The organism is Streptomyces sp. NPDC107500 (assembly GCF_055582785.1).
The window spans coordinates 726,922-782,307 of the sequence record NZ_JBVJPF010000004.1; the positions used below are offsets into that span (position 1 = coordinate 726,922).

Annotated in this window: 51 protein-coding genes (2 of these 51 cut by a window edge); 19 read left to right on the forward strand and 32 right to left on the reverse strand. The window is 72.3% G+C overall.

The window, feature by feature from the left end; all coding sequences use genetic code 11:
- The 4 genes from rmdA to ACZ67M_RS19880 form a co-directional block, all read right to left on the reverse strand.
- Positions 1 to 645, reverse strand: partial view of a cyclic Di-GMP phosphodiesterase RmdA gene (gene rmdA, locus ACZ67M_RS19865; protein WP_361359206.1) — the 5' end (the start) only. The gene continues 1,500 nt to the left of window position 1, outside the view; the window shows 645 of its 2,145 coding nt (coding positions 1–645); its start codon is at positions 643 to 645; the stop codon falls past the left edge of the window.
- Positions 642 to 1,454, reverse strand: a complete 813-nt coding sequence (locus ACZ67M_RS19870; protein ID WP_361359203.1) for an SAM-dependent methyltransferase — start codon at positions 1,452 to 1,454, stop codon at positions 642 to 644. Before ACZ67M_RS19870 ends, rmdA begins: the two co-directional genes overlap by 4 nt.
- Before the next feature lie 217 nt (positions 1,455 to 1,671).
- Positions 1,672 to 2,619 carry an SCO0930 family lipoprotein gene (locus ACZ67M_RS19875; RefSeq protein WP_361359674.1) on the reverse strand — a complete coding sequence of 316 codons (948 nt, stop codon included), beginning with the start codon at positions 2,617 to 2,619 and terminating at the stop codon, positions 1,672 to 1,674.
- 381 nt (positions 2,620 to 3,000) lie between these two features.
- Positions 3,001 to 3,129 carry a hypothetical protein gene (locus ACZ67M_RS19880; RefSeq protein WP_392104221.1) on the reverse strand — a complete coding sequence of 43 codons (129 nt, stop codon included), beginning with the start codon at positions 3,127 to 3,129 and terminating at the stop codon, positions 3,001 to 3,003.
- Positions 3,130 to 3,361: 232 nt separating this feature from the next.
- On the opposite strand from ACZ67M_RS19880, the gene ACZ67M_RS19885 reads away from it, so the two are divergent.
- The 3 genes from ACZ67M_RS19885 to ACZ67M_RS19895 all read left to right on the forward strand — a co-directional run bounded on the left by ACZ67M_RS19885 (position 3,362) and on the right by ACZ67M_RS19895 (position 4,990).
- The gene (locus ACZ67M_RS19885; RefSeq protein WP_392104222.1) at positions 3,362 to 3,493 is read left to right on the forward strand and encodes a hypothetical protein; all 132 of its coding nucleotides are present in this window, start codon (positions 3,362 to 3,364) and stop codon (positions 3,491 to 3,493) included.
- Positions 3,494 to 3,509: 16 nt separating this feature from the next.
- Positions 3,510 to 4,274 carry a bestrophin-like domain gene (locus tag ACZ67M_RS19890; protein ID WP_385796419.1) on the forward strand — a complete coding sequence of 255 codons (765 nt, stop codon included), beginning with the start codon at positions 3,510 to 3,512 and terminating at the stop codon, positions 4,272 to 4,274.
- Between the two features lie 191 nt (positions 4,275 to 4,465).
- Complete coding sequence (locus ACZ67M_RS19895; RefSeq protein WP_469851960.1) at positions 4,466 to 4,990, forward strand: hypothetical protein; 525 nt, start codon at positions 4,466 to 4,468, stop codon at positions 4,988 to 4,990.
- Between the two features lie 89 nt (positions 4,991 to 5,079).
- Here ACZ67M_RS19895 and ACZ67M_RS19900 read toward each other — a convergent pair whose 3' ends face one another.
- Complete coding sequence (locus ACZ67M_RS19900; protein WP_469851962.1) at positions 5,080 to 5,574, reverse strand: hypothetical protein; 495 nt, start codon at positions 5,572 to 5,574, stop codon at positions 5,080 to 5,082.
- Between the two features lie 330 nt (positions 5,575 to 5,904).
- Between ACZ67M_RS19900 and ACZ67M_RS19905 the strand changes: the two genes are divergently transcribed.
- Complete coding sequence (locus ACZ67M_RS19905; RefSeq protein ID WP_361359188.1) at positions 5,905 to 6,570, forward strand: class F sortase; 666 nt, start codon at positions 5,905 to 5,907, stop codon at positions 6,568 to 6,570.
- Between the two features lie 29 nt (positions 6,571 to 6,599).
- Here ACZ67M_RS19905 and ACZ67M_RS19910 read toward each other — a convergent pair whose 3' ends face one another.
- Positions 6,600 to 7,433, reverse strand: coding sequence for a polysaccharide deacetylase family protein (locus ACZ67M_RS19910; protein WP_385796414.1), 834 nt, complete (start codon positions 7,431 to 7,433; stop codon positions 6,600 to 6,602).
- A gap of 110 nt (positions 7,434 to 7,543) precedes the next feature.
- Between ACZ67M_RS19910 and ACZ67M_RS19915 the strand changes: the two genes are divergently transcribed.
- Together ACZ67M_RS19915 and ACZ67M_RS19920 are read left to right on the forward strand one after the other, a co-directional pair.
- On the forward strand, positions 7,544 to 8,005 hold the full coding sequence (locus tag ACZ67M_RS19915) for a universal stress protein (protein WP_307016575.1): 462 nt from the start codon (positions 7,544 to 7,546) through the stop codon (positions 8,003 to 8,005).
- A gap of 100 nt (positions 8,006 to 8,105) precedes the next feature.
- Positions 8,106 to 9,512, forward strand: a complete 1,407-nt coding sequence (locus ACZ67M_RS19920; protein WP_392016902.1) for an amino acid permease — start codon at positions 8,106 to 8,108, stop codon at positions 9,510 to 9,512.
- A 53-nt stretch (positions 9,513 to 9,565) separates the two neighbouring features.
- Here the strand turns inward: ACZ67M_RS19920 and ACZ67M_RS19925 are convergent, their stop codons facing one another.
- Positions 9,566 to 10,720: a CapA family protein gene (locus ACZ67M_RS19925; protein ID WP_361359179.1), complete on the reverse strand. Its 1,155-nt coding sequence runs from the start codon at positions 10,718 to 10,720 to the stop codon at positions 9,566 to 9,568.
- A gap of 253 nt (positions 10,721 to 10,973) precedes the next feature.
- On the opposite strand from ACZ67M_RS19925, the gene ACZ67M_RS19930 reads away from it, so the two are divergent.
- The 3 genes from ACZ67M_RS19930 (at position 10,974) to ACZ67M_RS19940 (ending at position 13,006) form a co-directional block, all read left to right on the forward strand.
- Entirely contained in the window at positions 10,974 to 11,528 is a 555-nt protein-coding gene (locus ACZ67M_RS19930) for a sigma-70 family RNA polymerase sigma factor (protein ID WP_161331174.1), read from the forward strand.
- A 141-nt stretch (positions 11,529 to 11,669) separates the two neighbouring features.
- Complete coding sequence (locus tag ACZ67M_RS19935) at positions 11,670 to 12,185, forward strand: hypothetical protein (RefSeq protein ID WP_125494132.1); 516 nt, start codon at positions 11,670 to 11,672, stop codon at positions 12,183 to 12,185.
- Between the two features lie 170 nt (positions 12,186 to 12,355).
- Complete coding sequence (locus ACZ67M_RS19940; RefSeq protein ID WP_361359175.1) at positions 12,356 to 13,006, forward strand: zf-HC2 domain-containing protein; 651 nt, start codon at positions 12,356 to 12,358, stop codon at positions 13,004 to 13,006.
- Between the two features lie 3 nt (positions 13,007 to 13,009).
- Here the strand turns inward: ACZ67M_RS19940 and ACZ67M_RS19945 are convergent, their stop codons facing one another.
- Together ACZ67M_RS19945 and ACZ67M_RS19950 are read right to left on the reverse strand one after the other, a co-directional pair.
- On the reverse strand, positions 13,010 to 13,873 hold the full coding sequence (locus ACZ67M_RS19945) for an Fpg/Nei family DNA glycosylase (protein WP_361359172.1): 864 nt from the start codon (positions 13,871 to 13,873) through the stop codon (positions 13,010 to 13,012).
- Between the two features lie 40 nt (positions 13,874 to 13,913).
- Positions 13,914 to 16,016: a SpoIIE family protein phosphatase gene (locus ACZ67M_RS19950; RefSeq protein ID WP_392016898.1), complete on the reverse strand. Its 2,103-nt coding sequence runs from the start codon at positions 16,014 to 16,016 to the stop codon at positions 13,914 to 13,916.
- 116 nt (positions 16,017 to 16,132) lie between these two features.
- On the opposite strand from ACZ67M_RS19950, the gene ACZ67M_RS19955 reads away from it, so the two are divergent.
- A complete protein-coding gene (locus tag ACZ67M_RS19955; RefSeq protein ID WP_469851967.1) occupies positions 16,133 to 17,554 on the forward strand; it encodes a lipase maturation factor family protein in 1,422 nt (473 codons plus the stop codon).
- Positions 17,555 to 17,602: 48 nt separating this feature from the next.
- Here the strand turns inward: ACZ67M_RS19955 and ACZ67M_RS19960 are convergent, their stop codons facing one another.
- From ACZ67M_RS19960 to ACZ67M_RS19980, 5 genes are all read right to left on the reverse strand, one after another.
- Positions 17,603 to 20,626, reverse strand: a complete 3,024-nt coding sequence (locus ACZ67M_RS19960; RefSeq protein ID WP_469851969.1) for an alpha-mannosidase — start codon at positions 20,624 to 20,626, stop codon at positions 17,603 to 17,605.
- Positions 20,627 to 20,754: 128 nt separating this feature from the next.
- Positions 20,755 to 22,041 carry a glycoside hydrolase 5 family protein gene (locus ACZ67M_RS19965; protein WP_392239825.1) on the reverse strand — a complete coding sequence of 429 codons (1,287 nt, stop codon included), beginning with the start codon at positions 22,039 to 22,041 and terminating at the stop codon, positions 20,755 to 20,757.
- 31 nt (positions 22,042 to 22,072) lie between these two features.
- On the reverse strand, positions 22,073 to 22,984 hold the full coding sequence (locus ACZ67M_RS19970; RefSeq protein WP_361359157.1) for a carbohydrate ABC transporter permease: 912 nt from the start codon (positions 22,982 to 22,984) through the stop codon (positions 22,073 to 22,075).
- A complete protein-coding gene (locus ACZ67M_RS19975; RefSeq protein WP_361359154.1) occupies positions 22,981 to 23,883 on the reverse strand; it encodes a carbohydrate ABC transporter permease in 903 nt (300 codons plus the stop codon). Before ACZ67M_RS19975 ends, ACZ67M_RS19970 begins: the two co-directional genes overlap by 4 nt.
- 6 nt (positions 23,884 to 23,889) lie before the next feature.
- Positions 23,890 to 25,182, reverse strand: coding sequence for an ABC transporter substrate-binding protein (locus ACZ67M_RS19980; RefSeq protein ID WP_392016891.1), 1,293 nt, complete (start codon positions 25,180 to 25,182; stop codon positions 23,890 to 23,892).
- Positions 25,183 to 25,424: 242 nt separating this feature from the next.
- Here ACZ67M_RS19980 and ACZ67M_RS19985 point away from each other — a divergent pair, with 242 nt between their 5' ends.
- Positions 25,425 to 26,471 carry a LacI family DNA-binding transcriptional regulator gene (locus ACZ67M_RS19985; RefSeq protein ID WP_385796389.1) on the forward strand — a complete coding sequence of 349 codons (1,047 nt, stop codon included), beginning with the start codon at positions 25,425 to 25,427 and terminating at the stop codon, positions 26,469 to 26,471.
- Between the two features lie 113 nt (positions 26,472 to 26,584).
- On the forward strand, positions 26,585 to 27,928 hold the full coding sequence (locus tag ACZ67M_RS19990) for an amidase (protein ID WP_392016885.1): 1,344 nt from the start codon (positions 26,585 to 26,587) through the stop codon (positions 27,926 to 27,928).
- Between the two features lie 17 nt (positions 27,929 to 27,945).
- On the opposite strand, the gene ACZ67M_RS19995 is transcribed toward ACZ67M_RS19990, so the two are convergent.
- A complete protein-coding gene (locus ACZ67M_RS19995) occupies positions 27,946 to 28,428 on the reverse strand; it encodes a GNAT family N-acetyltransferase (protein WP_469851973.1) in 483 nt (160 codons plus the stop codon).
- A 56-nt stretch (positions 28,429 to 28,484) separates the two neighbouring features.
- Positions 28,485 to 28,661 (reverse strand): hypothetical protein, encoded by a 177-nt coding sequence (locus ACZ67M_RS20000; RefSeq protein ID WP_234955534.1) that lies wholly within the window; start codon positions 28,659 to 28,661, stop codon positions 28,485 to 28,487.
- Between the two features lie 471 nt (positions 28,662 to 29,132).
- On the opposite strand from ACZ67M_RS20000, the gene ACZ67M_RS20005 reads away from it, so the two are divergent.
- Positions 29,133 to 29,573 carry a hypothetical protein gene (locus tag ACZ67M_RS20005; protein ID WP_122615379.1) on the forward strand — a complete coding sequence of 147 codons (441 nt, stop codon included), beginning with the start codon at positions 29,133 to 29,135 and terminating at the stop codon, positions 29,571 to 29,573.
- A 50-nt stretch (positions 29,574 to 29,623) separates the two neighbouring features.
- Here ACZ67M_RS20005 and ACZ67M_RS20010 read toward each other — a convergent pair whose 3' ends face one another.
- The 7 genes from ACZ67M_RS20010 to ACZ67M_RS20040 form a co-directional block, all read right to left on the reverse strand.
- On the reverse strand, positions 29,624 to 31,117 hold the full coding sequence (locus tag ACZ67M_RS20010; protein ID WP_361359139.1) for an SDR family NAD(P)-dependent oxidoreductase: 1,494 nt from the start codon (positions 31,115 to 31,117) through the stop codon (positions 29,624 to 29,626).
- A gap of 103 nt (positions 31,118 to 31,220) precedes the next feature.
- Positions 31,221 to 32,561: a WS/DGAT/MGAT family O-acyltransferase gene (locus ACZ67M_RS20015; protein ID WP_361359136.1), complete on the reverse strand. Its 1,341-nt coding sequence runs from the start codon at positions 32,559 to 32,561 to the stop codon at positions 31,221 to 31,223.
- 166 nt (positions 32,562 to 32,727) lie between these two features.
- A complete protein-coding gene (locus ACZ67M_RS20020; RefSeq protein WP_469851976.1) occupies positions 32,728 to 35,046 on the reverse strand; it encodes a GH92 family glycosyl hydrolase in 2,319 nt (772 codons plus the stop codon).
- 48 nt (positions 35,047 to 35,094) lie between these two features.
- Complete coding sequence (locus tag ACZ67M_RS20025; RefSeq protein WP_469851978.1) at positions 35,095 to 37,710, reverse strand: PA14 domain-containing protein; 2,616 nt, start codon at positions 37,708 to 37,710, stop codon at positions 35,095 to 35,097.
- A 164-nt stretch (positions 37,711 to 37,874) separates the two neighbouring features.
- The gene (gene glgC, locus ACZ67M_RS20030; protein ID WP_361359127.1) at positions 37,875 to 39,095 is read right to left on the reverse strand and encodes a glucose-1-phosphate adenylyltransferase; all 1,221 of its coding nucleotides are present in this window, start codon (positions 39,093 to 39,095) and stop codon (positions 37,875 to 37,877) included.
- Between the two features lie 51 nt (positions 39,096 to 39,146).
- Positions 39,147 to 40,310 carry a glycogen synthase gene (gene glgA / locus ACZ67M_RS20035; RefSeq protein ID WP_469851980.1) on the reverse strand — a complete coding sequence of 388 codons (1,164 nt, stop codon included), beginning with the start codon at positions 40,308 to 40,310 and terminating at the stop codon, positions 39,147 to 39,149.
- Between the two features lie 55 nt (positions 40,311 to 40,365).
- Positions 40,366 to 41,244, reverse strand: coding sequence for a (2Fe-2S)-binding protein (locus ACZ67M_RS20040; protein ID WP_469851982.1), 879 nt, complete (start codon positions 41,242 to 41,244; stop codon positions 40,366 to 40,368).
- A gap of 209 nt (positions 41,245 to 41,453) precedes the next feature.
- Here ACZ67M_RS20040 and ACZ67M_RS20045 point away from each other — a divergent pair, with 209 nt between their 5' ends.
- A complete protein-coding gene (locus tag ACZ67M_RS20045) occupies positions 41,454 to 42,698 on the forward strand; it encodes a DMT family transporter (protein ID WP_469851983.1) in 1,245 nt (414 codons plus the stop codon).
- On the opposite strand, the gene ACZ67M_RS20050 is transcribed toward ACZ67M_RS20045, so the two are convergent.
- Positions 42,688 to 44,001, reverse strand: a complete 1,314-nt coding sequence (locus ACZ67M_RS20050) for a transglycosylase family protein (RefSeq protein ID WP_469851985.1) — start codon at positions 43,999 to 44,001, stop codon at positions 42,688 to 42,690. The two genes, ACZ67M_RS20045 and ACZ67M_RS20050, sit on opposite strands and share 11 nt — an antisense overlap.
- Before the next feature lie 293 nt (positions 44,002 to 44,294).
- Between ACZ67M_RS20050 and gndA the strand changes: the two genes are divergently transcribed.
- Complete coding sequence (gene gndA, locus ACZ67M_RS20055) at positions 44,295 to 45,734, forward strand: NADP-dependent phosphogluconate dehydrogenase (protein WP_392104235.1); 1,440 nt, start codon at positions 44,295 to 44,297, stop codon at positions 45,732 to 45,734.
- 512 nt (positions 45,735 to 46,246) lie between these two features.
- On the opposite strand, the gene ACZ67M_RS20060 is transcribed toward gndA, so the two are convergent.
- The 3 genes from ACZ67M_RS20060 to panD are packed head-to-tail and all read right to left on the reverse strand — an operon-like array spanning position 46,247 to position 47,761.
- Positions 46,247 to 46,915 carry an aspartate/glutamate racemase family protein gene (locus tag ACZ67M_RS20060; RefSeq protein ID WP_469851987.1) on the reverse strand — a complete coding sequence of 223 codons (669 nt, stop codon included), beginning with the start codon at positions 46,913 to 46,915 and terminating at the stop codon, positions 46,247 to 46,249.
- A 50-nt stretch (positions 46,916 to 46,965) separates the two neighbouring features.
- Complete coding sequence (locus tag ACZ67M_RS20065; protein WP_469851989.1) at positions 46,966 to 47,310, reverse strand: GNAT family N-acetyltransferase; 345 nt, start codon at positions 47,308 to 47,310, stop codon at positions 46,966 to 46,968.
- Between the two features lie 31 nt (positions 47,311 to 47,341).
- Complete coding sequence (panD, locus tag ACZ67M_RS20070) at positions 47,342 to 47,761, reverse strand: aspartate 1-decarboxylase (RefSeq protein WP_450736896.1); 420 nt, start codon at positions 47,759 to 47,761, stop codon at positions 47,342 to 47,344.
- A gap of 351 nt (positions 47,762 to 48,112) precedes the next feature.
- Between panD and ACZ67M_RS20075 the strand changes: the two genes are divergently transcribed.
- Entirely contained in the window at positions 48,113 to 48,598 is a 486-nt protein-coding gene (locus ACZ67M_RS20075; RefSeq protein ID WP_361358980.1) for a hypothetical protein, read from the forward strand.
- A 94-nt stretch (positions 48,599 to 48,692) separates the two neighbouring features.
- On the opposite strand, the gene aztD is transcribed toward ACZ67M_RS20075, so the two are convergent.
- The 4 genes from aztD to aztB all read right to left on the reverse strand — a co-directional run bounded on the left by aztD (position 48,693) and on the right by aztB (position 53,087).
- Entirely contained in the window at positions 48,693 to 49,895 is a 1,203-nt protein-coding gene (gene aztD, locus ACZ67M_RS20080; protein ID WP_469851991.1) for a zinc metallochaperone AztD, read from the reverse strand.
- Positions 49,896 to 49,985: 90 nt separating this feature from the next.
- On the reverse strand, positions 49,986 to 50,945 hold the full coding sequence (gene aztC / locus ACZ67M_RS20085) for a zinc ABC transporter substrate-binding protein AztC (RefSeq protein ID WP_469851993.1): 960 nt from the start codon (positions 50,943 to 50,945) through the stop codon (positions 49,986 to 49,988).
- A complete protein-coding gene (locus tag ACZ67M_RS20090; RefSeq protein WP_469851995.1) occupies positions 50,942 to 52,180 on the reverse strand; it encodes a hypothetical protein in 1,239 nt (412 codons plus the stop codon). The genes aztC and ACZ67M_RS20090 overlap by 4 nt, the downstream gene beginning before the upstream one ends.
- Before the next feature lie 10 nt (positions 52,181 to 52,190).
- Positions 52,191 to 53,087: a zinc ABC transporter permease AztB gene (aztB, locus tag ACZ67M_RS20095; protein WP_361358968.1), complete on the reverse strand. Its 897-nt coding sequence runs from the start codon at positions 53,085 to 53,087 to the stop codon at positions 52,191 to 52,193.
- 14 nt (positions 53,088 to 53,101) lie between these two features.
- Between aztB and aztA the strand changes: the two genes are divergently transcribed.
- Positions 53,102 to 53,845: a zinc ABC transporter ATP-binding protein AztA gene (gene aztA, locus ACZ67M_RS20100; RefSeq protein WP_469851998.1), complete on the forward strand. Its 744-nt coding sequence runs from the start codon at positions 53,102 to 53,104 to the stop codon at positions 53,843 to 53,845.
- Positions 53,846 to 54,043: 198 nt separating this feature from the next.
- Here the strand turns inward: aztA and ACZ67M_RS20105 are convergent, their stop codons facing one another.
- Positions 54,044 to 54,550, reverse strand: coding sequence for a cupin domain-containing protein (locus ACZ67M_RS20105; protein ID WP_469852000.1), 507 nt, complete (start codon positions 54,548 to 54,550; stop codon positions 54,044 to 54,046).
- Positions 54,551 to 54,688: 138 nt separating this feature from the next.
- On the opposite strand from ACZ67M_RS20105, the gene ACZ67M_RS20110 reads away from it, so the two are divergent.
- Entirely contained in the window at positions 54,689 to 55,123 is a 435-nt protein-coding gene (locus ACZ67M_RS20110) for an RrF2 family transcriptional regulator (protein WP_361650283.1), read from the forward strand.
- Positions 55,120 to 55,386: the start of a DsbA family oxidoreductase gene (locus ACZ67M_RS20115; protein ID WP_469852002.1), read on the forward strand. The gene runs 663 nt beyond the window's last position; 267 of the gene's 930 nt are visible here — the first part of the coding sequence; its start codon is at positions 55,120 to 55,122; its stop codon lies off the right edge, out of view. The genes ACZ67M_RS20110 and ACZ67M_RS20115 overlap by 4 nt, the downstream gene beginning before the upstream one ends.

The window sequence follows — 55,386 nt, forward strand, 5'->3', positions numbered from 1 at the left end:
GTCGTAGAGGCGCCAGGTCTGCGGCGCGTCGTCGGGGTGCGTCCACTCGGTAGCCCTGCGGCCCCCGAGCGTCGGGTCGGCGATGCCGAACATGCGCATCAGCGCGTCGTTGACCTGGAGGACGTTGCCCTCCAGGTCGGCGATGCCGATGCCTATGGCGGCGCCCTCGAAGACCGCGCGGAAGCGGGCCTCGCTGGCGTGAAGCGCCTCCGCCACCACGCCCTGCGCCTTGAGGGCGGCCTGCGCGATGGCCTCCTGCTCGGCCAGGGTCCTGGCCCGCAGCGCGCCGGCGTACCCGGCGGCCATCGCGTGCTGGAGCCGCGCCGACCGGGCCCGCAGGCCCTCGGGGTCGCCGTCCTCGCCGCAGTAGAGCACCAGGTAGGCGTCGACGCAGTCGAGCGTCCGGGCCAGCGCCTCGGGGTCGGTGCAGTGGGCGTCGACGAGCGCGGCGCCGACCGCACGGGCCTCGGCCGCGTCGAAGGCGCGGGCGCGCAGCACCTCGCTCAGCCGGCGGGCCAGCGGGAGCAGTTGGGCCTCGAACTCGGGCCGGGTGGACGACGTCGAGGTCACCGGGAACACGGCCCGGCTCCAGATCGTCGCGAACCTGCGGAGTCTGTCCTCCGGCCCGTCCGGCTCCGCCTTCACGCCGTACGTCCCACGCCGGCGAACCCGGAGAACGCGTACGGGTCCTCGTCCTCCGGCGACCCCTCGGGCCGCCAGCGCGGCATCGGAACCAGTCCGGGTTCCACCATGTCGTACCCCTTGAAGAACCGCGCGATGTCGTCGCGCGAACGCATGATCAGCGGATTGCGGATGTCCCGGTACACGTCCACCGCTCCCCCGGCCCGCTCGGCGGGCAGCGGGATTCCCTCGTACGAGGCATGCGTGAGCACGAGCAGGCTGCCGGGCGCGAGCGCGTCGCTCAGCTCGGCCACCGCCGCGTACGGGTCGTCCGCGTCTTCCACGAAGTGCAGTATGGCAACCAGCAGGAGGGCGACCGGTCGATTCAGGTCGATCAGCCCCCGCACCTGGGGGCTGTTGAGGATCTCCCCCGGCTTGAGGAGGTCCGCCGCCACCACACCCGCGTCGTCGTTGCCCGCCAGGACGGCCTCGCTGTGGGCGACCGCCACCGGGTCGTGGTCGACGTACACGACGCGGGCGCCGGGGCGGGCGCGTCCGGCCACCTCGTGGACGTTGCCGAAGGTGGGGATGCCGGAGCCGATGTCCAGGAACTGGTCGATGCCCTCTTCGGCCGCGAAGCGCACGGCGCGGCGCATGAACGCCCGGTTCGCCTGCATGATCTTGGGGAGCCCCGGCAGGAACTCCATGGCGCGGCGGGCGGCTTCCCGGTCGACCTCGAAGTTGTGCGAACCGCCCAGGTAGAAGTCGTAGATCCGGGACACGCTGGGCACCGAGATGTCGATGCTGCGGGGGGCCCAGGCGGGACGCTCCATCCAGTTCTCCAAGGCGTAGCCGGTCCGGTGTTCGAGCTGAGGCTACTGATCGTCCGCCAAAGGAGCGAGCCCAAACGGAAATTGACCGTCCGTTCCCGGTCACTGCCTGCGGCACATGCGGGGCACCAAGGCACATCAAAGCGCACGAACGGGGCCGTCCCCTCCGTCCGGGTACGGAGGGGACGGCCCCGTTCGTGCGCGCCAAGGCTGGGGGCCGCTACTTCTTCGGCGCGCCGACCGGCTTCCCGTCGGGCTTTACGGCGTACCAGGTGCCCCCGACGCCCTGCCCGTTGGTGTCACCGGCCTTCTTGTCGCCGGCGAAGGTGTAGATCGGCCAGCAGTCGATCGTCTGCTGGGCTGCGCCGTCGGGCCGGGTGAAGCTCATCAGGCCCTTCTTCTCCACGCCCTTGGTGTCGTTGGCCTCGACGGGGGCGACGACCGGCCACTTCTCCAGGCAGGCTCCGGTGCACGCCGAGACGGGCTTCGGCCAGGCCTCGTCCTTCATGAAGCGGTAGACGGTCATGCCGTTCTTGTCGACGACGATCTCGCCGAGCTTCGGATCCTCGCGGGTGGAGAGCCCGGCCAGGTCGGCGGCCTTGGCCTTCTTGCCGTCGGCGGCCAGCGCGAACCACTTGCCGCCGACTCCCTGGCCCTTGGCGTCCCCGGCGGCGGCGTCCTTGGCGTAGCGGTACGCGGGCCAGCCGCCGATGGTCAGCTGCTTGGTGCCGTCGGGGCGGGTGACCTCGCCGAGCAGGTCCTTGTCGATGCCCTCCCCGGCGAGGGCGTCGTCCGCGGCCACCGGCGGCCAGGCGGTGGCGCAGTCGTTCTCGCAGGTCGTCTTGGGCGGCTTGGCGGTGTCGGCGTCGAAGCGGTAGAGGGTGTGGCCCGCTCCGTCGGTCACCACCTCGCCGACCGCGGCGTTCGTGGACACCGACAGCTTGCCCGCGGGCTCCGGCGCGCTCGCCGAACCCTGGGGCTTGGCCGAGCCGTTGCCGATTCCGTCGCCGGCCCCCGCCCCGATGTCGCCGACGTCGCCGGGCGCGGCCGTGGCGCCCACGTTCTGGCTGCCGGTGGGGGCGCCGCCGTCCTGGCCGCACGCCGTCGTCAGCGCCAGCAGCACCGCAGCGCTCGCCACGAGTGAGGCGCTCCGCCAGGAGGTCTTCATCGTCAATCCCCGATCATCGTGAAGGTGTTGCGGCTCCCGTCCGGGCCGCCGCACGACACTGGGTACGCACGGGGGTGCCGGTTGTGTTCAACGGGGGGCGGGATTCTTTCCGGCGGCCACCGCTCGCCGGATTCGTACACGGGTGCGGGGTCCGACGCGGGCGGGCCGGCGGAGGTCAAACCGCTGGTCGGCCCGTGTCCCTCCTTCGGGGCAATCACCGGGCACTCGGGCGTGGCCCGGCTCGCCAGGCTCCATGATCTGCGTCGTGCATGGACCCGAACCGACCCGATCCGCCGCCGGTGGACGGGTGTTGGCCCTGGTGACGCTGACGTTCACGCTCGTCGGCGTGCCCGTCGGCACCGCGCAGGCGGACGCCTGCGCCTACGCGTCGACCGGACCGGACGGTACGCACGCGGTGGCGGTGGCCGGGAGCAGCGCCTCCTGGCCCACCTTCCCGCCGTGCCCCAAGCCCACGCCGACGCCGACACCCACTCCCACTCCCACTCCCACGCCGACTCCCGAACCTCCGCCCCCGAAACCCACTCCCCCACCGCCCCCCGCACCGAAGCCCCCGCCCCCGCCGCCACCCCCCGCCAGAGAGGAACCGCCGCCACCGCCCCAGCCGCGGCCGGCCCCCGCACGGCCCACGCCGACGCCGAGCCCCACCCCCAGGCCGGCCCCTCCCCCGGCACCCGCCCCCTCCCCGTCGGCCACGCCCGAACCCCGCCCGTCGCTGAGTCCGGTGCACTACCCGCGCCATCGCGCCGCCCGGCCCGCGCAGCGGTCCTCGCGCGGTGCCACGTCGCCGATCGTCTTCGTCCTGCTCATCACGGTGCCCGCGGTGGTCGCCGTCGCCGCGCTCCGTGCGCGCTGAATCCTGGAGGCCTCTCTTGCCGGAATGGCTTGTTCTCACCCTCGCGATGCTTGCCGCCTGCGCCGTGGTGGTCGTCATCACCCTCCTACGGCACCGCGCGGCGTCCGACGACGAGGACATCACCGAGACCCCGGACGTCATCGAGTACATGACGATGTGGATCGGGGTGGTGTACGCCATCGTCCTGGGACTGGCCATCGCCGGCGTCTGGGAGGCACGCAGCGCCGCCCAGGACAACGTGCAGACGGAGGCCGTCGCGCTGCACGAGATCTCGGAACGCGTCCGGTCCTATCCGCCCGACGTGCGTGACCGCATCCGGGAGGATGTCAACGCCTATGTCGGACACGTCGTCACCACCGAGTGGAAGGCCATGGCCGACCGGGGCGAGGTGACCGAGCGCGGCACCGAGCTGCTCGACCGGGTCCGCGCGGACGTCACCGACTACGAGCCGAGGTCCGACTTCGAGGCCCAGGCGTACCAGCCGCTGGTGGACCAGGTGGCCGCGGTGGACCAGGCCCGCAGCGCCCGCGCGCAGTCGACGGGCGAGACCATGCCGGGGGTGGTGTGGTTCGGGCTGATCGCGGGGGGCGTCATCACGATCGGGATGGTCTTCGCCCTCCAGATCCGGCGCACCACACGCGAGCTGGTCCTCGCCGGGCTGTTCTCGGCGCTGATCGCGTTCCTGCTCTTCCTCATCTGGGACTTCGACGCCCCCTTCAGCCGAGGGGTCGCCGCGTCGACCGATCCGTTCCTGAGCCTCTTCCCCGACGTGAAGGGCTGAGCCGGGCCAGGGGACGTCCCGGCGTCCGACACGCCGCCACCGTCCCCTGAGCGGCCCACAAGGTTGCCCCATTCGCGCGACTGCGATCGCGCCCCCGGGTCCCGTTTCCTAGCGTTTCGGACATCGAGGTGCGTTTCTGGCGCGAGCGGAACAGGTCCGCCGCCGCTCCTCGGGGACCCGGAGGATTGACCATGCGCGCGATACCCGTCGCCTCGGTCGCACTGCTGGGGGTCGCCGCCCTCTCCGCCTGCGTACCGGCCGGGGCCGCCGTGGGCGGACACGACTCGACGTTCGGCTTCACCGTCACCCCCGCGACCGTCGCCCCGGGCGACGAGGTCACGCTGGGGGTGAGCCGCAGCGACGCCGGGTGCCGCGGACGGGTCACGGTCACGTCGCCGGTGTTCGACACGGTGACCATCCCGCGGGACGACTACTCGGCGACGGCGCGGGTGCACCACGACGCCCGGCGCGGGGCGGTCTACCAGGTGACGTTCGCCTGTAGGCACAGGACCAGCACCGCGGACCTGACCATCGCGGGCGGCTCGCACCACTGGACGCCCGAGTCCCAGCACCCCAAGGGCGTGCACGCCGGTGAGGGCGGCAGCATCGCCGGACTCGACATGAAGCAGCTCGGGCTCGGTGCCGCGCTCGTGGCCGGCTCGGTGGGCGTCGCGTACCACCTCTCGCGCCGCCGCTCCGGCGAGGACGGCGCCTGACCCTCCGCGCGCACGGCGCTTCGCCCCGGACCCTCACGGGATCCGGGGCGAAGCGCCGTGCGCGTGCGGACGGGGCGGACGGGAGGGCTTCAGATGCGCCGCTCGGAGCGGCGGCGCAGCCAGAACAGGCCACCGCCGGCGACGGCCGCCGCGACGAGCCCGCCGCCGATCGCCATGTCCGTCGACGTCGCCCCGTCGGAGCTGCTGCCGCCGATGCCGCCGCGGACACCGCCGATGACCGTGAAGGCGGCCGGGCGGGTGAGCCGCCTGCCCGAGCAGTTGACGGTGATGTCGTACGAGCCCGGGCGGGCGTCCTGCCTGATGGTGGCGGTGCCCCGGGACGTCTCGTTGGCTCCCCTGACCGGGGTCAGGTGGGTGGTCCGGAAGGCGTCCGAGGTCATCGTGCCGCCCTGCGGGCAGCCGTCGACCGTGACGGTCATCTGACCGCCGCGGGCGATGACGCTGGGCATGGCGACGATGTTCCTGGGCTGGTTGTGGTCGCCGCCGGCGGCGGCCGTGGGGGCGGCCAGCCCGAGGACAGCGACCGCGGCGCCGGCTGCCGCGAGGGCACGAGTGTTACGCATCTGATCCTCCGCGGAAGACGCCCCGGGTCCCGTTCCCGGTCGATCGGCGAGAAAGCGCCTCCCAGAAAGACCCTCAGTTGCCTTGCGCGGGGCCGCATTTCGGGAATGGTCCGTACTGGTGAGGGGCGTACCGGGCGACAACCGCGCCAGTGGCTATCGCCGCAGGTCACACACCGTCAGAAATTTCCCGCGGCCGCGTCCCGGATGGCGCACGCGAGGAGGCCCCCGCCACCCGTTCGCCGCCGCCCCGTCGCCGGTCCCCCGCGCGGCGCTTAGCGTGCTGCCATGCGCGGATGATCCGGCGACGGCCGGGTCGAGAGGGGATGGAGAATGTACGACTCCGAGTTGGCCGAAGAGGAGGAGCGGCACAGGAGGCGCGCTCCCTGGGGCGTCATAGCGCTTGTTCTGCTGACCGGCCTCGCGCTCATCCGGAACGGCTCGGGGGAATTCGACGTGGGCCCGCCGCAGCCGGCGTCCGCCGCCGCCTCGGACACCCGCGTGGCAGCCGGTGACGGCGCGGCCAAGGGGGTGGCCCCGTTGCCGTACGCGGTGCCCGACCGGGTCGCGATCCCCGGCATCCAGGTCGACGCGCCGATCATGCCGGTCGGTCTGGACGCGGACGGCTGGGTGGACGCGCCGCCGCCCGAGGACCCGAACCTGGCCGGCTGGTTCACGGGCGCCGTCGCTCCCGGGGAGAAGGGCACCGCGGTCGTCGTCGGTCACGTGGACAACCAGCAGGGCCCGGCCGTCTTCTACGGGCTCGGGGCGCTGAAGAAGGGCAACAGGGTCGAGGTGCACCGCCAGGACGGAAAGACGGCGGTGTTCGAGATCTACGGCATCGAGGTGTTCGAGAAGAACAACTTCCCCGGCGACCGGGTCTACGCCTCGAAGGGCAGCCCCGAGCTGCGGGTCATCACCTGTGGTGGCGGTTTCTCCAAGCAGAACGGCTACGACGGGAACGTCGTCGCCTTCGCCCGCCTGGTCGAGGCCCGCTGAGCGGCCCCGGCCCGGCGGGCCCGGCGAGGTCAGACGTGGCTCCGCCGGGGGACGGTGAGGTGGTAGCCGGAGTCCAGCAGCTCGGGCAGGTAGCGCCGCAGGGCGCGGACGCTCTGTGAACGGTCGCCCCCGGCGTCGTGGGAGAGCACCACGACGCCGGGGGCGGCGCCGTCCTCGACCCGGTCGACGATGGTGCGGGTGCCGGGGGTGGTCCAGTCGAGGGTGTCCACGGTCCAGGCCAGCGGTTCCATGCCCAGCTCGGCGCCGAGCCGGAAGGCCTTGCGGTTCCACGCCCCGTACGGCGCCCGGAACCAGCGGGGCGGCTCGCCGTAGGCCTTGTCGATCACCTCGCTGGTGCGCTCCATCTCGGAGCGGATGCGGCGCCGGGAGAGGGTGGTCAGCAACGGGTGGGACCAGGTGTGGTTGCCGACCACGTGTCCCTCGTCGGCCATGCGGGAGAGCAGGTCCCGGTTGAAGTCGGCCATCTCCCCGCAGACGAAGAACGTCGCGCGCACGTCGTACTTGGCCAGGGTGTCCAGGATGTGCGGCGTGTACTCGGGGTGGGGTCCGTCGTCGAAGGTGAGCAGCATGGTGCGGCCCCGGCCCGTCATGCGCAGGATCGGCTCGCTGCGGACCGGTGGCCGCCCGGGTGCGGCGCCGGGCGCGCCGTATCCCGTCAGGGGCTGGAGTCGGTAGGCGGAGGGTTTGAGGGGGCCGCGCCGCGGGGGCCCGGGAGCGGGCGCGGCCGACGGGGCGGGGTCGCTTCCGAGGCCCGCGGCGAGTGCGCCGGCGGTGCCGGCAGCCGCGGCTGCCGCGGCGCCGGCGAGCAGCCCCCGGCGTGAGAGCAACTGATCCTTCTTCATGACTCATCACTCGCCCGGTCACGGTCCGGCGCACCTGTGCGACACCGGTGCGGCGGCACGGAACCACCCGCACGGCCCAAGATCATCGACGACTCCGATAACCTCACCGCGTGACGGAACAGCACTCCCATCAGTTCGAACGGGGCACGGACGGGCCGAAGGTCATCGTCGCCGGTGTCGACGGCTCCGACTCCTCGCTGAGGGCGGCCGCCTACGCCGGTGGTCTGGCCCGGCGCCAGGGTGCGCTGCTCGCGGTGGTGTACGTGCAGCCGATGCTGGCCGGGGGCGCGGCCCTCGGGGCGCCGGTGGCGGAGACGACGGACGAGATCGCCGAGGACCTGGTGGCCCAGATTCGGGAGGCGACCGAGCGGGTCAAGGGGATATTCGACGTCCGCTGGGAGTTCCACACGTTCCGCGGCGACCCCTACAACGGTCTGGTGGCGACCGCCGACCAGCTGAAGGCGGACGCGGTGGTGGTGGGCGCCTCCGAGCAGGCGGGCCACCGGTTCGTCGGCTCCGTCGCGGTGCGGCTGGTGAAGGCGGGGCGCTGGCCGGTGACCGTGGTGCCGTAGCGTTCCCCGGCGCGGCGTGCGTCGCGGCTTCCGAAGCGGACGTGTGTGCGTCATCATGATCCACCGTCAGCCGTTTGCCGTTCACGAAGAGGTGAGGCGCATGGCCCGGTTCCGCATGGGTGAGGGTGTTCTCCGCCGCAAACCCATCGAGCACATCGAGGAGACGGAGAGCGGCGGGGGCCTGGTGCGCTCGCTCGGCTTGTGGCAGCTGACCGCGATCGGCGTGGGCGGCATCATCGGGGCCGGCATCTTCACGCTGGCCGGCACGGTCGCCAACGGCACGGCGGGCCCCGCCGTCCTGGTGTCCTTCCTCATCGCGGGCGTCGCGAGCGCGGCGGCCGCGCTGTCGTACGCCGAGTTCGCCGGGCTGATCCCGAAGGCGGGCTCCGCCTACACCTACGGCTACGCCGTCCTCGGGGAGCTGGTGGGCTGGTTCATCGGCTGGGACCTGCTGCTGGAGTACACGGCGATCGTGGCGGTGGTCGCCATCGGCATCTCCGGCTACTTCAGCTTCCTGGTGGGCGAGATGGGCGCCGACCTGCCGAACTGGATGCTGGGCGCGCCCGGCACCGGGGACGGCCACAAGGTCGACCTGTTCGCGGCCGTGCTGTGCCTGCTGATCGCCTACCTGCTCACCCTGGGCATCCGCAACGCGGCCCGGTTCGAGATGGTCGTCGTGGTGCTGAAGGTGCTGGTGGTGCTGCTGGTGATCGCGGTCGGCGTCTTTCACATCGACACCTCGAACTACAACCCGTTCTTCCCGTACGGGGTCGGCGGGGCCTTCACCGGTGCGGCGACGGTGTTCTTCGCGGTCTTCGGCTACGACGCCATGTCGACGGCGGCCGAGGAGTCCAAGGACGCCCAGCGGCACATGCCGAAGGCGATCATCTACTCCCTGGTCATCTCGATGGTGCTGTACGTGGCGGCCTGCCTGGTCCTCACCGGAATGCAGAACTACAAGGACATCGACCCGGAGAGCGGCTTCTCCACGGCGTTCAAGTCGGTGGGCCTGAGCGGGCTGGCGGACGTCATCGCGGTGGGCGCCATCATCGGCATCCTGACCGTGATGTTCACGTTCATGCTGGGCGTCACCCGCGTGTGGTTCTCCATGTCGCGGGACGGTCTGCTGCCCAAGTGGTTCGCCAAGACGCACCCGACGCGGCACGTGCCGACCCGGGTCACCTGGATCGTCGGTGTCGCGTCGGCCGCGATCGCCGGGTTCCTGCCGATCGGCGAGGCGGCCGAGCTGACCAACATCGGCATCCTGCTGGCGTTCGTGGTGGTGTGCGCGGCGGTGATCGTGCTGCGCTACCGGCAGCCGGACCTGCCGCGCACCTTCCGCACCCCGTGGATGCCGTTCGTGCCGGCGGTCGGCATCGTCTTCTCGATCTGGCTGATCACGTTCCTCCAGTGGCAGACCTGGGCGCGGTTCGCCGTGTGGTTCCTGGTGGGTCTGGTGATCTACTTCGCCTACTCGTACCGGAGGTCGGAACTGGCGCGCCGTTAGCGGGTGCGCGGGAAGCCGGTCCGACCCTCGACGACGTCGACGGGGCTCCTGGGCTACTTCCCCATCAGCAGCCCGTCCTCGGCCGCGCCCCGGCCGAGGACGACGTCGCGGATCCGGTCGCGCACCCCGCGCACCTCGGCGCCCTTCTCCAGCGCCTCATTGAGGTTCACCACCCGGCCGGCGTCCACGTCGAACAGCTGCGGGACGAACTCCGCCTTCGTCACCCGCCAGCGTTCGCCGGACCGGGCGGGCGGGGCGAAGGTGAAGCGGCCGATGGTCGACTCGTTGCCGCGCGGATCGTGGGCGCCCGAGTCGTTGATCATCTCGCCGGCGATCTGGTCGCCCATGCCGTAGATCACCCAGGTGCCGTTGACCTTCTCGTACGCCTGCGGGACGTGGGCGTGGGTGCCGAGGATCAGGTCGATGTCGGGGCGGTCGCCGGTGCGTGCCGCGGTGAGGCTCTCGGCCAGGGCCAACTGGTCGCCGTCGGGCTCGTCCTGCCACTCGGTGCCCCAGTGCATGGACACGACGACGACGTCCGCGCCGGCCCTCCGGGCGGTCCGGGCGTCGGCGATGATCCGTGCCTCGTCGATCATGCCGACCGCCCAGGGCTGCCCGTCGGGCAGGGGGTGGCCGTTGGTGTGGAGTGTGTACGAGAGGTGGGCGACCTCGGCGCGGCCCGCGCGTAGGACCGTCGTGGTGCGCGACTCGGCCTCGGTGCGCGCCGTCCCGGCGTGCCGCACCCCGGCCCGGTCGAGGGCGTCCAGGGTCCGGCGGATGCCTTCGGCGCCGTCGTCGACGCTGTGGTTGGAGGCGGTGGAGCAGCCGTCGTAGCCGGTGGCGGCCAGGGCCTTGGCCACCTCGGGCGGGGACTTGAAGAGGGGGTAGCCGCTGTAGTCGCCGTGGGCGCCGTAAACGGTCTCCATGTGGCACAGGGCGAGGTCGGCCCGCGAGACGACGGGCCGGGCGCCGGCCAGCATGGGGCCGAAGTCGTGGCCGGTGCCGCCGGCGTCGAAGCGGGCCCGCTCGATGATCGTGTCGTGCGGCAGGACGTCGCCGGAGGCGACCAGCGTGAAGACGCCGGTGTCCGCGGCGGACGGGGCCGGCGCCGGTCGCTTCGGCGGTTCGTGGTCGCGGGCCTGGCAGGCCGCGCCCGCGGTGAGGAGAGCGGTCAGGGCCAGGGCCACCTGCCGACTGCGTGTGATCATCCGTTCACTCCGCTGAGGTCGCACACACCGAGGAATAGTCACATTTACTTACAAACAGGTAAGGAGGTTCGTTGCGTCACAGGCGGCTCCGACACGCCCATTAGCCCGTCCGGCGTGCGCGAACGGGGTGCGCGACCGGCCGGTCCGGGTGCGCCGACCGTTCGTCGTACCGTTCATCGACGCGATCGACCGTCCGTCGCACACCCGTGCGCGCGCCCTGTCCCCGGGCGGCGCCCTGCGGTGGCATACGGCCATGACGGCCGGAATCACCCTGACGGACAGGACGCACGGGACGACCGCCGAGCACGAGCTCGCCGCACTTCAGCGCGAGCACGGCAGGCCGCTCTTCGCGCTGCTGCTGCGGCTCAGCGACGGCGACCGGCAACGCGCCGAGGACCTGGTGCAGGAGACCCTGGTCCGCGCCTGGCAGCACCCCGAGGCCCTGCGCGCCGAGAACTTCGACTCCGTACGGCCCTGGCTGCTCACCGTGGCCCGGCGGCTCGCGATAGACGCGCGCCGGGCCCGGCAGGCCCGCCCGGCCGAGGTCGGCGACGCCGTACTGGAGAACGCGCGGGTCTGCGCCGATCACGCGGAACGGGCCGCCGCTGCCCTCGACGTGCGCGAGGCTGTGAAGACACTCACTCCGGAGCACCGTGAAGTCCTGGTGCTGGTGTATTTCCAGGGGGCCAGTGTGGCGGAAGCCGCCGCGGCCCTCGGGATCCCACCCGGTACCGTGAAGTCCCGCGCGTACTACGCGTTGCGCGCCCTGCGCAGGGTGCTACCGGGTTACGCCGCCGACCTGCGCTGAAACCGGCCCAATGGTCAAACCTCCGTAAAGCGCCTTGCCTGGGACCCCGGTTGAGTAATCGGCTGTCCTCATCCGTGTTCCGGACGGGGGCCCATGACCCGGGTCGGGCGACGCGCACGCACCGGAGGAAGGCAGGAAGGGATGCTGCACAGAGGTCAAGAGAGCACGGACGGCACCGGTGGGGGCGAACTGACCGTCCCCATGGCGTGGTTGTACGCCGAGTACATCGCCGACGAGCTGCTGCGGACCGGCGACCTGATGCCGCCCACGTCCTTCGAGTTCCGAGCCGGGCGTGACGCGCTGGCGCTGACGGTCTTCCTGTCCGACACGGAGAACGAGCTGAGCGGCATCCGGGTCGTCACCCACCTGGAGACGTGGCTGTCGCTGACGGCCTACGACCAGCCGTGGCACGAGTGGGTGCGGGTGCGGCTGGCGGAGGTCACGGCCGACGCGGTCGCCGCCGGCCGGCACTCGCCCGACCTGGAGCTGGCCCGGGCGGCCTGGCGGTGGCTCCAGGAGACCGAACTGCTCGCCCCGGACCTGAACGCGGTGCCCGGCGGCGCGGGGGTGACCGGCGAGGACGAGGGGCCGAAGGTGTGGACGCCGGCCTGGCAGCTGGGGCTGCCGCTCGGTCATCTCGCCATCCATTTGTTCTAGCCGTCCGGACCGGCCCGCGAACTTCTCGGGAGGCGGACCAATCCGCGCCCCCGGCCGCTCCGAACACCTTGGCCGCGATTCTGCCGTGGCTTGAGTGATTCGGCCGTCCGGTGCGTACGGGTGGGAGCAAGGAGTAACCCCACCCGCACCCAACGGCACGAGGATTCGGCATGAGGTCCCTGGAAAGGCATCGTGACGTCGGCGCCTACGCGCTCGGCGTGCTGGACGAGGCGGAAGCGTTCCGCTTCGAGGACCACCTCATGGAGTGCCCCCGGTGCGCGGCCCAGGTGACCGAATTCGGCCCCGCCACCCGCCAGTTGATGCTGTACCGGCGCGCGACACCGCGCCTCGTCCACCCTCTGACCAGGCCCGGGCCGCGGCTCCTGGACCGCCTGCTGTCCGAGGTGGCCACCCGTCACCGGGCCGGCCGCAGGCGGGTGCTGTACGCCCTGGCCGCCGCGGTCGTGTGCGCCGTGGCCGCGCCCGGCGCCGTGCTCTACGCGAGCCAGGGCGAGCGGGCGGTGCCGCTCAGCGCGACCGACGAACGGTCCGGCGTGTGGGCGCGGGTCACCGCCGAGGACGAGGCCTGGGGCACCGACGTCATGCTGGAGGTCAAGGACGGGGCGGGGCCCCGGCCCTGCCGGCTGGTCGCCGTCGGCCGCGACGGCACGGAGCAGACGATCACCAGCTGGAACGTGCCCGGGCACGACGACCGGCCGAACACCATGCGCGGCGGAGCCGCCCTGCACCCCGACCAGATCGCCCGCTACGAGGTGCGGACCGCGCACGGCGAGCACTTGGTGACGCTGCCCGCCGGCTGACCGTCACTTCAGCAGCCGGGACATCCGCCGGTCCGCGAGCGGCTTGCCGCCGGTCTGGCAGGTCGGGCAGTACTGGAGCGAGGAGTCGCTGAAGGAGACCTCGCGGATGGTGTCGCCGCACACCGGGCAGGGCTCGCCGGTGCGGCCGTGCACCCGCAGCCCGCTCTTCTTCTCGGCCTTCAGCCGTCCCGCCGCGATGCCCCGGGAGCGGTCGACCGCCTCGGTGAGCGTGGCGCGCAGGGCCGCGTACAGGCGCGCGGTCTCCTCGTCGGTGAGCGAGGCGGCCAGCTTGAACGGGGACATCTTCGCCGCGTGCAGGATCTCGTCGCTGTACGCGTTGCCCACGCCCGCGATCAGGCTCTGGTCGCGCAGGGCGCCCTTGAGCTGCCGCCGCTCGTCCCGGAGCAGCCCGGCGAGGCGGGCCTCGTCGAAGTCGTCGGCGAGCGGGTCGGGGCCGAGCCGGGCCACGCCCGGCACCTCCTGCGGGTCGGCCACGACGTACACCGCGAGCCGCTTCTGCGTGCCCGCCTCCGTCAGGTCGAAGCCGGCCCCGGTCTCCAGGGCGACACGCAGCGCGAGGGGCCCCTTGCCCGGCCGGGGCATGCCGCTGGGGAGGCTGTCCCTCCAGTGCAGCCAGCCGGCCCGGGCGAGGTGGGTCACCAGGTGCGGGCCGCCGTCTGTGGCCACGTCGAGGAACTTGCCGTAGCGGCGCACCGCGGCCACCTGGTGGCCCTCCAGGGCGGTGAGCGGAGGGTCGTACGTCTTCAGGACGCTGATCGCCACGGGCAGGACCCGGACGATCTCGCGCCCGGCGAGGTGCTCCGTGAGGAAGTCCCGGAGCGCCTCGACCTCGGGCAGTTCTGGCATACGTCAAGAGTGCCACCGGGGACCGGCAAGGCCCGCGGATTCAGCCCGCCGCGTGCGCCGCGCGGCGGGACACCATGAACTCGGCCCACACGCACTTGCCGCCGCCGCGCGCCTCCACGCCCCAGGCGTCGGCGAGCGCGTCGACCAGGAGCAGCCCCCGCCCGGAGACACCCTCGTCCCCGGCGTCCCGGCGGCGCGGCAGGGCGCTGGAGGAGTCCTCGACCTCGACCCGCAGCCGCCGGTCGGTGCCGGTGAGCAGCCGCAGGGTGACGATCGCGGAGCCCTCGGTGTGCATGAGGGCGTTGGTCATCAGCTCGTCGGCCACCAGTTCCATCTCGTCGCTCTGCCCCTTGGCCCCCCAGGACCGGACCGCGGCGCGGACCATGTGCCGGGCCTCGGTGAGGCCCTCGGGGTCGCCCGGCGACACGTGCTGCTGGACCCGGCCGAAGGTCCGCGGCGCGCCCAGCCCGTGGCGGCGCAGCAGGAGCAGCGCCACGTCGTCGTCGCCGCGCCGTTCGTCGGCCACGTCGATGAGCCGGTCGGCCAGGTCGCGCACCTCCGGCGGGCCCGCGGTGATCAGGGCGGCGAGGACGTGCATCCCCTCGTCGACGTCGGCGCCGGGCTGCTCGACCAGCCCGTCGGTGCACAGCAGGAGGGTGTTGCCCGGGTCCAGCTCCAGGGTGGCGACGGGGTAGGCGAGGCGCCCGAACTCGGCGGACAGGCCGAGCGGCAGCCCGCCCTCGACGCGGACGTGCCGGCAGGTCCCGTCGCCGTACCGCAGCAGGGGGTCTAGGTGCCCGGCGCGGACCACCTGGACCACGCCGGTGCCGAGGTCCGCCTCGGCGTACAGGCAGGTCGCGAAGCGGTCGGTGTCGAGTTCGTGGAGGAAGACGGAGGCCCGTGCCATCACCGTGGCCGGCGGGTGGCCCTCGGCGGCGTAGGCGCGCAGCACGATGCGCAGCTGGCCCATGACGGCGGCGGCGTGCGTGTCGTGCCCCTGGACGTCGCCGATGACGGCGCCCACCCGCCCGCCGGGCAGCGGGATCAGGTCGTACCAGTCGCCGCCGATGTCTCGTCCGAGTGCGCCCCCGATGGAGGCGGCACGGTAGCGGACGGCGACGTCGCAGCCGGGGACGCTGGGGATGGTGCGCGGCAGCATGGCCTGCTGGAGGCCCTCGGCGAGGTCCATCTCCTGCTCGTAGAGCATGGCCCGCTGGAGGCTCTGCGCGATGCCGCTGCCGAGCGCGACCAGCACGTTGCGGTCCTCGGCGGAGAAGCCGCGCCGGTCGCTGTAGAGCAGCCCGACGGCGCCGATCGGCCGGCCCTGGGCGATCAGCGGCAGATAGGCGGCCGCCGTGATGTCGAGGTGGGTGATGTCCTTCCACAGCAGGGGGTAGCGCTCCGCGAAGTCCTCCGGCGACTCGATGAAGCGGGGGCTGAGGGTCCGTACGGCCTCGCTCATGGGGTAGGGCTCGTCGATCCGGGTGACCCGGGTGCCGGGGACGAACGTGTTGTCGGGCCCGTCGGCGACCAGCCGGATGCGGCCCGCCTCGACCAGGCCCATCACCAGGCTGGTGGCGCCGAGCCGGGTGAGGCCGTGGGTGTCCCGCAGGACCTCGATGACCTCGTCCACCGTGCGGGCGTGCGCGAGGGCGGCTGTGGCGAGCTGGACGACGTTGGTGAGCCGGCGACGGGCCTCGTCCTCGGCGGCCTGCTCGCGGCGCGCCTCGATGTCGCCGATCTCCTGGGTGGCGTCCCGGACGATGCCGATGATCCGGCGGGGTCGGCCGGTCCCGTCGCGGCGGATGTAGCCCTGGGTGCGGGTCCAGCGCAGGGTGCCGTCGCGCCGGCGCAGCCGGAAGTACGTGCCGTAGTTCTCGCTGCCGTCCTTGATGGCCCGGGCGACGAGGGCGTCCAGGCGGCGGCCCTCCGCCGTGGGAACGCGCACGGCCAGGGTTTCGGGGCGCCCGTCGAATTCGTCCGGGCGCACATCGAACACCTCGTGGGCCTGGGCGTCCATGTGGAGCAGCCCCGTGTCCAGGTCCCAGTCGAAGCTGCCCATGCGGTTGAGCGCCAGGATCGGGTCCGGGTGGGCGGGCCAGTCGTCCGGGACTGACAGGGCGCTCGCTCCCCGATCAGCCATGGACCCCACCTTGCCAGGATTCGCCCGATTCTTCGACTCCTGGTCCGCTCGCCCGGGGCCGCGGCAGGCCCCGGCCGAGCGGGGTACACGGTGCGTGGACGAGAGGAGCCCGCCCCGTGGAGTGGTTCACCGCACCCGACTACTGGCTGAGCCGGCTGGTCTTCCAGCGGGCCCTGGCCGTGGTGTACCTGGTCGCGTTCCTGACGGCGGCGCTCCAGTTCCGGGCGCTGATCGGCGAGCGCGGACTGCTGCCCGTGTCCCGGTTCGTCGAACGGGTGCCGTTCAGGCGAGCGCCGAGCCTGTTCCAGCTGCGCTCGTCGGACCGGTTCTTCGCGGGCTGCGCGTGGGCGGGGTGCGCGGTGTCGGCGGCCCTGGTGGCGGGGCTGGACTCGCTGCTGCCGCTGTGGGGCGCGATGCTGCTGTGGCTGGTGCCGTGGGTCCTGTACCTGTCGATCGTCAACGTCGGGCAGACCTGGTACTCGTTCGGCTGGGAGTCGCTGCTCCTGGAGACCGGGTTCGTCGCCGTGTTCCTCGGCAACGACGACGTGGCGCCGCCGGTCGTCGTGCTGTTCCTGCTGCGCTGGCTGCTGTTCCGGGTCGAGTTCGGGGCGGGGCTGATCAAGATGCGCGGCGACGAGTGCTGGCGCAAGCTGACCTGTCTGGACCACCACCACGAGACCCAGCCGATGCCGGGCCCGCTGAGCTGGTTCTTCCACCACCTTCCCCGGCCCCTGCACCGCGTCGAGGTGGCCGCGAACCACGTCACGCAGCTCCTGGTGCCCTTCCTGCTGTTCACCCCGCAGCCCGTCGCGACGGCCGCCGCGGCGCTGATGATCGCGACCCAGCTGTGGCTGGTGCTGTCGGGCAACTTCTCCTGGCTGAACTGGATCACCATCGTGCTGGCCCTGTCGGTGGTGCGGTACCCCGGCGACACGCCGTCCGCGGCGGCCGCGCCGCTCTGGTACGAGATCGTGGTCCTGGCGGTGGCGGCGCTGCTGGTGTTCCTCAGCCACCGCCCGGTGCGCAACATGATCTCCCGCCGGCAGGTGATGAACCGCTCCTTCGACTCGCTGCACCTGGTCAACACCTACGGCGCCTTCGGAACCGTCAGCCGGATCCGCTACGAGGTGGTGGTCGAGGGCACGGCCGACGAGGTCGCCCGGGAGGACTCGCAGTGGCGGGAGTACGAGTTCAAGGGCAAACCCGGTGATCCACGCCGCTGGCCGCGTCAGTTCGCGCCCTACCACCTGCGCCTCGACTGGCTGATGTGGTTCGCCGCGCTGTCGCCCTCGTACGCCGGGTCGTGGTTCGGCACGTTCGTGGAGCGGCTGCTGGAGAACGACCGGGCCACCCTGAAGCTGCTGCGCCACTCCCCGTTCCCACCCGACGCGCCACCCCGCTTCGTGCGCGCCCGCCTCTTCCGCTACCGGTACACGACGTGGCGCGAGCTGCGGGAGACGGGTGCGTGCTGGGAACGGACCTATGTGCGCGAATACCTGCCGCCGACGCGGCTGGCCCGCGCGCCGGAGCGGTCGTAGCGGCGCGGGCCCGGCCCACCGGGTGGCGGACCGGACCCACGGGGTGCGTCAGCTCCGCTTCAGCCGCAGGGTCATCAGCTGGAACGGACGCAGCCGTACGGCGATCCGGTCGCCGTCGGCCTCGACGGCGTCCTCCGCCTCGGCGAGCGGGCGCTCCAGGAGGTCGGTGACCTCGACCCCGGCGACCGGGAAACCGGCCGTCAGGGTGGCCCGGACGCGGCCGCCGTGCCCCTCGTGGAAGCGGACCACGACGTCACCGCTGCCGTCGTCGGCGAGCTTGACGGCGGTGACCACGACCGCGTCCCGGTCGGCCGACACCAGCGGCGCGACCTCCCCGGCACCGGTGACCCGCCGCTCGGGCAGGTTGATCCGCCAGCCCTCGCGCACCGCGTCGCCGATGTCCGCGCCGGGCACCAGCGCGTGCCGGAAGCGGTGCACGCCCTGGTCGGTCTCGGGGTCCGGGAAGCGCGGGGCGCGCAGCAGGGACACCCGGACCGTGGTGGTCGTACCGGCGTCGCCGTCGGTGCGGACGGTGCGGGTCACGTCGTGGCCGTACGTCGAGTCGTTGACGACGGCCACGCCCCAGCCCGGCTCGGCCAGGTGGACGAAGCGGTGGTTGCAGGCCTCGAACTTGGCCGCCTCCCAGCTGGTGTTGGTGTGGGTGGGCCGGTGGAAGTGCCCGAACTGGGTCTCCGACGCGTACCGTTCGGCGTGCACGTCGATCGGGAAGGCCAGCTTGAGGAACTTCTCCGTCTCGTGCCAGTCGACCTCGGTGTCCACGTCGAGGCGCCGCTCTCCCGGCGCCAGGGTCAGCACCTGGGTGACGCGGGAGGAGCCGAAGGAGCGGACGATCCGCACCGAGGCGCCGTCGTCCCCGGGGGCGGTCTCGTCGACGTCGGTGAGGTCGGTGACCGTGTTGCGGTAGAACTCGTCTACGTCCCAGGCGTCCCACATGTTCGGGAAGTCCGGGTGGAGCTGGAGCAGGTTGCCCGCGGTGCCCGGCGCGATGGTCTCGCGGTCGGCGGCGAGGTCGTACGCCGACACCACCAGCCCCCGGCCGTCGATCTCGACCCGGAGCAGCCCGTTGTCCAGGACGTGTCCGCCTTCGGGGCGGGGGGTGACCTCGGTGCGGCCCTCGGCGGCGGGGGCCGCGGCGGCGCCCGCCTGGACGCCGGACCGGGTGTGCGGGGCGGAGTTGAAGACCAGCGGGGTGTCGCCCTGCCCGGCCAGGGCACGCTGGGCGGCGTCGATGACGGCGTTCAGCTCCTCGGCGACGCGGTCGTAGGTCGCGCGTGCCTCGCGGTGCACCCAGGCGATGGAGGAGCCGGGCAGGATGTCGTGGAACTGGTGCAGCAGGACCGTCTTCCAGATCCGGTCCAGGTCGTCGTACGGGTAGGGGAACCCGGCGCGCACGGCGGCGGTCGCCGCCCACAGTTCGGCCTCCCGGAGCAGATGTTCGCTGCGGCGGTTGCCCTGCTTGGTCTTGGCCTGGCTGGTGAGGGTCGCGCGGTGCAGTTCGAGGTACAGCTCGCCGACCCAGACGGGCGGCTGCGGGTTCTCCGCCTCGGCCTTCTCGAAGAAGGCGTGCGGGGTCTCCCAGGTGACCGTCGCCGAGCCTTCGAGGTCGCGCAGGCGGGCCGCCTTGGCGATCATCTCGCGGGTGGTGCCGCCACCCCCGTCGCCCCATCCGGTCGGGGCGAGGGAGTGCCGGGCCACGCCCTTGTCCTTGAAGTTGCGGGCCGCGTGCGCGATCTCGCTGCCCTTCATGGAGCAGTTGTACGTGTCGACGGGCGGGAAGTGCGTGAAGATCCGGGTGCCGTCGATGCCCTCCCAGCGGAAGGTGTGGTGCGGGAACTTGTTCGTCTGCGACCAGGAGATCTTCTGCGTCAGCAGGTACTTGGCGCCGGCCGCCTTGATGATCTGCGGCAGCCCGGCCGCGAATCCGAAGGTGTCCGGCAGCCATGCCTCGTCGTTCTCGACGCCGAACTCGTCGAGGAAGAACCGCTTGCCGTGCACGAACTGCCGGGCCATCGCCTCGGAGCCGGGCATGTTGGTGTCCGACTCCACCCACATGCCGCCGGCCGGCACGAACCGCCCGTCGGCGACGGCCTTCTTCACCCGGGCCCAGACCTCGGGCCGGTGGTCGCGCACCCACGCCCACTGCTGCGCCTGGGACATGGCGAAGACGAAGTCCGGCTCGTCCTCCAGGAGTGCGGTCATGTTGGAGGTGGTGCGGGCGACCTTGCGGACGGTCTCGCGCAGCGGCCACAGCCACGCCGAGTCGATGTGCGCGTGACCGACGGCGCTGATCCGGTGGGCGGATGGGACGGCGGGGGCCGACAGGACCTCGGTGAGGCGGGAACGGGCCTGCCCGGCGCTGCCGTTCACGTCCTGGAGGTCGATGGCGTCCAGTGCCTTGTCGATCGCGCGCAGGATCTCCCAGCGGCGTGGCGAGTCGACCGGCAGCTCGGCCATCAGCTCACCGGCGACCTCCAGGTCGAGCACCAGGTTCCACACCGTCTCGTCGAGGACGGCGAGGTCCATGCGGGCCAGCCGGTACTGCGGCTCGCTGCCCGCCGTGTCCTTGTCGCCGAGCCGGGTGGGCACGAAGGGGTGGTAGTCGAGGATGACGGGGTTGGAGGCGGCCTCGACGTGCAGGCGCACCTCCTCGCCGCCCTCGACGGGGGCGCCGATCCGCACCCACTGGTTGCGCGGGTTGAGGCCCTTCACCGGGGTGCCGTCGGGCCGGTAGACCAGGCCCTCGCACTGGAAGCCGGGCATGTTCTCGTCGAAGCCGAGGTCGAGGATCGCCTCGACGGTCTTCCCGGCCCATTCCTCCGGGACGGTGCCGGTGACACGGAACCAGCTGGTTCCCCAGGGCGCGCCCCAGCGGGCGCCGACCTGGATGGGCTCGGGTTCGGCGGCGAGTCCCTCCTCGACCGGGACGGGCTCGCCGGGCGCGTGCCACACCGCCACGTCCAGTGGCACGGACTCGGGGTAGAGGGCGGGGCGGACGCGCTCGTCGAGGACGCGCTTGAGGCGGGCTTCGACCAGGTTGCGGTCGTCATGCATGCGGGGTGCTCCTGGTTGACGGGGCGGGTGCGGGCGGTGTGGGGGGGGTTACCAGGTGTGGGTCGCGGTGGCGGGCCGGGATGTGGTGTACAGCTCCCCCACCGCGCGTGGTTCGAACCGTGCGGAGGTCACGGGCGGGCGCCTTCCTGGCGGACGCGGAGTCCGTGCGGGGTGGGCGACACCTGGTCGGGCGTGACGACCTCGGTGATGCCGCGGGCCGCGAGGTGTCCGGTGTCGGCGGCGCGGGTGTCCAGGACGGTGGTGGGGCGGGCGCCGTCGGCGACCAGGTGGAAGAAGGCGTCGAAGACCGGGCCGCCGGGGGCGCAGGCCGAGCGTGCCGCCGGGTCGGCGGGGACGACGAGGGCGGTGGTGCGCGGCGCGGGGGCGGGATGGTTCCCCTCGCGGGCCGCGAGGGCCGCGCGGGCCAGGACCCGGGCCGTGTCCTTGGGACGGCGGTCGTTGGTGAGCAGTCCGAGGCCGTACTCCAGCTCGGGGAAGTCGGCCAGCTCCCGGGACACGTCGTGCGAGCACCACCAGGTGACGCCCCACAGGTCGGGGCAGTCCAGGGCGTTCGCGACGGTCGCCTCGGTGAAGGCGGCGGCGTGCTCGGCGGGGACGAGGGGCGCGGGGGCGCCGACCTCCTGGAGCCAGACCGGGCGGCGGGGGTCGTCGGCCCACGCCTTGCTCAGCTCGATCAGGTAGGCGGCGTGGTGCTCGCTGGGCACGGAGGTGCGGCCGTGGCGCTGGGCGGTGCCGTTGAAGACCCACGAGTGCACGGCGGTCACCGCGCCCCGGCGGGCGGCCTGGGCCGGGGTGAAGGGCTGGTCGTCCTGGTACCAGGTGGCGTCGTACTCGGCGTGCAGGTGCATCCCGCCGGGGGCGCCCTCCTCGCAGGCGGCGAGCATCCGCTCCAGCCAGGCGTCGATCTGGTCGCTGGTGGCGCGGTCCGGGTCGGGGTGGGGCGCGGCGGAGAACTGGTTGACCTCGTTGCCGAGGGTCATGCCGAGGAAGTTGGGCCGCCCGGCCAGCGCGGCGGCGAGGGTGCGCAGGTAGGTGGCCTGTCCGTCGAGGACCTCGGGGTCGGTGAAGAGGTTGCGGCGGTGCCAGGTGCGGGTCCAGGCCGGTACGTAGTCGAAGCTGCTGAGATGGCCCTGGAGGCCGTCCACGTTGACGTCGAGGCCGCGTTCGCCGGCCGCGTCGACCAGCGCCACCAGGTGGCCCACGGCACGCTCGCGGATCAGGGAGCGGTTGGGCTGGAAGTACGGCCACAGCGGGAAGACGCGGACGTGGTCCACGCCGAGCGCGGCGACCGAGTCCAGATCGGCGCGGACCGAGTCGAGGTCGAAGTCGAGCCAGTGGTGGAACCACCCTTCACTCGGGGTGTAGTTGACGCCGAAGCGCACGGCAGGGGGCATGCGGTGTCCTTGTGGGGAAGAAGTACGTGGATCAGCCCTTGACCGCACCCTCGCCGACGCCGCGGAAGAAGTACCGCTGGAGGCAGGCGAAGAGGGCGATCAGCGGCGCCACGGCGATGATCGTGCCGGCGGCGACGAGGCGTTCGTCGTTGGCGAAGGTGCCGTGCAGGTAGTTGAGCCCGATGGTCAGGGTGAACTTGGACGGGTCGCTCAGCACGATCAGCGGCCACAGGAAGTCGTCCCAGGCGCCCATGAAGGCGAAGATCGCGACGACCGCGAGGGTGCCCTTGACCGAGGGCAGCGCGATCCGGCAGAACCGCTGCCAGACGTTGGCGCCGTCGACGTAGGCGGCCTCCTCGATCTCGTAGGGGAGGTTGAGGAAGGCGTTGCGCATGAGCAGGACGTTCAGGGCGCTGACGCAGCCGGGCAGCAGGACGCCGACCAGGGTGTTGTTGAGGCCCAGCTCCCGCATGGTGGTGAACTGGGCGATGATGATGCCCTCCACCGGCACGAGCATGGCGAGGATGAACACGAGAGTGGCGACGCGCCGGCCGCGGTAGCGCAGCCGGGCCAGGGCGTAGCCGGCGAGGGCGGCGCCGACGCAGTTCGTCACCACGTTGGCGGCGGCCACCTTCAGCGAGTTCAGCGCGTAGTCCCAGACGGGGATGGTGTCGGCGACCCGCTCGTAGTTGTGCAGGGTGGGATCGGAGGGCAGGAACTTCGGCGGCGAGCTGAAGATGTCCTCCGTCGGGCCCTTCAGCGAGGTCGACAGCTGCCACAGGAACGGGCCGATGGTCAGGGCGAGGACGCCGAGCAGGAGCAGGTAGCGCAGGACGAGTTCCCAGACGCGTACGCGGCGGCCGTGCTCGTCGGTGATCCGGGGTTCACGGGCCGGGGCGGGCCGCGGCTGGGAGGTGGGCGGGGTCTTCTCCAGGACGCTCACGACTCCTCCTTCCGGTCGGCGCGCAGGACGAGCAGCATCAGGGCGACGGTGACGACGAAGACGACGACGGAGATGGCGGAGGCGTAGCCGACCCGTCCGGTCAGGCCGGTGCCGGTGCGCTGGACCAGCATGACCAGGGTGGTGTCCTCGCCGGCCGGGCCGCCGCTCGGGCCCGCCATCAGGTACACCTCGGAGAACACCTTGAAGGCGGCGACCGAGGACAGCGCGGCGACCAGCACCATGGTGGAGCGGACGGCGGGCACGGTGACGGTGAGGAAGCGGCGCACCGCGCCCGCGCCGTCCACGGCGGCGGCCTCGTGCAGTTCGCGCGGTACGTTGGCAAGCGCCGCCAGGTAAATGATCATGTAGTAGCCGAGGCCCTTCCAGACCGTGACGGCCATGGCGCTGAGCAGGATCAGCCACTGGTCGCTGAGGAAGCCGATCGGACTGGCGCCGATGGTCTCCAGCAGGGAGTTGACCAGACCTCGCTCGTCGAGGAGCCAGACCCAGATCAGGCCGACGACGACGATCGAGGCGACCACCGGGGTGTAGAAGGCGGAGCGGAAGAAGGTGATGCCGGGGATGTTCTTCTGCACGAGCAGGGCGAGCAGCAGCGGCAGCAGGACGAGCGCGGGGACGACCCCGAGGACGTACAGGGTGCTGTTGCGCAGGCCGGTCCAGAACATGTCGTCGTGCAGCAGCTCGCGGAAGTTGGCGAGACCCACGAACTCGCCCGGGACCAGGGTCCGGCGGTCGGTGAAGGAGTTGACGAGCGTCGAGACGAACGGGTAGAGGATGAACGCGCCGGTGATCAGCAGTCCTGGGGCGGCGAACAGCCAGGGGCTGGACGGCAGTTGGCGCCGTACACGCCGGGTGCCGGTGACGGTGGGACTCGCCATGACGTCTCAGCCCTGCTGCTGGAGAAGGCGGTCGCACGCCTTGACAGCGTTGTCCAGGGCCTGTTCGGGGCTCTGCTTGCCCTGGAGCGCCTTGGCGACCTCGTTGCGCAGCTCGGTCTTCATCTGCTCACTGAAGAGCACGGGCGTGTAGTTGACCGCGTCCTTCAGCGACTTGGCGGCGGCGACGCGGACCCGGGTCTCGTCGGTGCCGTCCTCCTTGGTGAAGTACGGGTCGTCCAGCGAACCGGCGGTGCTCGGGAAGATGGCGACCTGCTTGGCGAACGACATCTGGTGCGCGGCGTCGGTGACGAAGTGCGCGAAGGCCACCGCGGCGGGCTTGCGCTGGCTCTGCGCGTTCACCATCAGGCCCATCACGTACATGTTGACGTGGCCGGTGCTGGTGATCTGGTCGGTGATGCCGATGTTCTTGTACAGGTTCGGCGCCTGCTTCTTGAAGTTGGCGAGGTCGAGCGCGCTGCCCGGGTTCATCGCCACGGCCCCGGTGAGGAACTTCTTGCCCGAGGACTCGGGGGTGGCGGTCAGCGCCTGGGAGTCGAGCGCCTTGGCCTCGTACAGCTCCTTGTACCGGGTGAGGAGCTGGACGCCCTTGGCGTCGTTGAACGTGAAGGCGGTGCCCTCCTTGTTCATCAGCGGTACGCCGTAGCGGCCGAAGTCCTCGATGGTGGGGACGTTGGCGAGCGTGGCGGTGTCGCCGCCGGTCTTGTCCGCGATCTTCAGTGCGGCGTCGAAGACCTCGTCGTACGTCTTCGGCGGCTGCTCGGGGTCGAGTCCGGCCTTCTCGAAGAGGGACTTGTTGTAGAAGAGCGGGCCGGTGTTGAGGTACCAGGGGAAGGCGTACGTGCCCTCCATGCCCGGTATCCGGTGGCTGGCCCAGGCGCCCTCCAGGTACTCCTTCTCGTACTGGCCGGCGGCCTTGTCCAGGTCGAGGGCGAGGCCCGCCTTGGCGAGCGGGGCGACGAGGTCCGGGGAGACGTTGACGACGTCGGGCAGGGTGCCGCCGGCGGCGTCGGCGCTGATCTTGTCGGCGTAGCCCTCGCCGGGCTGGTCGACCCACTTGACCTCGGTGCCCGGGTACTTCTTCTCGAAGTCGGCGATCAGGTCCTCGAAGTAGGGCTTGAAGTTGGCCCGCAGGTTCCAGGTCTGGAAGGTGATGTCGCCCTCGACCTTGCCCGAGGCGTCGGTCGAGCCCCCGCCGTCGCCTCCGGAACCGCAGGCGCTGAGCGGGAGGACGAGGGCGGCGACGGCGGCGACGGCGAATGTTCTGCGCGAGGTGGGCACGGTGACACGTCTCCTGAAGGACGTCGGCGACTGGATGGCAGCGACCATGCACGGCGCGTTCGGGGAAAGTCAATGGATTCACGGGAACTAATGCGATTGAGGCGGCATTAGTCCAGGCCAGAGCGGTGTGAGGAGCCACTTGCCAGGTTTGACTAATGCGCTTTAGGATCTTTCCACTCAAGCGCTTTAGCTCGTCGTGCCCAGAAGGCGCTTTCGTTCACGTTCCGAAGAAGGGAGCGCGCATGCCGGCCAAGCGGCCCGCCGCGCGCCGGCCGACGATGAAGGACATCGCGCGGCGGGCCGGGGTATCCGAGAGCGCGGTCTCGTTCGCGCTGAACGACCGGCCGGGGGTCTCCGAGATCACCCGGGACCGGGTCCGCCGGGTCGCCGAACAGCTCGGCTGGCGGCCCAGCACGGCGGCGCGGGCACTGTCCGGGGAGGGCGCGGCGACCGTCGGCTTCGTACTGGCCCGGCCCGCGCACACCCTGGGCGTGGACTCCTTCTTCCTGCAACTGGTCTCCGGCATCCAGGAGGTGCTGGCGCGGCGTCATCTGGGCCTGCTGTTCCAGGTGGCGCAGGACGTCGAGGACGAGTGCGCGGTCTACCGGCGCTGGTGGGCCGAACACCGGGTGGACGGCGTCCTGGTCGTCGACCCGCGCACCGACGATCCGCGCCCCGACCTGCTCGACGGACTCGGGCTGCCCGCCGTGGTGATCGGCGGCGCGCCGGACGAACGCCATCCGGGGCTGTCGACGGTGTGGGCGGACGACGCGGGCGCGATGGCCGCGCTGGTGGACGGGCTGTACGCGCTCGGCCACCGGCGGATCGCGCACATCGCCGGTCTGCCCGGCCTCGCCCACACCGAGCGGCGGATCCGGGCCCTGCGGGCCGAGGCCGGGCGGCGGGGCCTGACCGAGGTCGAGTCGGTGACCACCGACTACTCCGACGCGGAGGGCGCCGCCGTCACCCGCCGGGTCCTGGAGGCCCCCGCCGCACCGACGGCGCTGATCTACGACAACGACGTGATGGCCGTCGCCGGGGTCGCCGCCGCGGCCGGGCTGGGGTTCTCGGTGCCGGCCGACGTGTCCGTGGTGGCCTGGGAGGACTCGGCGCTGTGCCGCATGGTCAAGCCGTGGCTGTCCGCCCTCTCCCGGGACAGCGTGGAGTTCGGCCGGACGGCGGCGACCGAGCTGACCGCCCTGCTGGACGGCGGCCCGGCCCGCACGGTGCGGGTGCCGGTGCCGCGGCTGATCGAGCGGGACAGCACGGGCCCGGCCCGGTCGTCCTGAGCCGGGCGGCCCGGGGGTTGCGCCGGGGCCTCGACGCGGAGGTGGGCGGACGGGCAGAGTGCTGTCTGCGTACTCGCCGGTAATCCCGTTCCACCGCACCCCGAGGAGCCCTCGTGACCGATTGGGCAGGCCGCACCGCCGCAGAGATCGCCGCCGCCGTCCGCGAGAAGCGGACCACCCCCCGCGAGGTGGTGGCGGAGCACCTGGCCCGCATCGAGCGGCTCGACGGCGGCGTAGGCGCCTTCCGCACGGTGCGCGCCGAGGCGGCGCTCGCCGAGGCCGAGGAGACCGGCGCCCGGGGAGATCTCGGCGAACTGCCGTTGGCCGGCGTGCCGGTGGCGGTCAAGGACAATCTCGCGGTGCGCGGCGAGTCCACCCGGGTCGGCTCGGCGGCGACCCCGGACACGCCGGCCGGGGCCGACCACGTCACCGTCGCGCGGCTGCGGGCGGCCGGCGCGGTGGTGGTGGGCCTGACCAACGTGCCCGAGCTGTGCGTGTTCGGCACCAGCGAGGGCGTGCACGGCACGGTCCGCAACCCGTGGGACCCGGCCCGCTCCGCGGGTGGTTCCTCGGGCGGGAGCGCCGCCGCGGTCGCCGCGGGGATGGTGCCGCTGGCGCTGGGCAACGACGGCATGGGTTCGCTGCGGATACCCGCGGCCAACTGCGGTCTGGTCACCCTCAAGCCGGGCCACGGCGTGGTGCCGGCCGGCATCGGCGAGGGCGACTGGTTCGGCATGTCCGAGAACGGGCCGCTGGCCACCACCGTGGAGGACGCCCGCCTCATGTTCGCCGTCCTCGCGGACACCTCCGCGCCCCGCCGGGCGGACTCCGGCGCCCTGCGCGTCGCCGCCTCCCTGCGCAGCCCCCTGGCGGGTGTCACCGTCTCCCGCCCCTACGCGGACGCCGTCCGGGAGGCCGCCGGGGTGCTGATGCGGGCGGGGCACCTGGTGCGGCGGGCGGATCCGTCCTATCCGGCGTCGCTGAGCGCAACCGCGCTCACCCACTGGACGGCGGGCACCTCGGTGGACGCCCGCAACCTCGACCGGCGGCGGCTGGCCCGGCGCACCCGGGTGCACGCGGCTCTCGGACGGCCCTTCGTCCGCAGGGTCACCACCGGCGCGGCCCGCGACGCGCTGCGCGGGCGCCTGGAGCCGTTCTTCGCGGAGTACGACGTCCTGCTGACGCCCGCGCTGGCCCGCCGCTCCCCCAAGGCGGGCCCCTGGCACGAGCGGGGCTGGCTGCGCAACATCGCCGCCAACTCGGCGTACTCGCCCTTCACTCCGCCGTGGAACCTCACCGGCTGGCCCGCGATGACGGTGCCGGTCGGCTCTCTGCCGTCGGGCGCCCCCTGCGCCGTCCAGTTGGCCGGGCGGCCCGGGTCGGAGGCGGCGCTGCTGGAGCTGGCGGAGCGGATCGAGGCGCTGCGGCCCTGGCGGCGGACGGCCCCGGTGGAGTGACGGGGCGGCGCACCGGGCTACAGGGCGCGGTGCATGACGTGCAGGCCGACCCGGCCGTGGCGCGGGTGGTCGAAGGCGTCCGGCACGGTGCCCAGGATCGTGAAGCCGAGCGAGGTCCACAGCCGCACGGCGGGGTTGGTCTCGACGACGGCGTTGAAGACCATGCCCCGGTATCCCTCGGCGCGGGCGGCGGCCAGGACGTGTTCGGCGAGGGCCCGGCCGGTACCGCGGCCGGCCCGGTCCGGGTCGACCATGAAGCCGGCGTTGGCGACGCGGGCGGCGGGGCCGCCGTAATTGGGGGTGAGGTACGCGGAGGCGACGACGGTGCCGCTGTCGTTCTCGGCGACGTAGACGCGTTTGGCGGGGTTCATCCACAGGGACCGGGCGTCCTCCTCGGGCGTGTCCCGGTCCCAGGCGTAGGTCTCGCCGGCGGCGACGATGCGGTGCCAGAAGGGCCAGATGCGCGGCCAGTCGCCGGGGACGGCTTCCCTGATCAGCATGGGCGTGAGTCTCGCACGCCCACGCGTCCGGCGGCTGCCCGGGGGGCGGCGCGGTGTCAGTCCACGCTGGGCAGGATGTGGGGCTCGGCCAGGTCGTCCTCGTAGCCCGCGAGGCGGATCGGGGCGGACCGCGCCCACACGTCGAGGCTGCCGATCTCGCCGGGCCGGCGGTGCGCACGCTCGGTGCGTTCCTTGGGGCGCTGCTCTGGGCTCGTCGTCGTCTCCGGTGTCACCGCGCACTCCTTATGTGTCGGATCACCCTCGGGGCCTGTCGGCCAGTCTTCCGTCCGGCACCAGGCCCCCGCTCGGGTGTGGGTCGAGATGCACTACAGACGCGGTGGCGCCGGTACCTCGCAGGAGAGCAGACCGCTGTGTACCGGCTGCCCCCGGACGGACCTCGGGTGTGGGTAGTGCCCTGTGCTGCGGTCCGTCCGACCCAGATTAACCAAATGAGCGGGGGTGCGCTCTATGGGGCTCAAAACATGGGAGAACCATTGCCCTTCGTTGCGCGCGCAGTTGGCACCAGTCTGCCGGGATTCCTCCCCATCCGCACGGTGCGATGCTCACCCGTTCGGCCCAACCGCCGACCGCCCCTTCGAATGTCGGCGGCCACGGTCGCGCCGTTCAGTCGCCGTTGGCTGCGGCGCAAGCTCGCCATGGTCTGCTGCCCGTCGGCAACGGCTGTCTCGCGGGAGGACCGGGACATGGAACTGCGCAGCGTCGAGGAGCTGATGGACCTGCTGTACGCCTGCCGGGGCGAGCGGTCCGGGGAGTACGGCGGTGAGACCGTGGACCTGCACGGGCACGCGCTGCGGACCGCGGCGCTGCTGCGGCGGCGCCGGCCCGCCGACAAGGAGCTACAGGTCGCCGGCCTGGTGGCGCCCGTGGGCCGGCTGCTGTGGCCCGGCGCTCCGGCCGTCCGGACCGCCGACGCGGTACGGCCGCTGCTGGGCGCGCGCGTCTCCAGGCTGCTGCGCCGGGCCGCCCACCCCGAGGCGTGGGCGCACGACGACGACCTGGCCGGCCTGCACCAGGCGGCCGAGGAGGCGCGCACCGCGGTCTTCGACGCCGGGGTCCTGGAGGACTGGCGCACGGTGCTGGAGCTGACGGCGGCCCGCAACTCGCGGCTGGGCGCCGTGGACTAGGGGTGTCGTCTGGATCAACGACACCCCCTACGACCTGACCGGCCCTTCGGTCACCACTTGCCGGGCGCGTAGTCCTTGAGGAAGACGCCGTACAGGTCCTCGCCCGCCTCGCCGCGCACGACGGGGTCGTAGACCCGGGCCGCGCCGTCGACCAGGTCGAGCGGGGCGTGGAAGCCGGCCTCGGCCAGGCGGAGCTTGTCGTAGTGCGGACGCTCGTCGGTGATCCAGCCGGTGTCCACGGAGGTCATCAGGATCCGGTCGGTGTCGAACATCTCCTGGGCGCTGGTCCGCGTCACCATGTTCATCGCGGCCTTGGCGGCGTTGGTGTTGGGGTGCCCGGCGCCCTTGTAGCCGCGGGCGAACACCCCCTCCATCGCGGAGACGTTGACGACGTAGGCGCGGCCGTTGGGCGCCCTGCGCGCGGCCTCGGCCATCGAGGGCCTCAGGGCGCTGATGAGGATGAACGGCGAGGTGTAGTTGCACAGCTGGGTCTCCAGCAGCTCCACCGGGGAGATCTGCTCGATGGTCTGCACCCAGGTGTTGGAGTCGACGACGTCCGGAACGAGGCCGCCCGCGTCGATGGCGGTGCCCTCGCGGTGCCGGACCACGCTGGCGTGGCCGGCGACCAGGGCGAGGTCGGCCACCTTCTGCGCGTCCAGTCCGGAGGTGCCGACGGGCAGCGCGGCCAGCCCGTCCACCGCACCGGAGTTGAAGGCGCCGATGACGTGGTGGGCGGGCAGCTCACCGGCGGGCAGCGGGGCGCCCTCGCCGTCGACGAGCGCGGCGTATGCGGAGGGCAGGCGCCGCACGGTCTGCGTGGCGTTGTTGATCAGGATGTCGAGCGGCCCCGGTTCGGTGACCCGCTCGGCGAGGGCGACGGCCTGCGCCGGGTCGCGCAGGTCGATGCCGACGACCTCGAGGCGGTGCAGCCAGTCCGCGGAGTCGTCCATGGCCTTGAAGCGGCGGATGGCGTCCTTGGGGAAACGGGTGGTGATCGTGGTGTGCGCGCCGTCGCGCAGCAGCCGCAGCGCGATGTACATGCCGATCTTGGCGCGGCCGCCGGTGAGCAGCGCGCGCTTGCCGGTGAGGTCGGCGCGGGCCTCGCGGCGCTCGCGGTTCTCGGTGGCGCACGTCTGGCAGAGCTGGTGGTAGAAGTAGTCGACCTCGACGTAGCGCTGCTTGCAGATGTAGCAGGAGCGGGGCCGCTGGAGTATCCCGGCGATCCGCCCCTGCTCGGTGCGGGAGGAGGGCAGCAGGCCCTCCGTCTCGTCGTCGATGCGCTCGGCGGAGCCCGTGGCGGTGGCCTCGGTGACCGCCTTGTCGTGGGCGGTCTTGGCGGCCCGGCGGTCCTGGCGGCGGCGCTGCTTGACCATGCGGTAGATGTGCGAGGTGGCCCGGCGCACCCGGATCGCGTCCGGGTGGTCGACGTCGAGCCCGTCGAGTTCCTCCAGCACGCTCAGGCAGACGGCCAGCCGCTCCGGGTCGATCCCGGGGCCGTACACCGCCTCGTCCGTGCTCGCCGCACCGTCCTGTGTCACCGTCATCGCCGCTGCCGTTCCCTGGTCACCGTCGCGGCGCTCCATGACGCGACCGCTGTCGAACAGCGGATTTTATTCAGCGCCGGGCCCGGAACCAAACCCGCCGGGGTCAGGGGCCGCACGCCGTGAGCAACGTCTCCACCTCCTCGGTGAGGGCGTGCGCGAACCGGTCGAGGTCGGGCACCGCTTTCGCGTCCGCGACCAGGCCGTAGTGGACCTGTCCGCGGTACGTCGAGACGGCCACCGCCAGGGAGTGGCCGCGGGCCAGCGGGGCCAGCGGGTAGACCTCGGTCAACGGGTGGCCGCCGAGCCGCAGCCCGAGGCTGGGCAGGGGCACGCTGGTGACGAGGATGTCGAACCAGAGCCGGGCGGCACCCGAGACCAGCGGGCCGCCGAGCCGGTGGCCGAGCGCCGGGACGTGGTCGGCGAGCAGCGCGACGGCTCCGGCGCCCCGGCCCGGTCCGGCGTCCTTGTTGCGGTCCATGGCGGCCCGGACCGTGCCGAGGCGCGACAGCGGGTCGGGGTCGGCGACCGGAAGCCGTATCAGGTACCCGGAGAGCCGGTTGCCCTGTGGGTGGGCGGTGCGCGGGCGGCGCTTGGAGACGGGGATCAGGGCGCGGGGCGCGACGCCCTCGCTGCCGTCGCCGCGCTCGTCCAGCCAGCGGCGCAGGGCGCCGGCGACGACCGCGATCAGTACGTCGTTGACGGTGCCGCCGGTGGTCTTGCGGACGTGGTGCACGTCGTCGAGGTCGACCGCCACACCCGCGATCCGCCGGGTGCCGGAGGATTCGGCGGTGAGCGCGGCGGAGGAGCGCACGTCGAGGGTGGACAGGGCCGCGGCGGCCCCGATGTCCAGGGCGCGGCCCGCGTCGGACAGGACGCCGCGCAGCCGGTCCGGCAGGGCGCGCACGTCCGGCAGGAGCCCGCGCGGGGGCTGCTCGGGGCGGGGCCGGGGGGCGGGGAGGTCCATCGGGTCGAGGACGCCCGCGGCGAGGGTGAGGGCGCGCAGGCCGTCGGCGAGGGCGTGGTGGAACTTGAACAGCACGGCGAAGGATTCGCCGTCCGCGCCCGGCAGGACGTGTGCCTCCCACGGGGGGCGGCCGCGTTCCAGGGGCCGTTCCATCAGGCGGCCGGCCCGGGCGTGGAAGTCCGTGGTCGGGGCGTGCAGCCGTACGTGGTCGAGCGGGTCGAATCGCGGATCGGGTTCGCGGGTGGCGCCGCCGAACGCGAACGGGCGGCGCAGCGCCAGCGGCGGCTGCCAGGTGTCCCGGATCCGCATCCGCAGTCCGGGCACCGCGGGCGCGCGGGCGGCGAGCAGGTCGGCCGCGTGGGCGCCGGCGGTGGGCGACCGGGCCTCGAAGACGCCGAGCGCGCCGAGATGCATGGGGTGCTCGGGGGACTCGATGTTCCAGAACGCCAGGTCGAGGGGAGCGAGCGGATCGGGAGTCAAGGGTCTGCCTCGCAGGGACGACGCGTCGACGACGGATGGACAAACAGTCAATCGTCCTCCGACGATTACGGTCAAGTACGATCAAGCTACGCACAGTTAACAGGAGATTAAAGTCCCGCCCCTTTTGGCGGGGGCGGGACTGCTGGGACTCATGGGGCGTCTGTGCTCACGTCAGCGGCGGCGGCACCGCCTCTGCCGAGGTTCCCCACCCGGACGGCTGCGGGCCGACCGTGAACGCGAGCGACCGGACGGAGCGCAGGGCGTCGGTCGTCAGCCAGGTCCGGGCGTAGGCCGAGCCGTCGGTGCGGGCCGACTGGACGTACCGGTCGGTGTCCGAGGTGCCGGGGGCGGTGATCGTCAGCGCCCCGCGCGGGTAGTAGCGGCGGTCGAGGGTGAGGTCGACGCGGTCGAAGACCGGGGTGGACAGGCCCCAGGTGTCGTAGCCGGGCTGGATCGGGAAGATCCCGATCGAGGACAGCACGTTCCACGCGGACATGGTGCCGAGGTCGTCGTTCCCGGTCATGCCGGTCGGCGTGTCGGTGAACAGGGTGAGCGCCGCGTGCACCACGTCGGTGGTCTTCCAGGGCTGCCCGGTCGACAGATAGGTGTAGGGGGCGATCAGGTCGGGCTCGTTCTGCGGGTTGTACTTGTCGGCGTTGTAGTAGTCGTACGGCCCGTTCACCCACACCTCGCGGGCCGTCTTCGCCGGGTCCGCGAGCAGCTGCTCGTAGGCGAAGAAGGAGTCGAGCCGGTCGTTGGCGGCCCCGGTCCCGCCGATGAGGTCGATCATGCCGGGCAGGTCCTGCGGCACCAGCCACTGGTACTGCCAGGACGTGCCCTCGTGGAAGCCCTCGCTCTGCGCGGGGTCGGCCGGACCGGTGAAGGCGCCCTCGGCGTCGCGGGCGCGGAAGAACCCGGTCGAGGGGTCGAAGACGTGGCGGTAGCTCTGGGCCCGCTCGGCGTACCGCTTGGCGTCGTCGTCGTGGCCGAGGTCGCCGGCCATCCGGGCGAGCATGGCGTCGGACAGGGCGTACTCCAGGGTCGCGGAGGCGCCGTGGTCGTAGTCGGAGTCGCCGGGCTTGGCGTGCGGGCGGCCCTTGACGTACGGCGCGAAGCCGTCGGCGAGGTACTCGCGGTTGGCCTCCCGGCCGACGGCGGGCGAGTCGGCGGGCGGCACCCCGTCGGCGTTCTTCCGCAGCGCGCGGTAGGCCCGCTCCTCCCAGCCGTGCAGCAGGCCCTGCTGGTAGGCGTTGGTGAGGAAGGGCGTCACCGGGTCGCCGGTCATGATGTTGGTCTCGACCGTGCCGTAGCCCCACTTGGGCAGCCAGCCGCTCTCCTCGTCGATCTTGATGACGGAGATCGCCATGTCCCGCGCCTCACGGGGCGCCAGGAGGGAGAGGAGCTGGGACTGGGTGCGGTAGGTGTCCCACAGGGACCAGTTCTGGTAGTACGTGAAGCCCTTGGCGCGGTGGATCTCCTGGTCCCAGCCGGTGTAGCGGCCGTCGACGTCGCTGCCGACGTTGGGCGCGAGGAAGGACCGGTAGAGGGACGAGTAGAAGGTGCGGCGCAGGGTGTCGTCGCCGCCCCGGACGCGGACGTCGTCGAGCCGCTTCTCCCAGGTGCGCCCCGCGCCGTGGCGCACGGCGTCGAAGGAGCGTCCGCCCTCGGCGCGGAGGTTGAGCGCGGCGCCCCGCGCGTCCACGTAGGACAGGGCGGTGGTGGCCTCGACGGTGCGGTCCTTGGTGGTGTCGAAGCGGACGTAGGCCCCGTCGCCGCCGGTCTTCGCGCCCGCGGTCACGGTGCCGTCGTCCCAGGTGCCGTGCGAGGCGAAGGGCCGGTCGAAGCGGGTGATCGTGTAGACGGTGTAGGGCTCGGTGTCCTGGCAGAAGCCGCTGCCGGTGATCGCGGTCCGCACGGTGCGGCTGTCGAGCACCTCGACCTTGGTGGAGATGTTCTTGTGCAGCGACTGGCCCGCGTTGAGCAGGACGTTGGCCTTGCCGGTGGCCGGGAAGGTGTAGCGCTGCACTCCGGTGCGTTCGGTGGCGGTCAGCTCCGCTTCGACGCCCGAGTCGAGGCCGACGCGGTAGTAGCCGGGGCTCGCCTCCTCGTCGTCGTGGCTGAAGGAGGCGGCGTACTTCGCGTAGTCCGTCTCGGTGACGTCGCCGGTGGTCGGCAGCACCGGCAGGTCGCCGCCGAGGCCGCAGCCGACGCCGGAGAGGTGGACCAGGGAGAAGCCGCGGATGTGGGTGTCGGAGTGGTCGTAGCCGGTGTTGTGGCCGGTGTCCGGCGAGAACTGCACCATGCCGAAGGGCACGGCGGCGCCGGGATAGGTGTTGCCCTCGTTCTCCGTCCCGATGAACGGGTTCACCAGGTCGGTCAGGTGCTGGTCGGTCGTCGGGGCGGCCTGCGCCGCCGGGGCGGTGAGCAGCGCGGACGCTGCCACCACCCCGGCCACGCAGAGCCGCAGACGCCGGGTGACTCTCATGTGCGGTGCCCTCCGGAGGTTCTGCCGTGCGGTTCGTGGTGCGGGTGCTCAGCCGGTGCAGCCCGCCGGGACGGGCTGCGACGCGTCGCGGATCAGTGCCTCGTGGGCGGCCTTCACCCGCTCGACGTCCGGCTTGAGGACCTTGCGGTCGTACGTCGTCAGGCCGTTCAGCTCGCCCTCGACGTCCGAGATCTGGGTGTAGACGGCTCCGTTGCCGCCCCGGCAGGCCAGGGCGCGGACCTCGTCGAGCTTGGTGAGGTAGTCGTCCGTGTAGGTCTGCGGGTCGACGTCGACGTACGACTGCTGCACGGACCAGGCGTGACCCGGTACCGCGAGGCCCAGGCCGCCGTACTCGCCGGAGACCAGGGCGCGTTCGCCGTCCGGGGACGGCGGCAGGGCGGGGCTCGGGTAGCCGTGCTCGTCCATGATGTCGCCGGCGCCGCCGTCGGCCCCCAGGTTCAGGCCCGACTGGTTGTTGACGAGGCGGGTCGGGTCCCAGGCCTTGGCCTGTTCGGCGACGCGCTTGATGTCGTACTGGCCCCAGCCCTCGTTGAAGGTGACCCACATGACGACCGACGGGCTGCTGATGTGCTCGTCGATCATCTCCTTCATCTCGCGCTCGAACTCGGCGCGGGCGGCGGTCGACGGTTTCACCCCCGCGGTCATCGCGGGCATGTCCTGCCACACCAGCAGGCCCAGCCGGTCGGCCCAGTAGAACCAGCGGTCGGGCTCCACCTTGATGTGCTTGCGCACCGAGTTGAAGCCGAGTCGCTTGTGCAGCTCGAGGTCGTACGCGAGGGCCACGTCGGTGGGCGCGGTGTGCAGGCCGTCCGGCCAGAAGCCCTGGTCCAGGGTGGCCATCATGAAGACCGGTTCGCCGTTGAGCACGGTGCGGGGTACGCCGTCCACCTTCTCGACGGCGATGGAGCGCATCCCGAAGTAGCTCTCGACGCGATCCTGTCCGACGGTGACCTTCAGGTCGTACAGGAACGGGTCGTCGGGCGACCACAGGCGCGGTTCGCGGATCCTCAGGGTCAGCGGCTCACCGGTGCGGCCGCTCACCGTGGCGACCTTGCGGTGCCCGGCGTAGGCCGTCGCCCTGACCGGAACGCCGTCGCGCACGCCCTTCGGCTCGACGGTCAGGGTGCCCGCCGCCCCGTCGACGTGCGGGGTCAGCTTGAGGGATTCGGCGTGGTCGCGGGCGACCGGTTCCATCCAGACCGTCTGCCAGATGCCGGAGCTGGGCGTGTACCAGATGCCGCTCGGGTCCAGGCGCTGCTTGCCGACCGGCGGGTTCTCGCCGTCCGCCGCGTCGGTCGGGTCGTAGACGCCGACGATCAGCTCCTGGGTGCGGCCCGGCTTCAGCGCGTCGGTGACGTCGGCGCTGAACTTGTCGTAGCCGCCCTTGTGGTCGGCGACCTTCGTGCCGTTGACGTACACCTCGGACTGCCAGTCGACGGCACCGAAGTTGAGCTTGAGGCGCTGTCCCGAGCCGATGTGCCAGTCGCGGGGCACGGTGAACGTGCGGCGGTACCACATGCGGTCCTCGTGCCGCTGGATGCCGGAGAGCTGGGACTCCACCGGGTACGGGACGAGGATGCGCTCCTTCAGGTCCTTGCCGACCGGCGGAGTCTCACCGGCCTCGGCGGCGGCGAACTGCCAGCGGCCGTTGAGGTTCTGCCACTCGTCGCGGGTCAACTGCGGGCGCGGGTACTCCGGGAGGGCGTTGTCCGGTCCGACCTCGTCGGCCCAGTCGGTGCGCAGCTCGTAGGTGGAGTGGTTGCCGCCGCTGCTCCAGAAGGCGTTGACAACGTTGCCTTCGGCGTCGGTGAGACCGCCTTCGCCGTCGTAGCGGACGTCGGCGGTGCCGGGCGCGTCGCCGTCCTTGTTGCCGACGACGGGTTCACCGAGGGCCACGAGCAGGGCGCTGGGGTCGGCCGGGTCGACCTTCGCCTCGCCGAGCGGCCACTTGGCGCCGCCGATCACCGCTTCGAGGTGGTCGGTGAGACCGTCGGGGGCGGCGGCGAGGGGGCTCGCGAAGTCCAGCCTGAGGGTGCGGCCGGTGGACTGGACGGTGGTCGCCGTGGCGCCGTTGTAGTCGAAACCGTCGGGCAGCCGGAAGGCCGACTGCGGGATCGCCTCCTTGGCGCCGCCGGGCTCGGTCCAGCGCAGGTGCAGGTTGGAGCCGCCGAAGTGCTCGAAGTACTCCAGCTTGATGTCGTAGGACTGCCCCGCCGTCAGCTCGACGGGCGCGGAGGTCTGTTCACGGTCCCAGTCGTCGACCCAGTGGTCGACGGCGAGCCGGCCTCCGACCCAGAGGCGGAAGCCGTTGTCGCCCGTGATCGAGAAGGTGTGGGCGCCGGTCGTCTCCGGGACGAGCTTGCCGGTCCAGCGGACGCTGACGTCGTCCGACTGCCCGGTGGCGAAGGCGAGTCGCGGCTCCAGGGTGCCGAAGTCGACCTGCGGGTCGAAGCCGGTGGCCTTGAGCTCGTGGAAGTCGAAGGCGCCGGGGGCGGACTGGGTGTAGTACTCGCCCTTCAGACCCTGGATCTCGTCGGCGGCCGCGTCCGCCGCGTGCGCGGCCGGTACGGCGGCGAGACCCGCCGCGCCGAGCGCGGCGACGAGGAGCAGCGCGAGTTTGTCTCTGAGTCGTTTGGTGCGCACGGACCCTCTCCTCGGGAACGGGTGGTGGCCGATGGCTCCTGACATCGATGTCATACAACGATGTAACAGCAGCAGAGGCATGACAACACGGATTCCGTTTCACGTCCAGGGACATGACAACAGCCCCAAGGATCCGCCCCCGGGGTCCGACAGCCGCCCGGCCGTCAGGGCACCCGCTGCGCCTTGCCGAGCGCGATCACGCCGCCCTTGGAGACCGTGTACAACTCGCCGTCCCGGTCCGGGTTGACGCCGATCGTCGCTCCCGGGGGCACGTCGACGTTCTTGTCCAGTACCGCCCCGCGCACCACCGCGCCCCGGCCGATGTGCACGTTGTCGTGCAGCACCGAGCCCTGGACCACCGCGCCCGGGTCGACCACCACGCCCGGCGAGAGCACGGAGCGGGTGACCTGCCCGCGGATCAGGCAACCGGCGCTGATGATCGACTCGCTGGCGATGCCGCCGGCGTTGAAGCGGGCGGGCGAGAGCTGCGCGGAGTGGGTGTATATCGGCCAGTCCCGGTTGTAGAGGTTGAACGCGGGCCGCTCGGCGATCAGGTCCATGTGGGCGTCGTAGTAGGCGTCGAGGGTGCCCACGTCCCGCCAGTAGCCCTGGTCCCGGGTGGTCTCCCCCGGCACGTGGTTGGCGCTGAAGTCGTAGAGGGCGGCCTCGCCCCGGTCGGTGAGCTGGGGCAGAATCGAACCGCCCATGTCGTGCACCGAGTTCTCGTCCCCGGCGTCCCGGTGCAGGGCCTCGACGAGGGCCTTGGTGGTGAAGACGTAGTTGCCCATCGAGGCGAAGACGCACTCGGGGTCGTCGGCGAGTCCGGGCGGGTTCTCGGGCTTCTCCAGGAACTCGGTGACGGTCTGGCCGTCGGAGCCGGGAGTGATCACGCCGAAGGACGACGACTCGCCGCGCGGGACGCGGATCCCGGCGACGGTCACGCCGGCACCGGACTCGATGTGCTGGGCGACCATCTGCCGCGGGTCCATCCGGTACACGTGGTCGGCGCCGAACACCGCGACGTACTCGGGCTGTTCGTCGTGCACGAGGTTCAGGGACTGGAGGATCGCGTCGGCGCTGCCCAGGTACCAGCGCGGGCCGAGACGCTGCTGCGCGGGGACCGGGGTGACGTAGTTGCCGAGCAGGCTGGACATCCGCCAGGTGGTGGTGATGTGCCGGTCCAGGGAATGCGACTTGTACTGCGTGAGCACGCAGATCCGCAGGATGTCGCCGTTGACCAGGTTGGACAGTACGAAATCGACCAGCCGGTAGGTGCCGCCGAAGGTGACCGCGGGTTTGGCGCGGTCCGCGGTCAGGGGCATCAGCCGCTTGCCCTCTCCGCCCGCCAGCACGATGCCGAGCACCGAAGGACCTCCACGACGCATGGGCCGCTCCCCTCACCCTCGTTCACCCTCGGCTGCCCCGGTGCGGGACGCCTAAGCCTGCTTGAGGATCTCCTCGTAGAGCCGGACCGTACGGCGGGCGACCGCGTCCCAGCCGAACTCCTCCACCGCCCGCTCGCGGCCCGCCTCGCCCATCCGCCGGGCGGTCGCCGGGTCGCCGAGGACGGAGTCCAGCGCCCGCGCGAGGCCCGCCTCGAACGCGTCGTCCCGGCCCTCGGTCCTGGGGACGAGCACGCCCGTCTCACCGTCCGCCACGACCTCCGGGATGCCGCCGACCCGGGAGGCCACGACCGGTGTGCCGCAGGCCATCGCCTCCAAGTTCACGATGCCCAGGGGCTCGTACACGGAGGGGCAGACGAACACCGCCGCGTGCGTGAGGAGTTGGATCACTTCCGGGCGCGGCAGCATGCGCGGGATCCAGTGCACGCCCTCGCGAGCCCGGCTCAGCTGGGCGTAGAGGTCGCGGAACTCCTGGTCGATCTCGGGGGTGTCGGGGGCGCCGGCGCACAGCACGACCTGCGCGGCCGGGTCGATGTCCCGCACCGCGCGCAGCAGGTGCGGGACGCCCTTCTGGCGGGTGATGCGGCCGACGAACAGGACGTACGGGCGGGAGCGGTCCAGGCCGATCCGGTCCAGGGCGTCGGTGCCGGGGTCGGGCCGGTAGAGGGTGGTGTCGATGCCGTTGTGCACGACGTGCACGCGGGCGGCGTCCAGCGCGGGGTAGCAGCCGAGGATGTCCTCGCGCATCGCCCCGGACACGGCGACGACGGCGTCGGCGGACTCGATGGCGGTGCGCTCGGCCCAGCCGGACAGCTCGTAGCCGCCGCCGAGTTGCTCGGCCTTCCAGGGGCGCAGGGGCTCAAGCGAGTGGGCGGTGACCACGTGCGGGATGCCGTACAGGAGCTTGGCGAGGTGGCCGCCCAGGTTGGCGTACCAGGTGTGGGAGTGGACCAGTTCGCGGCCCTCGAGGGCGGCGGTCATGGCCAGGTCGACGGAGAAGGTGCGCAGCGCGTCGTTGGCGCCGTCGAGCGCGGACCACGGGCGGTGGCGCAGCACGCCGTCGGTGCGGCCCTCGCCCCAGCAGTGCACGTCGAGGTCGACGAGGCGGGCGAGTTCCCGGGCGAGGAACTCGACGTGGACACCCGCGCCCCCGTACACGTCCGGCGGGTACTCCCGGGTCAGCAGTCCCACACGCACCCGGAACCTCCCGTCTTCGCGGCTGGTCCCTTCATGGTCACCCAGACGCGGCGCCTTAGGAAGAGCGCGGGGCCTGCGGAGACCGGGAAGATCCCGGCGGCGGCGTTCCCGGCTGCCGCGACTGCGGCTGCCGCGACTGCGACTCTCGCGGTCCCGGCGGCTGCGGGAAGCAGCAGTCGCCGCACACGCCCGCTCCGGGCACCCGGTAGTACAGGCAGCAGCTGCGGCGCCGGAAGGCGGTGCCGGTGAGGGTGCCGGTCCCGGCGAGCAGGGGGTGGGCGAGCAGTCCGGCGGTCAGGGCCCCGGCCCGCCCGGCCGCGTCCGCATGGCCGTGGCGGCGGGCCCAGCGGTCCAGTTCCCGGCCGGCGCCGGCCAGCGCGGAGGCCGCGTTGCCCCACAGCAGCCCGGCGGCGACGCCGTACCTGTCGTGCACCGCTGCCGTCAGGGGCGCCAGGTGCGCGGTGAGCACGACGTCCGCGAGGGCGGCGGTGTCCGCCGGCCTCGCGGACCGCACCCCGGCGAGCCACAGGTCGTCGGGGGCGGTGGCGTCGGGGTCCCAGCGCAGCAGGTCCGGGGCCAGGTCGGGGACCCGGCCGGTGAGGGCGGCACAGGCCAGCGCCACCGACCACAGACGCGCCGCGAGTCCCTGCTGGGCGACGGAGGCGGCGACCCGGGCCTCGGGGGCGCGCAGGGCGTCCGCCACCCTCCGGACGCGGTGGGCCAGGGGGTCGGCCAGGCGGTCTCCCGGCCTGCCGGGCGGAACCGGAACATGAACGTCCGGGCCGGTCTCCCCGTAATCCGGTGCATAGGCGTGCGCGAGGGTGGGAAGGGGCCGGGGCGGCGAGGGCCGCGACGCGTGCAGGACGAAGAAGCCGCCGAGCGGGCGGAGTACGGCGAGGGCGGGGTCGAGGTCCACGGAGAGCAGTACTATCAAGCCCCGTAGGGGGCGCGACCAGGGGTACCTGACGAAAGTCGCCCACCCTGGGGAGGACGACGGGGTCGTCGTACTCCATCGGTAGTAGGACCCAATGAAGTCTCAGGGACGACGACGGGAAGACCCTGAGGCGGCATCGTGTTGTCCATGGAAGACGACCGTTCGCCGCGCCGGGCCCAGTGCCCCCGCCTCACGCAGAGGATCAGCCGATGAGCGCCCTCGCGTTGTCCGTGCTGCTGTCGCTCGTCTCCGCCGTGGCGTACGCGGGCGGAGCGATCGTGCAGGAGCAGGTCGCGGCGTCCTCCTCGGCCGCTCAGTACGCACCGCTGCGCCGGCCCGGCTGGTGGGCGGCGGTCGCGCTCAACGGCCTCGGCGGCCTGCTGCACGTGGTGGCGCTCGCCCTCGGTCCGCTCAGCCTGGTGCAGCCGCTGGGTGCGCTGACCATCGTCTTCGCGCTGCCCATGGCGGCGCTGTTCGTGGGCCGCAAGGCCGGTGCGACGGCCTGGCGCGGCGCGCTCATGGCCACGGTCGGCCTCGCCGGTCTGCTCTCCCTGGTCGGCGCGGCCGACGCGCAGTCGCTGGACACGGCGCAGCGGATCGGCGCGGCCGTCGTCACCGGCGCGGCGCTCGTCGCGCTGATGATCGCCGCCCGGGCCGTGCACCGGCACCCGGCGGTCCGCAGCATCCTGCTGGCGGTCGCGTCCGGCATCGCGTTCGGCATGTCCTCGGTCTTCACCAAGACCGTCGCGGTCGACTGGAGCGGCGGGGTGTCCGCCGCCGACCTGCCGTCCATGGCGGTGATCGGCGTGCTCGCCACGGCGGGCCTGGTGCTCTCGCAGGCCTCCTACCGGGGCGCCGGCCTCGCCGCCCCGCTCGCCACGCTGACGGTGGTGAACCCGGTGGTGGCGGCGGTCGTCGGCATCACGATGTTCGGCGAATCCTTCCGGTACGGCACCACCGGCACCGCACTCGCCCTGAGCTGCGGCGTGGTCGCGGCGGGCGGACTGATCCTGCTGACGACGGAGCGGATCTCACGGGAGTCGGCCGCAGCTGGGGAGAGCGAGGCGTCGGCCGCCGAGCAGCCCGCGGGTCTTCCCGCCGCGGACGGGGTGGAGCCGGTCGCGGTGCCGACGGGTCCGGTCGCGGTGGCGACGGGCCCGGTCGCCGCACCGGCGGGTCCAGCCGTGGTACCGGCGGCCGCGGTCCCGGGATCCGTCGCGGCGGACGCGACGGGCGTTCCGGTGGCGCGGTTGCCCGAGAAGGTCCTGGTGCCCTCCCCTGTGTCACCCCCGGTGCCGGCGGCCGCCCCCGCCAAGGAGCCCGCGAAGGAGTTGCACACCGCACGGAGCCGGGCGGAGAGCGACGACGCCCTGCTCTCCTACGGCCCCTTCTACGGCGGCCCGTTCGTGCCGCCGCCCGTGATCAGCCGCCACCGGGTACGGGTCAGATCCTGACTCCTCCGGCCCGCAGGTACGCCAGCGGGTCGACGTCGGAACCGAAGCCGGGCCCCGTCCGCACCTCGAAGTGCAGATGCGGGCCCGTGACGTTGCCGGTGGAGCCGGAGCGTCCGATGCGCTGACCGGCGCCCACCGACTGTCCGTCCCGGACGGAGATCGCCGAAAGGTGGGCGTACTGCGAGTAGCGGCCGTCGCTGTGCCGGACGACCACCTGGTACCCGTAGGAACCGCCCCAACCCGCGCTGACGACCCGCCCGGCCGCGACCGACTTGATCGAGGTGCCGGTGGGGACGGGGAAGTCGACGCCGGTGTGGTAGCCCTTCGACCAGGAGGAACCCGACTGGTGGTAGGGCGTGCCGACGGCGCCGTCGACGGGCGCTACGACGGCGCGGTGCGTGGTGGCCTTGTCCTCGCTGGTCTTGGTCCCGGCTTTGCTGGTGCCGCTGTCGGGGGAGGACTTCCCGGGAGCCTTCCGCTGCTCCCGCTCCTGCTGCTTCGGCGGCTTCTCCTGCTTCTTTTCCCGCGGCTTCTCCCGCTCCCGTGGTTTCTCCTGCTTCGGCCGCGGTGTGGCGGTCCCGGAGCCGGTACGGGGGGCGGTGCCCGCCGACCCACCGCGCAGCGACAGGCGCTGGCCCGGCAGGATCAGGTCGGGGTCGGCTCCGACGGCGTCGCGGTTGGCCTCGTACAGCCCCTGCCAGCCGCCGCCGACCCGGTGGGTGTCGGCGATGCCGGAGAGGGTGTCGCCGGTGACCACCGTGTACATGCGGCCCTTGCCGGCCCGGGACTGCGGCGTGGTCTGCGGCTGGATGTCCTTCACCGAGTCCGCCTTCTTGGCGGGCTTCTCGGCGGACTTCTTGGCGGGCGTGCCGGCGGACTTCTCGTCCCCCGCTCCCCCGGCCGGCCGGATGTCCGGCGTGTCGCCGCCCCGGGTCAGTCCGGCCCGCTGCGAGCACACCGGCCAGGCGCCGGGTCCCTGTCCGTCGAGCACCTTCTCGGCGACGGCGATCTGCTGGTCCTTGGTGGCCAGGTCGGCACGCGGGGCGTACCGGGTGCCGCCGAAGGCCTCCCAGGTGGACTGGGTGAACTGCAACCCGCCGTAGTAGCCGTTGCCGGTGTTGATGTCCCAGTCGTTGGTGGACTCGCAGGCGGCGACCTTGTCCCAGGTCTCCACGTCGGCCGCCTGGGCCGTGCCGGTACCGACGAGCGGGAGGGCCAGACCCGCGCCGCCCGCGGTGACGGTCAGTGAGGCGCGGTTGATCCTGTTCGGCTGATACCGGCGGTGCCGGCCGCGTACGGCCATGGAGGTCCCCCTCGACATTGCGTCAGGAGGGGCAAAAGTAAGCGCCGCGAACAGGCCATGACAAGACGGCAATCGGCCGGTTCGTCCTACCAAGTGGCGCGTAACGGACTCCCGTTGGCCGGATGCGCCGCCCGCCCACTGAGGCACCGGGCGCGTTCCGTGCGTACTGAAGTCCGCCGGGCCAGAAAGTGCGACCGGCGAACGGGCACGTCAGGATGGTCACGGGGCGGAACCGGCCATACTGGCGGACACGACCGGCACCACCGACACCAAGGTCACTAGGAGCCATCCCAATGAGCAGTACAGCGCAGATCGGCGTCACGGGTCTCGCGGTCATGGGCCGCAACCTCGCCCGCAACTTCGCCCGCAACGGCTACACGGTCGCGGTGCACAACCGCACGGCGTCGCGCACGCACGCGCTGGTGGAGGAGTTCGGCGGCGAGGGCGACTTCGTCGCGACCGAGACCGCCAAGGAGTTCGTGGCGGCGCTGGAGCGGCCCCGACGCCTGGTGATCATGGTCAAGGCCGGTGACCCGACCGACGCGGTGATCCAGGAGTTCGCCCCGCTCCTGGAGCCGGGTGACATGATCATCGACGGGGGCAACGCCCACTTCGCGGACACCAGGCGCCGGGAACGCGAACTGCGCGAGCAGGGCATCCACTTCGTCGGGACGGGCATCTCCGGCGGCGAGGAGGGCGCGCTGCACGGCCCGAGCATCATGCCGGGCGGCTCGAAGGAGTCGTACGGGTCGCTGGGCCCGATGCTGGAGAAGATCTCCGCGAAGGCGGCCGACGAGGCGCCCTGCGTCACGCACGTGGGCCCCGACGGCGCCGGGCACTTCGTGAAGATGGTGCACAACGGCATCGAGTACGCCGACATGCAGCTGATCGGCGAGGCGTACCAGCTGCTGCGCGACGTCGCCGGGTACTCCCCCGCGCAGATCGCCGACATCTTCCGCACCTGGAACACGGGCCGGCTGGACTCTTACCTGATCGAGATCACCGCCGAGGTGCTGTCCCACGTGGACGCGGAGACCGGCAAGCCGTTCGTGGACGTGGTCGTCGACCAGGCCGAGCAGAAGGGCACGGGCCGCTGGACGGTGCAGATCGCGCTGGACCTGGGCGTGCCGGTGTCCGGTATCGCGGAGGCCGTCTTCGCCCGTTCCCTGTCCGGGCACGCGGCGCTGCGGGAGGCCTCGCGGGGGCTGAAGGGTCCGAAGGCGTCGGCGCTCGGCGAGTCGGAGGCGGCCGCCTTCGCCGACCGCGTCGAGCAGGCCCTGTACGCGTCGAAGATCGTCTCGTACACGCAGGGCTTCCACGAGATCGCGGCGGGCAGTGAGGAGTACGGCTGGGACATCGACCTGGGCGCGGTCTCGGCGATCTGGCGCGGCGGCTGCATCATCCGCGCGGCCTTCCTGGACCGCATCCGCGCCGCGTACGACGCCCGCCCCGACCTGCCGAGCCTGCTGTCGGACGACACGTTCGCGCAGGAGATCGCCGCCGCCCAGGACGACTGGCGCGAGGTCCTGGTCGCCGCGACCCGGCAGGGCGTGCCGACGCCCGGCTTCGCCGCCGCCCTCGCCTACTACGACGCGCTGCGCGCCGAGCGGCTGCCCGCGGCGCTGACGCAGGGGCAGCGTGACTTCTTCGGCGCGCACACGTACCGCAGGACGGACCGGGACGGCGCGTTCCACACGCTGTGGGGCGGGGACCGGTCCGAGGTCACGGCGTAACGCGCGGCGAGCCGGGGCGGGCCGAAGGGGCCGGTGGGCTGCCGTGGTGAGACCGCGGTGAGTGAGACCGCGGTCGGACCGCGGTGGGGCTCGTCCACCGGCCCCTTCGCCTTGGCTGCCCCTGGTCGGCCCGGGCGCCCCTCAGGTGAGGGGCGGTCCCGGTTCCGGGCTGGGCACCGGCTCAGGTCCCGGCGGGATCGGTGACGGCGAGGGCTCGGGAGGCCCCGGCGGCTGCGGTGTCGGCTGCGGGCCGGGGCCCGGGGGCTGCGGCGTGGGTTCCGGGCCGGGCCCCGGAGGCGGAGGCGGCGGGGTCGGTTCCGGGCCCGGGCTCGGTGGCGGCACGGGGTCGGGGTGCGGCTGTGGGGGCTCCGGGTCCGGACCTGGTGTGGGCCCCGGAGTGGGTCCCGGCGGAACGGGATCCGGATACGGGTTCGTCATGGCGCTGTCCTCCGGCCAGTCGTCGACGTCGGCTCTGGACTTGTCCCCCGCCTACCCGACGGCCGCCGCCGCACTCACTCCCCCGCATGAACCCCCGGGCCCAGGTGGCCGAGGCGCACCGCCTCCGCTCCGGCGGCCAGTCCGGGCGCGGGGCTGGCGAGCACCGGGACCCGGGTTCTGGCCGACTCCCGGGCCGGCGCCATGGATGCCTGGGCGAGGACGATCGCGTCGGCACCGGTGACGGCGTCGGCGGCCTCGGCCACCAGCCGCAGACAGCCCTCGGTGTCACCGGCCTCGAACCGCGCCCAGGCCCCCTCGACCAGCCGGGTCCGCAGCCGCACGGCACGCCCGGCGCGCCGGGCCTCCTCCTCGACCAGGGCCGCCGTCGGAGCGAGGGTGCTCTCCAGGGCGGCGAGGACGACGACGCGTGGACCGGCGGCCACCGCCGCGGCGGCCATGGGCCGGTCGACCCGCAGCACGGGCACCCCGGCCTCGTCGGCACCTGCCTCGGCGACGGCACCGATGGTGGAGCAGGTGCACAGCACGGCCCTCGCCCCCTCCCCCACGGCCCGCCGCAATGCGCCACGCACGGCGTCCGTCACCGCCTCGGGCCCCTCCCGCCGCGCCCGTTCAAGCAACCCGGCGTCGACGTGATGCCGCAGCTCCAGACCCGGGTGCGCCGCGTCGCGCAGGGCGTCGAAGACCGGGACGTGGACGGGCGAGGTGTGCAGCAGTGCCAGCAAGCGCGCGCTCCTTTCGTCCCTCGCCCCTCGTCGGGTGTCTTCCGTCCGGTTCAGAAGCGCTCGGGATGCGCCACGAGCCACTCCTTCGCCGCGCGCAGCAGCTCCGGGTCGGCGGCGGCCGCCTCGTCGGGGTGGCGCTCGGCCCATTTCACGACGTAGGGGCAGAGCGGTGCGACGGCGATGTCCTCGCGGCCTGCCAGGGCGTACAGCTCACGCGCCAGCGAGCCCGCGATGCCCCGGCCCTCGTGGGCCGGTTCGACGATGGTGTGGACGGGGACGAGGGCTCGCTCGGGAGCGTCCAGGACGAAGTACTCGACCCGGCCGACGACCTCGCCGGCCGCGAGCGCCTCCAGCCGGCCCGCCGCCCGGTCGTCACGGATCTCGATGTCGCTCATGGTCACGCTCCTCGTCCCCTGGATCGGTACGTCAGACCGACACGGCCTGCGGGCTGCGCTCCTGGTCCGAACCGGGCACCGGCTCGGACGCGTCGGCACCCAGGGCGACGATACGGTTGTCGCCGTCCACGTGCACGACCCGCGGCCGCAGCGTCCGCGCCTCGGCGTCGGTGACCTGGGCGTAGCTGATGATGATCACCAGGTCACCGGGGTGCACGAGATGCGCGGCGGCCCCGTTGATCCCGACCACCCCGGATCCCCGCTCCCCCTCGATGACGTAGGTCTCCAGCCGGGCCCCGTTGGTGATGTCCACGATGTGCACCAGTTCCCCGGGCAGCAGGTCGGCGGCGTCGAGCAGATCGGCGTCGATGGTCACCGAACCGACGTAGTGCAGGTCGGCCTGGGTGACGGTGGCGCGGTGGATCTTGGACTTGAACATGGTGCGCAGCATGTTGGACTCCCGGAAGACGGCTCCCCGCCGGCTTTCTGCAGGTCAGGGGCGGCCCATACTGTACATCGTCACGCCTTCGCCTCGAAGACCTTCAAGAAGATCGCGCATTGCCCCGGAGGTGACGGGCACGACCTCACGGTCCACGCGACGACCCGCTCGGGCTTTCGGTTGGCGTCAGGTCCACAGGCGAGGTCACCGGATCGTCCGCGCGCAGCGACGTGTCGACGGTGTACGGACACCCTCACAACTCTCAGGTGCCGCAGGCTCCCCCTCGTCCCTAATGTTCGGGTTGCTCTCCGGGCCCCGGCCTCATCACGGGGTTCCTTCCACAGACAGGAAGAGACGGCTCTCATGCGCCTGTTACGTTCCACCTTCGCCACGGTCGCGGCGCTGTGCACGGTCGCGACCGGTGTCGTCCTCGCTCAGCCACCGCAGCCCGCCGCGGCCGCTGCCTCCGACTGCGTGGGAGGCAAGCGCGGCTTCCGTGACCACCCGGACAACGCCTCGGGCGATTCCGCGAAGCCGCGGGAATTCTGGGTCGGCAACGTCCACTTCACGCTCGAGAAGGGTGTCTACGGCAGTACGCAGATCGGCTTCGGCAAGATCAGCGGTCAGACCCGGCCCGGCGACAAGGTCTGGATGGACTGGAAGGCGAGCGGCTGGGACAACGCCGACTCCGTGTCCCCCTGGCTCCAGTGCGGCCCCTTCACCGTGCGGTCCTCGGGGCAGAGCCTGACCACCCCCTTCCGGCGGACCAGCACCGACCCCGCGTACCAGTTCCGGGTCTGCGGCTCGCTGGTCACCTCCCCTGCGGCCAAGTGCTCCGCCTGGTGGTAGATCGGCGGTGGGACGCACGGAACGCCCGCCGGAACTCGTGTCCGGCGGGCGTTCCGCATCCGGGCCGCTGAGACGGTCCGCCGAGCGGGAGCGGTCAGTGACCGGCCACGGTTCCGGACAGTTCGTTGGTGCCCTTCGGCAGTGTCACGGACGTCAGCTTCTCGCCCGAGTCCAGGTCGAAGGAGTGGAGTTGGCGCTTGCCCGGGTCGGAGACGTAAGCCGTGTGGTCACGGACGAACAGGGTGGGCCTGGGCTGCTGCCAGTCCAGGGGCTCCGTCCAGTCGCCGACGGCGTCGATCTTCTTCTCGACCTTGCCGGTCTCCGGGTCGATGACGTGCAGGACGCCGTTGGTGCCGAGCACGAGCGCCTCACCGTGCGGGCCGCGGGCGAGGGAGCGGAAGGAGTAGCTGGTGCCGAGGTCGACCAGCTTCATCTTCGCGGTGCGGGTGTCGATCAAGGATATGCGGGTCGGCCGCTCCAGTTCGGCCTCCGGGTCGGTCTTGTAGTCGCCCAGGAGGATCGGGGACGCGTCGCTGCCGGCCTGGTTGCCGGTACGGGCGTAGTCACCCGGTGCGTCGACCTTGGTGAACCTGCCGTCCTTATACAGGAGTACGCCGTCTTCGCAGCCGAGTCCGATCACCTCGCCCTTGGCCGCGGCCTCGCCGTGCACGCCGGGGCAGTTCTCGGAGCGCGCGATCTCCCTGTTGTCCTTGTCCAGGACGAGGGCGCCGGTGCGCTTCTCCTCGGTGCCGAGGGTGGTGACGAGTTCGCCGTCGGCGAGTTCGATGGCCACGCCGTGGTGGGGCTCGGCGGAGGTGTAGTTCCGGGTCTTCGGCTGCTTCCCGCTGGCCAGGTCGGCCGGATCGAAGACGTTCACCTCACCCGTCCCGTCGGTGAACAGCACCGTCTTGCCGCCGTGCCGCACCACGTGACCCGGCTTGGCACCCTTGAACTCGGCGTCGGTGAACTCCTGCCGGGCGACGTCGAACACGCGGAAGCCGTTGTCGGTGGAGATGACGACGTGGTCCTCGTCGCCCGCCGGGTTGACCCGGTTGAAGCCGGGCAGCTCGATAGTCTTCGCCAGTTTCAGGGTCTCGCCGTCGAGGACGTAGAGGCCCCCGTCGTAGGAGGCGACGACCGGGTTCTTGACGGCGGCGGCCTCGCTGCTCTTCGTCTGCTTCTTCGGCTCGGCGTCGGACGAGGCGTCGTCGCCTCCGCCGCAGGCGGTCAGCGCCATGGCCGTCGCCAGGGCGAGTGCAGTGCCCGTGAGCGTTCTGGCGCGTGTCGACCTGTTCATCGTGTGTCTTTCCTCTCCGGCCCTCGGGGCGCGGGGTCGTGTGGTGGAACGGCCGGCGTGTTCGGTTCGCCGGTCCGTGGGGAGGCTTGGTCAGGCGCCGGTGAGGCCCTCGGTCATGGCCGAGGTGTTGGCGCGCATCATCTCCAGGTAGGTGCCGGCGCCCTTGCCCTTCTCGGTGAGCGACTCGGAGTAGAGGGAGACGACGTCGACGTCGCCGCCCATCTCCTGGCGCAGGACCTCCGCGAGCTTGGTGGGCTGGGAGGAGTCGGCGAAGACGGTGCGCACACCGGCCTTCTCCATGGCCTGGGTGAGGGAGCGCAGGTCGGAGGAGCTGGGTGAGGCGAGGGTGGTGCCGCTGGGGATGACGGCGCCGATCACGCGGAAGCCGAAGCGGTCGGCGAGGTAGCCGAAGACGTGGTGGTTGGTGACCAGGGCGCGCCGGTTCTCGGGTACGGCGGTGAAGGACTTCTCCATCCAGGTGGTGAGGTCGGCGAGTTGTCCGTCGTAGCGTGCGGCGTTGGCTCGGACGGCCTTCTCGTCCACACCGCCGACGTGTTCGGTGACCTGGTCGGCGATCAGGCCGGCGGCCTTGCGCACCCGGTCGGGGTCGGTCCAGAAGTGCGGGTCGGGCTCGCCGGCCTCGTCCTCGGGCCCGCCGTCCTGCCCGGTGTGGAAGGTGAGGGGATCGGCCGCCTCGCCTGCCGCGAAGGTGGCCACGCCGGACTCACGGGCCGCCTCCACGTGCCGCAGTACGTTCTCCTCCAGACCGAGTCCGTTGTAGACGACCAGGTCCGCGTTCTCGAGTTCCGCTGCCTGTACGGCCGACAGGCCGAAGGAGTGCGGGTCGGCGTTGGGCTTCATCAGGACACTGACGTCCGCCTCGTCCCCGACGATCTCCCTCGTGATGTCGCCGAGGATGTTGGTGGTCACCACGACCCGGGGCCGTTCGTCGTCGCCGCCCGCGCAGCCGGTGGCAGCGGCGAGGACGAAGAAGCTGATCAGAGTCACCAGGGCGGCACGGATCCGTGCCGCGCCCACGCGCACGCTCATCGGCCCGTCTCCACCATCAGGGACGGCCGGACATCCAGGTCGAAGGTGCGGGCCACGCGGAGGTCGTCGTTGTAGTCGATCTCGTACACGCGCTTGCCCGAGGGGTCGTTGAGGTAGGCGCGGCTGCGGTCCACCTCGATCACCGGCGCGCCGGCGCCGTCGGCCCCCGCTTCGGGAGTGGTCTTGAGCAAGGGATCGGTGACCGTGGTCTCCTTGCCGGCGGATATGTCGTAGCCGTGCAGGGCTCCGTCGGTCTCCAGGACCAGCAGCGGGGAACCCTCGCCGGCCGTGTTGGCGGCGGCCACGGGTCCGGTCTCCACCCGGGTCCAGGTGCCCTCGGTGACGTCCAGGACCCAGACGGCTTCCTTGCCCGCGGGTGCCGTGAGGGTGCTGCTGCCGGGGCGGTGCCGGAACTCGACGGCACGCTCCTGCCTGGGCACGTCCTCGCCGTAGGGGATCTTCTCGGCCGTGAAGGCGCCGTCGTCCTCGTGGACGAGCAGGGCGCCGTCGGCGCAGCCGAGGACGATTCCGCGCCGGGTGACCGCGTCGCCCCGCGGGTCCTCGCACTCCGCCTCCGGGGCGGCCACCTGCTTGCCGGACCGGTCGAGCACGGCCACCCTCGCGGGGCCGCCCCTCTCGCCGGTGAGGGCGATCAGGTGTTCCGCGTACGGCACCACGGCGCCGGCGTAGGTGCCCGGGAGCCGGGCGGGGGTGCCGAGGGCGGCCTTCTCCAGCTCGGCGCGGCGGTACACGCTCGCCTTCCCGTCGGCCGACGTGACCACGGTGACGCCCGCGTCGCTGCGGACGCTGGTGCCGGTACCGCCCGGAAGCTCGCCGACCTCCTGGATCTTCGCGCGGTAGTAGTGCACGTGGTCGCCGTGGTCGACCATCCACGCGCCGCTGTCCAGGACCCGGGTGTCGTTCGCACCGTGGAAGTAGCCGAAGCGGCCGTCCGTGGTGAGTGCGGTGACACCGGGCCCGCGTGCGGCGTCGTGGACCTTGCCGGTGATCAGGTCCAGTACCCGGGTGTCGCCGCTGCCGGGGTCGCCGAGCAGGAGTCGGGACTGCTGCTCGGCCGCCTCTGCGGCGCCTTCCACGTAGCCGTGCGGAGTGGCGGAGGAAGCGGGTGCCTCGGAGCGGGACCCGGCATCGTCCTGGCCTCCGCACCCGGCGGTCAGGAGGGCCACGGCCGCCAGCGCCGGGGCCAGCGATGTGACGTTTCTTCGGACGAACAAGGAGATCGCCTCAGGTTTCGTTCGGTCGGGAGGTGGGGGCGCTCGCGGCCAAGGTGACCGCCAGGCCGGGGAGACCGGCGCGGCGCGCACGGCGACGGTGCCGGAGCCCGGACGCCAGGTGGGACAGGAAGAAGAGGCCGACCGCGAGGGCCGAGACGGTCGCCCCGGCCGCGGTGCTCAAGTGCCAGGACAGGAGCAGGCCGCCGAAGGTGGCGGCGGCGCCGAGGACCGAGGCCAGGACCATGACGCCGCTCACGCCGCGCGCCCAGGGCAGGGCGGCCGCGGGCGGTGCGATGAGCAGGCCGAGGACGAGCAGCGTTCCCACGATGTGGAAGGAGGCGACGATGGCCAGCGCCAGCAGTCCCAGCAGCACGGCATGGGCGAGCCGGGGGCGCAGCCCGAGCGTTTGGGCCTTGCGCTCGTCGAACGCCAGCGCCAGGAAGGCCCGGTGACCGAGCACCGAGACGGCCAGCGCGAGCAGCAGGGCCACGCCGAGAAGCACCAGGTCGCTCTCCCGCACGGCGAGGACGTCACCGAAGAGGAAGCCGGTGAGGTCCACCGCGAAGGACTGCGAGCGGGACACGACGATGACGCCGAGCGACAGCATGCCGACGAACAGCAGGCCGATGCCGGTGTCCTGGGACAGCTTCGGGGTACGGCCGAGCGCTGTGACGCCCGCGGTCATGACGGCCGCGCTCACCACCGCTCCCACCAGCAGGTTGCCGCCGAGTAGCGCGGCCACCGCGACGCCGGGCAGCAGTCCGTGGGACATGGCGTCGCCGAGGAAGGCCATTCCCCGGAGCACCACCCACGTGCCCGCGAGGGCGCATATCGCCGACACCAGGAATCCGGCCCACAAGGCCCGCTGCACAAAGGCCGCCTCGAACGGGGCCGTCAACCACTCCATACGAAGACTCTATAATGACAACCATGTTCAATAACAACCCCCTGGCCTCGCCGCACGGCGAACCGAGAGGCGACCGCGTCGGGTTCCACGATCTGAACGCCGGCTACCCGGGCCGCCCCGTTCTCCGCCAACTCACGGCGTCCGTACCGGCTTTGGCCATGACCGCACTCGTAGGGCCGAACGGCAGCGGCAAGTCCACGTTGCTGGGGGTACTGGCCGGAGTGATCACGGCCACATCCGGACGGCTCCACTACGCGGAGGGCTCCCCACCGGCTTTCGTCCCGCAGCGCGGCGCCGTCGGCGACACGCTTCCCCTCACGGCGCGGCAGACCGTGGAGATGGGCCGCTGGGGCGAGCGTGGACCGTGGCGGCGGCCGACCCGGCGGGACCGGGCCGCGGTCGACTCGGCCATGGAACGGCTGGGCGTCGCCGGCCTCGGCGCCCGTCAGCTCGGCGAGCTGTCAGGGGGTCAGCGCCAGCGCGTCCTGATCGCCCAGGGGCTCGCTCAGCAGTCCGACCTGCTGCTCCTGGACGAGCCGACCACCGGGCTCGACCCCGAGGCAAGGGAGCGGATCACGACCCTGCTGAGAGACCTGGTGGGCGATGGCACCACCGTCGTCCAGGCCACGCACGACCTCGGGGCCGCCCGCGCGGCCGACGCCTGTCTGCTCCTCAGCGACGGACGGCTGGTCGCGGACGGTCCGCCCGCGGAGGTGCTCACCCCTCAGGCACTGTCCAGGATCTGGCAACCGGCGTGAAGCCGGGACCGGGCCCGTGTGCGGATCATCGCGGCGCACCAAGCCGGGCGGGGCGGGCTCGCCGCCTCCGTACGCCTGGCCGTTCGGGCAGGAGTGAACGTCCCGGTCTGCGAGTTCGCGCTCCTCACGAGCGCGAGCATCGGGCCGAGGACATCGGCTCCATCCTGGCCTGCACAAATGCCCAGATGCTAGATCTGGTCAGTCGTCCTGCTCCGGAAGCGCGTAGAGCCGGGGAAGGTTGACGACGATCGCCTCCTGCGTGCTGCGCGCGATGACGACCACGGCCTCGTCGGTGGGGTCCGGGTTCTCCTCCCGGTGGGGGACGAACGGCGGGACGAAGATGTAGTCGCCGGGTGCGGTGCGCAGCCGGACCTCTTTGGAGTGGCCGGCCGTGTTGTCGAGGAAGACGAACTCGGGGTGGCCGCTGACGACATAGATGGCCGTCTCCGATTCCCCGTGGTGGTGGTCGGAGGACGATGTGGCGGGAGCGACGTGGGTCTGGCCCATCCACAGTTTCTCGGATCCCACGGTGTGGCCGCTGACGGCGGCGAACCTGCGCATGCCTCCGGTCTGCGCGGTGTCGCCGTCCAGGGAGTCGGCGCGGATGTGGTGCAGGCGGCTGCGCAACGGCGGCCCCACGGGCGCGGTGGCGTCGTGCAGGTGGGGGTGGAAGCCTTCCCCGGGGGTTGTCAGCGACTCGCTCATGCCGAGGACGCTAGGAGCGCCCCGAAAAGGATGTCAAGAGGTGTCCAATGCTCTTCACCTGCGGAAATGTGCCCGCAATACTGTGCGGTCGCGACGGGGAGCGCACGTCGGCGCGGACGGGTCGGGCATCATGAGCGCATGCATATTTCCGCGAAGGCGGACTACGCCACGCGCGCTCTTCTGGAGCTCGCCCGTGAACCTGCCCGTCCGCTGACCTGTGAGTCCATCGCCTCGTCGCAGCAGATTCCGTTCCGCTTCCTGAAGTCCGTGGTGGGTGAGCTGCGCAAGGCCGGTCTGGTACGCAGTCAGCGCGGCTGCGAGGGCGGTTACTGGCTGGGCCGGCCCGCCGAGGAGATCACCCTGCTGGACGTCTCGCGCGTCGTCGACGGGGAGTTGCTCACCCTGCGGGGTGAGCCCCTGGCCGCGCTGGAGTATCCCGGCGCCGCGGCGGGGCTGCCCGGGGTGTGGCGCCGGATCGAGGCGGACGCGGCGACGGTGCTGGGCGCGGTGACCGTGGCCTCGCTGCTGTCCGGGGCGGCGGGCGGACGACTGGCCCGGACAGGAGCCGCGTGACGGTGCCGTCGCACGTGCCGCCGGCCGAGGTGGTCGAGTACACCGATCCCCTGTGCCCCTGGGCGTGGGGGTCGGAGCCCGAGTTCCGCGCGCTCCGTACGGCGCTGCCCGAAGGGGTCCGCGTACGCCGGGTGTTCTGCATCCTGTTCGACGAGGACGACGACCCGGCGCCGGATCCGGTCGCGGAGACGGCTTGGTACGCGGAGTACGTCGCGCGGATCGGCCGGCACACCGGTGCCCCGCGGGCCGGGCGGCTGAGCCGG

What these genes read in the sequence shown, in the direction of transcription:
- ACZ67M_RS19870 (WP_361359203.1), bottom strand. Translation starts at nt 1,454, where the DNA reads ATGGAGCGTCCCGCCTGGGCCCCCCGCAGCATCGACATCTCGGTGCCC.
- ACZ67M_RS19875 (WP_361359674.1), bottom strand. Translation starts at nt 2,619, where the DNA reads ATGAAGACCTCCTGGCGGAGCGCCTCACTCGTGGCGAGCGCTGCGGTG.
- ACZ67M_RS19895 (WP_469851960.1), top strand. Translation starts at nt 4,466, where the DNA reads ATGCGCGCGATACCCGTCGCCTCGGTCGCACTGCTGGGGGTCGCCGCC.
- ACZ67M_RS19900 (WP_469851962.1), bottom strand. Translation starts at nt 5,574, where the DNA reads ATGCGTAACACTCGTGCCCTCGCGGCAGCCGGCGCCGCGGTCGCTGTC.
- ACZ67M_RS19905 (WP_361359188.1), top strand. Translation starts at nt 5,905, where the DNA reads ATGTACGACTCCGAGTTGGCCGAAGAGGAGGAGCGGCACAGGAGGCGC.
- ACZ67M_RS19910 (WP_385796414.1), bottom strand. Translation starts at nt 7,433, where the DNA reads ATGAAGAAGGATCAGTTGCTCTCACGCCGGGGGCTGCTCGCCGGCGCC.
- ACZ67M_RS19920 (WP_392016902.1), top strand. Translation starts at nt 8,106, where the DNA reads ATGGCCCGGTTCCGCATGGGTGAGGGTGTTCTCCGCCGCAAACCCATC.
- ACZ67M_RS19925 (WP_361359179.1), bottom strand. Translation starts at nt 10,720, where the DNA reads ATGATCACACGCAGTCGGCAGGTGGCCCTGGCCCTGACCGCTCTCCTC.
- ACZ67M_RS19930 (WP_161331174.1), top strand. Translation starts at nt 10,974, where the DNA reads ATGACGGCCGGAATCACCCTGACGGACAGGACGCACGGGACGACCGCC.
- ACZ67M_RS19935 (WP_125494132.1), top strand. Translation starts at nt 11,670, where the DNA reads ATGCTGCACAGAGGTCAAGAGAGCACGGACGGCACCGGTGGGGGCGAA.
- ACZ67M_RS19940 (WP_361359175.1), top strand. Translation starts at nt 12,356, where the DNA reads ATGAGGTCCCTGGAAAGGCATCGTGACGTCGGCGCCTACGCGCTCGGC.
- ACZ67M_RS19945 (WP_361359172.1), bottom strand. Translation starts at nt 13,873, where the DNA reads ATGCCAGAACTGCCCGAGGTCGAGGCGCTCCGGGACTTCCTCACGGAG.
- ACZ67M_RS19950 (WP_392016898.1), bottom strand. Translation starts at nt 16,016, where the DNA reads ATGGCTGATCGGGGAGCGAGCGCCCTGTCAGTCCCGGACGACTGGCCC.
- ACZ67M_RS19960 (WP_469851969.1), bottom strand. Translation starts at nt 20,626, where the DNA reads ATGCATGACGACCGCAACCTGGTCGAAGCCCGCCTCAAGCGCGTCCTC.
- ACZ67M_RS19965 (WP_392239825.1), bottom strand. Translation starts at nt 22,041, where the DNA reads ATGCCCCCTGCCGTGCGCTTCGGCGTCAACTACACCCCGAGTGAAGGG.
- ACZ67M_RS19975 (WP_361359154.1), bottom strand. Translation starts at nt 23,883, where the DNA reads ATGGCGAGTCCCACCGTCACCGGCACCCGGCGTGTACGGCGCCAACTG.
- ACZ67M_RS19985 (WP_385796389.1), top strand. Translation starts at nt 25,425, where the DNA reads ATGCCGGCCAAGCGGCCCGCCGCGCGCCGGCCGACGATGAAGGACATC.
- ACZ67M_RS19995 (WP_469851973.1), bottom strand. Translation starts at nt 28,428, where the DNA reads ATGCTGATCAGGGAAGCCGTCCCCGGCGACTGGCCGCGCATCTGGCCC.
- ACZ67M_RS20005 (WP_122615379.1), top strand. Translation starts at nt 29,133, where the DNA reads ATGGAACTGCGCAGCGTCGAGGAGCTGATGGACCTGCTGTACGCCTGC.
- ACZ67M_RS20010 (WP_361359139.1), bottom strand. Translation starts at nt 31,117, where the DNA reads ATGACGGTGACACAGGACGGTGCGGCGAGCACGGACGAGGCGGTGTAC.
- ACZ67M_RS20020 (WP_469851976.1), bottom strand. Translation starts at nt 35,046, where the DNA reads ATGAGAGTCACCCGGCGTCTGCGGCTCTGCGTGGCCGGGGTGGTGGCA.
- glgC (WP_361359127.1), bottom strand. Translation starts at nt 39,095, where the DNA reads ATGCGTCGTGGAGGTCCTTCGGTGCTCGGCATCGTGCTGGCGGGCGGA.
- ACZ67M_RS20045 (WP_469851983.1), top strand. Translation starts at nt 41,454, where the DNA reads ATGAGCGCCCTCGCGTTGTCCGTGCTGCTGTCGCTCGTCTCCGCCGTG.
- ACZ67M_RS20050 (WP_469851985.1), bottom strand. Translation starts at nt 44,001, where the DNA reads ATGGCCGTACGCGGCCGGCACCGCCGGTATCAGCCGAACAGGATCAAC.
- gndA (WP_392104235.1), top strand. Translation starts at nt 44,295, where the DNA reads ATGAGCAGTACAGCGCAGATCGGCGTCACGGGTCTCGCGGTCATGGGC.
- ACZ67M_RS20065 (WP_469851989.1), bottom strand. Translation starts at nt 47,310, where the DNA reads ATGAGCGACATCGAGATCCGTGACGACCGGGCGGCGGGCCGGCTGGAG.
- panD (WP_450736896.1), bottom strand. Translation starts at nt 47,761, where the DNA reads ATGCTGCGCACCATGTTCAAGTCCAAGATCCACCGCGCCACCGTCACC.
- ACZ67M_RS20075 (WP_361358980.1), top strand. Translation starts at nt 48,113, where the DNA reads ATGCGCCTGTTACGTTCCACCTTCGCCACGGTCGCGGCGCTGTGCACG.
- aztD (WP_469851991.1), bottom strand. Translation starts at nt 49,895, where the DNA reads ATGAACAGGTCGACACGCGCCAGAACGCTCACGGGCACTGCACTCGCC.
- aztC (WP_469851993.1), bottom strand. Translation starts at nt 50,945, where the DNA reads ATGAGCGTGCGCGTGGGCGCGGCACGGATCCGTGCCGCCCTGGTGACT.
- aztB (WP_361358968.1), bottom strand. Translation starts at nt 53,087, where the DNA reads ATGGAGTGGTTGACGGCCCCGTTCGAGGCGGCCTTTGTGCAGCGGGCC.
- aztA (WP_469851998.1), top strand. Translation starts at nt 53,102, where the DNA reads ATGACAACCATGTTCAATAACAACCCCCTGGCCTCGCCGCACGGCGAA.
- ACZ67M_RS20105 (WP_469852000.1), bottom strand. Translation starts at nt 54,550, where the DNA reads ATGAGCGAGTCGCTGACAACCCCCGGGGAAGGCTTCCACCCCCACCTG.
- ACZ67M_RS20110 (WP_361650283.1), top strand. Translation starts at nt 54,689, where the DNA reads ATGCATATTTCCGCGAAGGCGGACTACGCCACGCGCGCTCTTCTGGAG.